Below are 55,770 nucleotides of genomic sequence, written 5' to 3'. Positions count from 1 at the left end.
AGCCTGACCGTCGGCGCGGGCGACGGCGTGCTGGTCCCGGACCCCGGGTACCCGCCGTTCACGATGGCGACCCGGCTGCTCCAGGCCGAGGCGCAGCCCTACGCCCTGCGGGCCGAGGACGGCTTCCTCCCGGACCCGGCCGCGGTCGAGGCGGCCGTCACCGACCGCACCCGGGTGCTGCTGCTGAACTCGCCGTCGAACCCGCTCGGCACCACCCTGCCCGCCGAGCTCGTCGCGGAGCTGCTGGAGCTCGCCCGGCGGCACGACCTGTGGGTGCTCTCCGACGAGTGCTACGCCGCCTTCACCTACGACGCCCCGCACGTCCCCGCCGCCCGGTTCGACACCGACGGCCGGGTGCTCACCCTGCACACCTTCTCGAAGACGCACGCGATGACCGGGTTCCGGGTCGGCGTGCTGGTGGTGCCGGACCGGATGGCGCCGCTGATGCCGACGCTGCAGGAGTCGATCGTGTCCTGCGTGAACACCCCGGCGCAGTACGCGGCCCTGGCGGCGCTGACCGGGCCGCAGGACGCCGTGGAGCACGCGCGGCGCACGTACCGGGAGCACCGGGACCTCGCCACGGCGGTCCTCGACGCGCGCGGCATCCCGTGGCTGCCCGCCGCCGGGGGCATCTACCTGTGGGCGGACGTCTCCCACGCGACCGGCGGCGACGTCGCGGCGTGGGCGGAGGACCTGGCCCGGACCGCCGGGGTCGCGGTGGCGCCGGGCTCGGCGTTCGGCGCGCGCGGCGAGGGCTGGGTGCGGATCTCGCTGACCGCGAGCGCGGACGACCTGCGGGCCGGGCTGTCCCGGCTCCCCGCGCGGGCGGCGGTCGCGGCGGGCTGAGGTCCGCGGGGCGTCGGGCTCAGTGCTCCGCGAGCACCTCCTCGAACGCGCCCAGCACCCCGGGCGAGGACAGCACGAACCGCACCAGGTCGACCGCGCCGGGGTGCGCCGCGGCCCACCCGCGCACGGCGGAGACCGCCACCTCCGCGACGGTCGCGGGCGCCCAGCCGTACACCCCCGCGCTGACCGCGGGGAACGCCACGGTCCGGGCGCCGATCTCGGCCGCCACGTCGAGCGACCGGGTGAACGCCGAGCGGAGCAGCGCCGGGTCCGTCTGGCCGGCGTGCGCGTTCGGTCCGACCGTGTGGACCACCCACCGGGCCCGCAGCCGGCCGGCACCGGTCGCCACCGCGTCGCCGACCGGGAGCCCGTCGGGCAGCGAGGTGCGGCGCAGCTCGCGGCACTCGGCCAGCAGGTCGGGTCCCGCGGCCGCGTGGATCGCGCCGTCGACGCCCCCGCCGCCGAGCAGCGACGAGTTCGCCGCGTTCACGACGGCGTCGACGTCCTGGTCGGTGATGTCCCCGGGCACGGCCTCGATCAGCATGCCCCCATCGTGGCGCGGACCTCGGCGGTCGTCCTGCGGGCGCGAGCCGCCCGGCCTACGGTGGCCCCACCTGCGAGCCCCCCGGGAGGAACCCGTGACCGAGCCGATCCCCACCGAGCCGATCCCCACCGGCCCCGACGGCACCGAGCCCGTGCCGGTCGGGCACGACGGCCGCGAGGACGTGCCGCAGCTCGAGGCCGACGAGACGATCCCGCCGCGCCCCGAGGAGGACGTGGCCGACGTCGCCCGGGCCGTGCCCGACCCCGCCGGCCACGGCGTGCCGGAGCTCGGCGCCGACGACGCGCGCCTGCACCCCTGACACCGTGCGGCGCCGCCCCGGCGCGGCGCCTCCCCAGCGCGACGCCCGCCGGCCGCCCCCGCGACGCCTTCGCCCGCGGGCGCGCCGGGCCGCCCGGGCGACGAGCCGCGAGCCGTTTGGCATGCTGTCGGCGTGCAGATCAGGCGCGTGCAGGAGGACGAGTGGCGGTCGGTCCGCGACGTGCGGCTGCGCGCGCTCCGCGAGGACCCGGACGTGTTCGGGTCGTCGCTGGCGCGCGAGGAGCTGTTCGCGGAGCCGCACTGGCGGATGCGCCTGCGCAGCGCGGCCACCTGGGTCGTCGACGAGGAGGGCACGCCGCGCGGGCTGGTCGGGATGATCCAGGAGCCCGGTTCGCCGACCTCGGACCGGCACGTGGTGCAGCTGTGGGTCGCCCCGGAGGCGCGCCGCCGCGGGATGGCATGGGCCCTGCTCGACGCGGTGAAGGACGCCGCGCGGGCGGAGGGCGCCGCCACGGTGTCGCTGTGGGTGGTGGACGGCAACCACGCGGCGGGCGACCTGTTCGTGCGGGCCGGGTTCGTCCGGACCGGTGAGCGGCACGCGCAGACCCGCGACCCGTCCAAGGTCGAGGAGCGCCTGGTCCTCCGCCTGGCCTGACCGCCGCACCCCTGCCGGGCGCCGGCCGCGCCGGGTCAGGCGCCGGGTGCCGACTCCAGCAGGAGGGTGACCGGGCCGTCGTTGACCAGCTCGACCGCCATGTCCGCCCCGAACACGCCCGTGGCCACCGTGAGGCCGCGGGCGCGCAGGTCCGCCACCACGGCGTCGACCAGCGGTTCCGCGACCGGTCCCGGCGCCGCGGCGTTCCAGGTGGGCCGGCGGCCCTTGCGGGCGTCGCCGTAGAGCGTGAACTGGCTGACGACGAGCACCGGCGCGCCGGCCTCGGCGGCCGACCGCTCGCCGCGCAGGACGCGCAGCTCGGCGATCTTCCGGGCGAGGTACTCCACCTGGTCGGGGCCGTCGCCGGGGGTCACGCCGACGAGCACGACCAGGCCCTCGCCGTCGAACGCGCCGACGACCGCGCCGTCCACCGTGACCGAGGCCCGGCTGGCGCGCTGGACGACCGCCCTCACGCCGTCGTCCCGCCGGCCGGCCCGTCCGGGGCCCCGCCACCGGCACCGGCACCGTCGTCGTCCGGTCCGGCGCCGTCGAACGACGGCACGACCGCCCCGACGGGCTCCCCGTGCCCGAGCACCGGCACGTCCCCCAGGGCCTCGAGCGCCGCGAGGTCGACGCCCGGCACCCCGGCCGCGCCCGCCACCCGCAGCGCCGCCGCGAGCACCGCCGGCCGGGGCCGTCCGGCCCCGTCGGCCACCTTGAAGGCGAGCGCGGACCCGTCGGGCAGGGCCGCGGCGTACACGCCGTCCGCCCCGTCCTTGGCCACCAGCCCGGGCACCGCCCGCATGGCGCGCGTGACGTCGCGCGCGGCGCCGCCGACCAGCTCGGGGTGCTCGGACATCGCGAGGGCGACCCGGGCGAGCGGCGTGCCGGGCTCGGTGACGGGGGCGACGGCGATCCGCGCGAAGGCGCGGGCCAGACCGACCAGGGTGGTGGAGAACAGCGGCGCCCCGCAGCCGTCGACGGTGACGTGCCAGGCCTGCTCGCCGGTCAGCTCCTCGACCGCGGCGCGGCACGCGACCTGGACCGGGTGCTCCGCCTCGCGGTACCGCTCGGGCTCCCAGCCGGGCTCGTCGGCGTGCGCGACGCAGGTCGCCAGCATCGCCGCGTGCTTGCCGGAGCAGTTCTGCGCGACCGGCTCCGGCCCGTGCCCGTCGGTCCGCCACGCGAACGCGGCGTCGGCGTCGAGCGGCAGGTCCGGGGTGTTGTCGAGCGCTGACTCGTCCAGCCCCGCGCCGAGCAGCGTCTCGCGCACGACGCGCAGGTGCTCGGGGGTGCCGTCGTGGCTGGCGCAGGCGAGCGCGAGGTGCGGGCCGTCCAGGTCGAGGCCCGCGCGCAGCATGCCCACCGTCTGCAGCGGCTTGAGGGACGACCGGGCGAGCACGGTGACCTGCGGGTCCCCGAGCGCCAGCCGCACGGAGCCGTCCGGCGCGAGCACGACCAGGTGGCCGAGGTGCACCGACTCGACCAGGTCGCCCCGGACGACGCGGGCCAGCGGGACCGCCGCCGAGGCGACGTCGCCCGACCCGGCGGCGTGCCGCGCCACGACGGCGGCGGCGCCGGGGGTGCCGTGCAGCCGCTCGGCCAGGTCGGGGCCGCCCTGCCGGATGCCGGGCACGCTCACCACCCGCCGCGGGTCGGGCCCTGGCCGCCGCGCCCGCCGGGCCCGCCGCGCCGGCCGGAGTGCGGCGCGATCGCCGGGCGCACGTCGACCAGGTAGACGATCGCGGCGACGGCGCTCAGCAGCGCGAGGAAGGTCGGGAACGCCCCGAGGCCGAGCGGCGGCGGCACGGAGAAGAACGCCACCGCGGTCGCGATGCCCAGGATGATCGTCCAGATCTGCTTGGTCTGCTTGCCCGCCGCGACGTACGCGGACGCGGGCCGGCGGAGCGCGTCGACCAGCGCCCAGACCGCCAGCACGAGGATGACGAGGGTGAACAGGAGGAAGAGCACGACCTGCACGTTGCCGAAGATCACGGGCCGAGCCTACGGGGCGCCGCCCGCGCACGCCGCGCCCGCCCGGCGCTAGATCTCCGGCAGCGCCTCGCGCGCCGTGCGGGCGTCGACCCCGGCGGCCTCGAGCAGGTCGACCACCAGCGAGCGCACCAGCAGCAGCAGGGACTGCGCCTGCAGGTCGTCGGGCGTCAGGGTGTACGGGTCGAGCTCGGTCGCGAGCCGCAGCAGGTCCTCCCGTGCCCGCAGCGGCTCGGACCCGGACCCGAGGGCGGCGGCGAGGGCGTCGGCGGCGAGCGCCACCCGGTCGACCGCGTCCGCGACCGGCCCGAGGTCGCGCTCGTGGTCGGCCTGCACCGAGGCGAGCGCGCGCCGGGCGAGCACCCGCGAGTTCCGCACCGCGCGGTCGACGCGGACGGCCGACTGCCCGATCCACGCGAGCTCGGTGCGGTGCCGGCGGGCGGCGGGCGAGACCCGCGCGAGGTCCCGCGCCGAGGCCGCGGCGTCCTGCCACTCGTCCAGCGCCGGCTGCGACGCCCGGCCGCGGATCAGCGCGTCCTCGACGTCGTGCTCCGTGCGCCCGCGCATCCCCCGGGCGAGCAGCCGCAGCATCCCGGCGAGCTCCTCGACCGCCGCCCGGCCCTGCGCGCGGGGGCGCCGGCGCGGGTCGCTGGGCGTGAGCGCCGCGACGGCGAGGGCGACCAGGCCCCCGACCAGCGCGTCGGTCCACCGCCCGACCGGGCCGCCCGACGCGCTGACCGCGGGCAGCCCGACGATGACGATCGCCTGCACCCCGGCCTGGGTGGTCAGCATGGGCCCACGGTCGAGGAACCGGGCGATCAGCGCCGCCACGAGCAGCACGAACGCCACCTGCCAGGCCCCGGTGCCGATGACGTGCACCACCAGGTCGCCCAGGCCGACGCCGATCGCGACGCCGACGGCGAGCTCGGCGACCCGCCGCAGGTCGCGGTCCGCGGTGAACCCGAGCGCGACCCAGGCGCTCACCGGCGCGAAGAAGGGGGCGCTGTGCCCGAGGACCTCCGCGCCGATCCAGTACGCGACGCCGGCGGCGACCACGGCCTGCAGGACCGGCACGAACGCCGTGCGCACCCGCGCCCGACCCTGGCGCACCCGGGCGGCGACCTGCACCCGCACCGACGACGGCCCGCCGGCCGGCCGGGACCCGCCCGTCACGCGCGCGTCACAGCATCGGGTGGCCGCCGAGGCCGCGGGTGAGCGGCCCGCGCGCGGCGGGGCGGTCGACGGACACGCCGTCGCCCGGGACCACGACCTCCTGGCCGGCGGTCAGCACGCCGCCGTCCGCCTCGACCACCAGCTCGACGTCCACCGGCACCGAGCGCTTCACGACCGCCAGCGCGACCGGGCCGAGCTCGTGGTGCCGGGCCACGGTCGTGACCAGGCCGACCTCGCGACCGGGCTCGCCGGTGGTGAGCAGGTCGCCGAGGTCGCGCACGACCGCGCCGGCCTCCGGCAGGACGTGCCCGGAGCCGTCGAGGTGCAGCAGCACCAGCCGGCGGGGCGGCCGGCCCATGTTGTGCACCCGCGCGATCGTCTCCTGGCCGCGGTAGCAGCCCTTGTGCAGGTGCACCGCGGTGCGCAGCCAGTCGAGCTCGTGCGGGATCGTCCGGTGGTCGACCTCGCGGCCCGCGCGGGGGCGCCACGCCTCGACGCGCACCGCCTCGCTCGCCCAGGTGCCGACCAGCGGCCAGCCGGCCGCCTCGCGGGCCCGCACGGCGTCGGCCAGGCCCGCGCGCGGGACCAGCACCAGCCGCCACGCGCGGTCCGCGCCCGGGTGCTCGTCGTCGGGCGGCCCGTACCGGGTCCCGCCGGGCAGCGTGCGCGGCCACGGGTCGCGCCAGGTCACCGGCTCGCCCTCGGCGCCCTCGGCGTCGACCGGCTCGCCGATCGCGGCCCAGTCGTCCGTCACGTCGGCCACCTCGACGCGGAGCATGAACCGCATCCGGTCCAGCCACGCGGCCAGCGCGGGCGCGGTCTCGCTGATCAGCCAGGTCGCCTCGCCGTCGTCCACCACGGCAGCCACGTGCTCGACGTGCCCCTGGGGGCTGAGCACGAGCGTCTCGGTCGACGTCCGCGGCGGCAGGCTCGCGAGCTCCTGCGACGTGATGGAGTTCAGCCAGGACAGCCGGTCCGGTCCCACGACCCGTACGACCCCGAGGTGCGACTGGTCGACGACCGCGCCGCCGCGGGTCAGCGCGCGCTGCTCCGCGGTGGGGTCGCCGTAGTGCCAGGCCACGCCCCCGTCGGGGCCGGACGCGGCGACGGCGCCGTGCCGGTCCAGCAGCGGGCTGCGGTGCCGGGGCGGCGTAGGCTCGACGGGCTCGGCCGCGACGTCGTCGGACATCTCAGCCCACCACGCGGCTGAGCCGCGCGGAGGCGTACGACTGCAGCTCGTGCCCGAACGCGGCGAGGTCGTGCGCCCACATCAGCTCGCCGTTGACCAGGCCGTACAGGCGCTTGCCCGCGGACACCTCCGCGCCGGTGGCGGTGCGGGCGATCACGTCGCTCACCAGGTCGATCCGGCCGTTCCCCGTCGCGCCCACGTACACGGCGACGTGCCCGGACGGGTCGGCGAGCAGCAGCTCGACCGGCGACAGCGCCGAGCCCATGCCCTCGGGCCGCTCCGGCGGGATCCGCCAGTAGCCCTGCTCCGTCGACCAGACCGCGCCCTCGGCGTCGGCGTCCGCCGGGGCGCCGTCCGCGTCGGCGATCGCCGAGGCGTCGTCCGGCACGACGACGAGCCGGATGGTGGACGTGTAGGACAGGTACGGGCCCCCGTCGTGGTCGATCACCACGTCCTGGGTGAACGCCGTCTCCTCGATGCCCGGGTACCCCACGACGCCTTCGCCGTGCCACCGCCCGACGAGCCAGGCGAGCGGGTACATCTCGGGTGCGAGACCCTCGGGCAGGGTGAACGCCATGGGAGCCCTTCTTGTCAGCGCTGTCCCTTGAACAGCCGGTAGACGACGAAGCCGGCGAACCACCCGATGGTGATCGTCGCGGCGACGAGCAGACCGATGAACACGATCTCGAGTGCGTGCATCTGCCGATCCTAACGACGACGGGGCCCTGCGCCTTCCCGGCGCCTCAGACCCGGGCGTGCCGCAGCCGGACGCCGAGCAGGTAGAGCTCGCAGCCGAGGCAGAGGCCGAAGACCGCGTTGAGCACCGCGGCGACCAGGGCCAGGGCGGCGGCGACCGGCACGGCGCCCGGCACGCCCGCCAGCGCGAGCAGCACGCCGGCACCGGTGATGACGAGGCCGACCAGCTGCGCGAACCGGGGCGGGCGCGGGTCCTCGAGCCCGGCGGGCGGCGCGAGCCGGGGCCGGACGAGGCGGCGGTAGAGCAGGCCCTGGACGGAGCCCTGGGCGCCGCGGACCGCCCCGACGGCGAACAGCGCGGCGACGACGGCCAGCGCGGACGTGGCGGCGGCACCGGGGAGCAGCAGGACGACGACCAGCAGGACGGCGGTGAGGGCGGCGGCGACGCGCGGGCCGCGCGGGTCGATGCCGGCGGCGGGGGCGGTCGGGGCCGGGGCGGTGGGCTGGGGCGTGCGGGGCGACGCGGGCACGGCGGTCTCCGGGAGGTGAGGGGGCGGCGGGGTGCGGGCGGCGCCGGTCAGGCGGCGGCCGGACAGCGGTCGAGCGCGTCGAGCGCCTGCTGCCGCGTCGTCGCCCCCGACAGCCGGCCGCGGACGACGCCGGCGCCGTCCAGCACCAGCACCGTCGGCGTGCGCAGCACGTCGAACCGGCGCACCAGGTCCAGGCGGTCCTCCGCGGCGACCTCGACGTGGGCGACGCCGCTCCGCTCGCCGGCGAGGGCGCCGAGCACCGCGGCGGTGCTGCGGCACGGGGCGCACGCCTCCGACGACAGCTGCAGGAACGTGGCCCCGGCCCCGAGCGACGCGCCGAGGTCGTGGGCGGTCAGCCGGTCGGCGGAGCCGGCGGCACCGCGGACGGCGACGAACCGGCCGTTCCGGGAGCGCCAGAGCGCGCCGGCGGCGACGGCGACCGCGAGCACGCCGAGGACGAGCAGGACGCGCAGCCCCATGCCCACCCCCGGTCCGCGGCGCGGGTGCGCCCGGCGGGCGACCCGGTCGTCAGCCGACGATGACGCGGCCGACGACGTAGACCAGGATGCCGGTGACGGCGACGGGCAGGACAGCGACCGCCCACCCCGCGAGACGATGTTCCAGGGCCGGCAGCCGGTCGAACAGGGCGTCGCCCGCGGCGACCAGGACGCCGATCGCGGCGCCGAGCAGCCCGCCCGACAGCAGCCCGACGGCCGGCAGCGCGGCACCCGCGACGAGCCCGCCCGCGACGGCGGCGCCGAGCGTGGCGCCCGCGCCGGCCCAGCCCCGCAGCGGCAGGGCGGTCACCGCGGACGCGACCGCCAGGGCGACCGCCCCGGTCACCACCACCGCGTCGCCCGCGGCGGTGCGCTCGGCGGCGAGCCAGCCGGCCGCGCACACGGGCACCAGGGCACCGGCGACGGTGCCGGCGACGGACTCGACCAGCCGCTCGCGCCCGTCCCGGCGCACGAGCTCCGCCACGAAGGCGGCGAGCACCGCGCCCGCGAACACCGCGGGCAGGTCGCCGAGCAGCGGCTCGCTGGTGGCGACGTGCACGACCACCACGGCCGCGACGCCCGCGAGCCCGATCACGACCCCGCTGCCGACGGGCGCGGGCAGGCCCGCGACCCGGGGCCAGCCGACCGCGAGGACGGCGGTGAGGACGACCAGCAGCGCGGCCAGGACGACGCCGTCCCGGCCGGCCAGCGAGACGCCCCCGAGGACACCGGCGACAGCGACGAGCGTCGCCAGGACGGCCGTGGTCACGGCGCGGTTCGAGGCGGGCACGGGCGCCATCCTCGCATCCCGGGGCCCCCCACCCGGCATCGGCGGCCGCGGGACCGGCGTGGGGGAAGGGCCGCACCCCGGCCCGGGGACGCCACCCGCTTGTATCACCGCCATGTGTCGCGGACGCACCGTCTGACGTGACATGCGAGGGGTACCGTGTCCCCCAATTCGGACCGGAGGGGGGTCGCTGCGTGGCCGACCTGCTGCTGCTCACACCCGCGTCGGGGGGCTCCTCCCAGGTGCTTCCCGCGCTCGGCCTGCTGTCCCACCGCGTCCGGGTGCTGCCCGTGGAGCCCTCGGCCCTCGTGGACGCCCCGGACGCCGACATCGTCGTGCTCGACGCGCGCCGCGACCTCGTGACCGCCCGCACGACGTGCCGCCTGCTGCGCGCCACCGGCCTCACCGTGCCGCTGGTGCTCGTGCTGACCGAGGGCGGCCTGACGGTCGTCACCGCGGAGTGGGGCGCCGACGACATCGTGCTGGAGAACGCGACGCCCGCCGAGGTGGAGACCCGGTTCCGCCTCGTCATCGAGCGCGCCGCCCGGTCCTCCTACGACGACCAGCCGCAGGAGATCTCCTCCGGCGAGCTGATGATCGACGCCGGCGGGTACACCGCCCGGCTCCGCGGCCGCCCGCTCGACCTCACGTACAAGGAGTTCGAGCTCCTCAAGTACCTGGTGCAGCACCCGGGCCGCGTGTTCACCCGCGCCCAGCTGCTCCAGGAGGTGTGGGGCTACGACTACTACGGGGGCACCCGCACGGTGGACGTCCACGTCCGGCGCCTGCGCGCGAAGCTCGGCCCCGAGCACGAGCAGCTCATCGGCACGGTGCGGAACGTCGGCTACCGGTTCGACCCGCCGAAGGACCGGCGCTCGGCCGACAGCGGTGCCGCGGCGCCGGCCGCCGAGGTGGCTGCGGACGCCTGACCCCGCCGCGCCCCGGGCCGCCCGACGCGGCTACCATCGTCCGCGGTGTGCCGGGAAGTCTGGTCGGCGTCCGCGTCGTCGACCCCACGGAGAGCCGCACCGTGCCCCACACCCCTCCGCCCGCCGAGGAGTCCCGCTCGCGCCTGTTCGGCGCGCTGACCCCGGGCGGTCTGGCCAACCTGCTCGACACGCTCCGCGCCGAGCGCACCGGCGGCGTCCTGCTGCTGATCGGCGCCGTGGTCGCGCTGCTGTGGGCCAACTCGCCCTGGTCGGCCTCGTACACCACGATCTCCGAGACCGTGGTGGGCCCGGCCGCGCTGCACCTCGACCTCAGCATCGCGTCGTGGGCGACCGACGGGCTGCTCGCGATCTTCTTCTTCGTGGTCGGCGTCGAGCTCAAGCGCGAGATCGTCGACGGGGAGCTGCGGCGGCCGGGGACGGCCGTCGTGCCCGTCGTCGCCGCCGTCGGCGGGATGGCCGTGCCCGCCCTGCTCTACCTGCTGGCCAACTCCTGGGCCGTGGGCGGCGAGACGCACGGCTGGGCGGTGCCGACGGCGACCGACATCGCCTTCGCGGTCGCGGTCCTGTCGGTGGTCGGCCGGAGCCTGCCGGCGTCGCTGCGGGCGTTCCTGCTGACGCTCGCGGTCGTGGACGACCTGCTGGGCATCGTCGTGATCGCCGTGGTCTACACCGACGGGCTGCACCTGGTGTGGTTCGCCGCGTCGCTGGTGGCGGTCGCGGCGTTCGCGCTGCTGGTCCGGGTGCGCCGCCCCGGGGTCGCCGGGCACGCCGCCCTCGTCGTGCTGGCGGTGACCGCCTGGGCGCTCATGCACGCGTCCGGCGTGCACGCGACGATCGCGGGTGTGCTGCTCGGCCTCACCGCCCCGGCACTCGCCCGTCCGGGTGAGACGACCAGCGTCGCCGAGCGCCTCGAGCACCGCTGGCGCCCGGTGTCCGCCGGTTTCGCCGTCCCGGTGTTCGCGCTGTTCGCCGCCGGCGTCCCGCTGTCCGGCGGCGCGCTCGCCGAGGCCGTCTCGGACCCGGTCGCGCGGGGCGTCGCGCTCGGGCTCGTGCTCGGCAAGCCCGTCGGCATCCTGGCTGCGACGTGGCTGGTCGCGCGGTTCACCCGGGCCACCCTCGCCCCCGACCTGCACTGGCGGGACATCGCCGCCGTCGGGATGCTCGCCGGCATCGGCTTCACCGTGTCGCTCCTCATCGGGGAGCTCGCGTTCGGGGCGGGCGACCCGCACACCGAGCACCTGAAGGTCGCCATCCTGCTGGCCTCGACCACCGCCGCGCTGCTCGGCGGTGCCGCGCTGGCGGTGCGCGACCGGCAGCACCGGTCCCCCCAGGAGACCCGCGGGACGCGGTAGGTTCGGCGTCGATGACCGTCGACTCCGCCGCCCTCCTGCTCGACGGCCCGTGGCGGCACCACTTCGTGCCGGCGAACGGCTCCCGGTTCCACGTGGCCGTCGCCGGGCCGGACGACCGGGACGCCCCGCTGGTGGTGCTGCTGCACGGGCTCCCCGAGCTGTGGTGGGCGTGGCGCCACCAGCTGCCCGCCCTCGCCGAGGACGGGCACCGCGTCGTCGCCATGGACCTGCGCGGCACCGGCGGCTCGGACAAGCCGCCGAGCGGCTACGACGTCCCGACCCTCACCCGTGACGTCGCGGGCGTCGTGCGCTCGCTGGGCTGCGACCGCGCCGTCGTGGTCGGGCACGGGGTCGGCGGCGGCGACGTGGCCTGGGCGATGCCCGCCTACCACCCCGGGCTCACCCGGGGCGTGGCCGTGCTGTCGTCGCCGCACCCCCTGACCCGCCGGGCCGACCCGCGCTCCGGGCTCCGCGCCCGGGCGACCCGGCGGATCGCCGAGATCCAGGCTCCCTACCTGCCGGAGCGGGCGATGACCCGCGGCGACCTCGTCGCGCGGCTGCTGCGCGAGTGGGGCGGCCCGCGCTGGCCCGACCCCGCCGCGCTCGCCCTGTACCGCCGGGCGGCCCTGGTCCCGTTCGCCGCCCACTCGGCGCTCGAGCAGGTCCGCTGGCTGTACCGGTCCGGCGTGCGCGCCGACGGGCGCCGGCACGCGGTCGCCCTGCGGGACGCCGAGCCCGTGCCGACGCTGCAGGTGCACGGCGGGTCGGACGGCTGCTACACGGTCGCCCGGGCGATGGCGCACGGGTCGGTCGCCCGGCGGCTGGGACCGCACTACCGGTTCGAGATGCTCTCGGGCGCGGGTCACTACCTCCCGGAGGAGGAGCCCGACCGGGTCACCGCCCTCCTCCGCGACTGGCTCCACGAGCTCGCCTGAGGCACTCCCACTCCCCTCCCCGGGTCAGGCGCCCCGGGCCGGCACGGGCGGAACGCCGACGCGCACGAGCGCCGACGGGCAGTCCCGGGTGAGCGGGCAGGTGGCGCAGTCCGGGCGCCGGGCGTGGCACGTGCGGCGGCCGTGGAAGATCAGCCGGTGGCTCAGCAGCGTCCACTCCGGGCGCGGGATGAGCGCGGCGATGTCCTGCTCGACCTTGACCGGGTCCTCCTCGGTCGTCCAGCCCAGCCGCCTGGCCAGCCGGCCGACGTGGGTGTCCACCGTGATCCCCGGCACCCCGAACGCGTCGCCGAGCACGACGTTCGCCGTCTTGCGGCCGACGCCCGGGAGCGTGACCAGGTCGTCGAGCCGGGGCGGCACCTCGCCGTCGAACCGCTCCACCAGCGCGCGCCCGAGCCCCTGCAGCGAGCGCGCCTTGGCCCGGAAGAACCCGGTCGGCCGGATCAGCTCCTCCAGCTCGGCGGGGTCCGCGCCCGCGTAGGCGGCGGCGTCGGGGTAGCGCGCGAACAGCGCCGGGGTCACCTGGTTGACCCGGACGTCGGTGGTCTGCGCCGACAGCACGGTCGCGACCAGCAGCTCCAGCGGCGACCGGAAGTCCAGCTCGCACCGGGCGTCGGGCCAGCGCACCGCCAGCGCGCGGTTCACCCGGCGCGCGCGCCGGACCAGGGCGACCGGCGGCCGGGCCGCCGTCGACTGCTGCCGGTCACCGGCCGCGGCAGGGCTCATCCCGCCAGCGTAGGTCCCCCCGGGGGACAACGGTTGCTCTGGGCGAGTGACCGGGACTTGATCACATGACCAACTTCTCAAGTCAGGCACACCTCACGTCGAAAGACGGGAGGACGCGACCTGTGACCGTACGGGTCGTCCGAGAGAGTGGGCGGACCGCATGACCCTGGCCGGCACGGCTGACCAGCTCGTCGAGCTGCGCCGGCAGCGCGGTGCGCTGCGCCTCGAGCACCAGCACGTCGTCCGCTGGCGGCGCCTGGTCCGCGACCGCCTGGAGCTCGCCGTGGCCGCCGCGGCCCCGCCCGAGGCGCCCGGCGAGTGCCCGGACGTGCGCAGCGTCCTCGGGCCGGACGCGGTCGACGTGCCGCCCGCCGCGGAGCTCGCCGCGGCCGTGCGCGGCGCGCTGCCGATCGCCGAGGTCCACGAGCTGCCCCGCCTGCGCGACCTGGACATCCGGCTGGCGCGCTACGAGATGCGGCTGGAGGACGCCCTGCGGCGCCTCACCGACCGGTACATCGACCGGCTCGCCCGGGACGTCACCGAGGGAGGCGTGGACGCGCTCCGCCGTCCTGCCGGCGCCTGATGAGGCAGACTGAGGGGCGTCACATCCCGGCAAGAAGGTGAGGTTCCTCCCGTGGAGGACGACGTCGTGCTCACGGCGCCCCTGTTCGCGAACATGGACCCCGAGGCGTCCCGGACGCTGCTCGCGTCGATGGCGCCCGTGCACGTCGCCCGCGGCGAGGTGCTGTTCCACGAGGGCGAGCCGGGCGACCGGCTCTACGTGATCCGCTCCGGCAAGATCAAGCTCGGCCGCCGCTCCACCGACGGCCGCGAGAACCTGCTCGCCGTGCTCGGCCCGGGTGAGATGTTCGGCGAGCTGTCGCTGTTCGACCCGGGCCCCCGCACCGCCACGGCCACCGGCCTCGCCGACGCCGTGGTGCTGGAGCTCGGCCACCACGACCTGATCCCGTGGCTGGAGCAGAACCCCACCGTCGCCAAGCACCTGCTGGGCGCGCTCGGCCGCCGGCTGCGCCGCACCAACGACGCCCTGGCCGACCTGGTGTTCTCCGACGTCCCGGGCCGCGTCGCCAAGGCGCTGCTCGACCTGTCGCACCGGTTCGGCCAGCAGACCGACGAGGGCGTCCGGGTCGCGCACGACCTCACGCAGGAGGAGCTGGCGCAGCTCGTCGGCGCGAGCCGCGAGACCGTCAACAAGGCGCTCGCCGACTTCGCCGCCCGCGGCTGGGTCCGCCGCGAGGGCCGGGCGATCGTGCTGCTCGACGTCGACCGCCTCGAGCGCCGCGCGCGCTGACGCCCCGCCGACGACGACGGCCCGCACCCTCGACGGGGTGCGGGCCGTCGCTGCGTCCGGGCTCAGGCCTCCGGGGCGAGCTCGACGACGATCTCGACCTCGACCGGCGAGTCCAGCGGCAGCACGGCGACGCCGACCGCCGAGCGAGCGTGGACGCCCGCCTCGCCGAACACCTCGTGCAGCAGCGTGCTGGCGCCGTTGATCACGCCGGGCTGGCCCGTGAAGGCCGGATCGCTCGCCACGAAGCCGACGACCTTGACCACCCGGACCACGCGGTCCAGGTCCCCGACCAGCGAGGCGACGGCCGCGACGGCGTTCAGCGCGGCGGTGCGCGCCAGCTCCTGCGCCGTCTCCGGGGACACCCGGCCGGGGCCGGTGCCGACCTTGCCGGTGACGGGCAGCTCGCCCGCCACGAACGGCAGCTGGCCCGACGTGTGCACGTACGCGCCGGTCTGCACCGCCGGGACGTAGGCGGCGACGGGCGCGGCGACCTGCGGCAGCTCGATGCCGAGCTCCGCGAGCCGCGCGACGACGGCGCCGGTCACTTCTCGCCCGTCGGGCGCTTGAGGTAGGCGACGAGCCCGGTCTCGGACTGCAGGACCTGGACGAGCTCCCAGCCGTCCTGACCCCACTGGTCGAGGATCGCCTTGGTCGCGTGGACGATGAGGGGGACGGTCGCGTACTCCCACGTGGTGGTGGCCATGGCGCCACCCTAGCCGTGCCCCCCGGGCACCGGTCAGGCCCCGGCCGCCTGCTCCACCGGCTCGGAGCCGAGCAGCTCGTCGTACCAGGACTCCACCTCGGGCCGCCGTCGGCGCAGCGCGCGCCGCTCCCGCTCGGTCATGCCGCCCCACACGCCGAAGTCCGCACGCGAGTCCAGGGCGTCCGCCAGGCACAGCAGGCGGACCGGGCACCCCCCGCACACGGCCCGGGCGTCCCGCTGCGCGGCGCCCTCCACGAACAGCGCGTCGGGCGCCACTCCCCCGGCGCCGCACTTCGCGTTCGCCGTCCAGTGCCCGTCGGGCCCTGCGATCGTCATCGAGTCTTCCCTACTGTCCCCTGCGAACGGGACAGCACCGCCCGGGGACCGTCGTGCGCGACGATCCGGTGCGGCAGTCCCCCCTGCTGCGCTCGACCGTATCGGGTGGGTTCGTCCCGACGCATCCTCCGTTCGGGTTGTTGCACCCGGTCGGCCAGCGGCGGCGCGGGTGTGCAGGTACCGTGCAGGTCCCCCCGGGCCCTGTGGACGACCGGCGGGCGCCGGGGCCGCTCCCGTACCCTGGCGGGCATGGCTCCCACCCCCACGCCGCGCGGGCGGCAGGTCACCGTCGTGCAGGCGCTGGCGCTGCTGCTCGCCTTCGTGCTGACCGCCGGCGTCGGCGGCCTCCTGACCGCCGGGCTCGTGCTGCCGACCGTCGCCGTCGCGAACACCGCGACCGACCTGAGCGTCGAGGCGTTCGAGGACCTGCCCTCCGAGCTGGAGACGAAGCCGCTGTCCGAGAAGTCGGTCATGCTCGCCGCCGACGGCACGGTGCTCGCGGAGTTCTTCGCGGAGAACCGGGTGGTCGTCGCGCTCGACCAGGTGTCCGTGCCGATGCAGAACGCGGTGGTCGCGACGGAGGACAAGCGCTTCTACCAGCACGGCGGCATCGACCCCGCCGGCATGGTGCGCGCGCTGGTGAAGAACCAGCTCGGCGACTCCCAGCAGGGCGCCTCCACGCTGACCCAGCAGTACGTGAAGAACGTCCTGATCGAGACGGCCGTCAGGGAGGGCGACCTCGCCGCTGCGCAGGAGGCGAAGGAGGCCGACGGCCCCGAGGGGTACGCGCGCAAGCTGCGCGAGGCCAAGCTGTCCATCGCCCTCGAGAAGAAGATGACGAAGGACCAGATCCTCGAGAACTACCTGAACATCGCGCAGTTCGGGGTCGCGACCTACGGCGTGGAGTCCGCCGCGCAGCGCTACTTCAGCAAGCCGGCCGCCGAGCTGACCTACCTCGAGGCCGCGACCATCGCCGGCATCACGAAGAGCCCGACCGCGTTCGACCCGGTGCGCAACCCCGAGGCGGCCCAGGGCCGCCGCGACACCGTGCTGCGGCTGATGAACGAGCAGGGCTACATCACCCAGGAGGAGTTCGACGCCGGCATCGCGGCGCCGATCGCCGACACCCTGCGCGTGAGCGAGGCCCAGAGCGGCTGCATGGCCGCCGGCAACGTGGTCCAGGGCTCCGGCTACTTCTGCGACTACGTCACCCAGGTCATCCGCAACGACCCGGCGTTCGGCGCGACCGCGGAGGAGCGCGAGGAGCGGCTGTTCCGCGGCGGCCTCACCATCACGACGACCCTCGACCCGCGGATCCAGACGATCGCGGACACCCAGGTCAAGGCGACCGTCCCGGTCGACGACCCGACGGGCGTCGGCTCCGCGATGTCGGTGGTGCAGCCGGGCACCGGGCAGATCAAGGCGATGGCCCAGAACCGGAACTTCAACAACACCGCCGACGCGACCGGTCGCGACTCGTCCGTCAACTACAACACGTCGTACTCGTACGGCGGCTCCGGCGGGTTCATGCCGGGTTCGACGTTCAAGCCGTTCACCCTGCTCGAGTGGCTCAAGCAGGGCCACAACCTCAACGAGAGCGTCAACGGGACCGCCCGCACGCTGAACACGAACCAGTTCACGGCGTGCGGATCCCGCTACCCGAGCCAGACCTGGCCCGTGGGCAACGCCGAGGGCGGCGCGGGCATGATGTCGGTGATGGCGGCGACCCAGGGCTCGGTGAACCTGGCGTACCTGTCGATGGCGATGCAGCTCGACCTCTGCAACATCATGGAGGGGGCCAAGCAGCTCGGCGTGACCAGCTCCGCTGCCGGCTCGGAGGGCGAGGCCATCTCGGCCGTCCCGTCGAACGTGCTCGGCTCGGGCGTGACCAGCCCGCTGGCGCTCGCCGGGGCCTACGCGGCGTTCGCCTCGGGCGGCATCTACTGCACCCCCGTCGCGATCACCAACGTGAAGGACGCCGACGGCGTGGACCTCCCGATCCCCGACGCGGGCTGCCACCAGGCCATCGACCCGAACGTCGCCGCCGGCATGAACGAGGCGATGAGCAACGTCTGGAACGGCACCGGCAAGTCGATCGGGCGGCCGTCGTTCTACACGGCGTCCGGCAAGACCGGCACCACGACCCGCAACGAGCACACCTGGTTCGCGGGCTACACGCCGCGGCTGGCGTCGATCGTGTGGGTCGGCTACCCGGACCGCAACGAGCCGATGCAGAACATCCGGATCAACGGCCGGTACGCCCGGTACGCGTACGGCGCGACCTACGCCGGCGTCACCTGGAAGAACTTCATGGACGAGGCGCTGAACGACGGCCAGGAGAACCCGGGGTTCTCGGCCCCGACCAGCGACCTCCGGTACGGCCGCGCGATCCCGATCCCCTCCGTGGTGGGCCAGGACCAGAACACGGCGATCGCCACGCTGCAGAACGCCGGCTTCTCCGCGACCGTCGGTGGCACCACCGCCTCCGACATCACGCCCGGCTCCGTGGTGAGCCAGAGCCCCTCGGGCAGCGCGCCGGCGGGCAGCTCGATCACGCTGACGCTGTCCAGCGGTCCGGGGGCGCCGGCGGGCGGCGACGGCGGCGGGGGCGGCAACCCCGGTGGCGGGAACCCCGGAAACGGTGGCGGCAACCCCGGCAACGGGAACAACGGCGGATGACCCACCCCGTCGCCCGCGCCCTGGGCGGCGCCGCGCTCGCCGGCGCCGCCGCGGTCGCCTGGGGCACGCTCGTCGAGTCCCGCTGGTACGCCCTGCGCGAGGTCACCGTCCCGGTGCTCCCGCACGGCCAGGACCCGCTGCGCGTCCTGCACCTGTCCGACCTGCACCTCACCCCGGGCCAGCACCGCAAGGTCGACTGGGTCCGCGACCTGGCGTCGCTCCGGCCCGACCTGGTGGTGGACACCGGCGACAACTGGGCGCACCTCGACGCCACGCCCGCGCTGCTGCACGCGCTGGAGCCGCACCTGGCGACGCCGGGCGCGTTCGTGTGGGGGTCGAACGACTTCTTCGCCCCGTCGCCCAAGAACCCGGCGCGGTACCTGCTCCCCGACGCGCGCACCCAGCCGCCGCGGCCGCCCGTCGAGCTGCCGTGGCGCGAGCTCGGCAACCGGTTCCGGTCCGCCGGCTGGGTCGACCTGACGAACCGCCGCGACGAGCTCGAGGTCGCCGGCCGGCGGATCTCGCTGGTCGGGACGGACGACGCGCACCTCGACCGCGACCGGTTCCCTGCGGCCGGCGGCCCCGACGACGTCCGACCCGCCGCGGTCGTCGACGACGCCGGCGTGGCGCGGGCCGGGCACGGCGACGTCGACCTGCACCTCGGCGTCACCCACGCGCCCTACCGCCGCGTGCTGGACGCGATGCACGACGACGGTGCGGACCTGGTGCTGGCGGGCCACACCCACGGCGGCCAGCTCGCGGTGCCGGGCTACGGCGCGCTCGTGACCAACTGCGACCTGCCCCGGGACCGCGCGAAGGGCCTGCACGGCTGGCCGGGCCCGCGCCCGGACGCGCGCGGCGGCGCGGACTCGACCTGGCTGCACGTGTGCGGGGGGCTGGGCACCTCGCCGTACGCGCCGGTGCGGTTCGCGTGCCGGCCCGAGGCGACGCTGCTGACGCTCGTCGCGGCCTGAGACGCGACGCTGCTCACACTCGCGGCCCCGGGGGGCTGCTCGATTCACGACCACCGTCCCGCGTCGGCTATGCTGGGCGGGCTTCACCGGGGTGTGGCGCAGCTTGGTAGCGCGCCTCGTTCGGGACGAGGAGGTCGTGGGTTCGAATCCCGCCACCCCGACCGGTGAGAACGACGAAGGCCCGGGCCACATGGTCCGGGCCTTCGTCGTCCCCGGCGCGCGGCAAGGGCGTCAGCAGCCCGCGTGCTGGTCCCGCCGCCCGCCGGGCCGGTCGCTGGAGTGGTCGCGCACCCCCGGACCGTGCGGGCCCGGCGCCTGCGCGTCCGCCGCGGGGCGCCGCGCGGCTGCCAGGCCCTCCGTGGCGATCCGGAACCGGTCCCGTCCCGCCTGCTTGGCCCGGTACAGCGCGATGTCCGCGGCGGCGAGCGCCGAGGCCGCCGGGGTGCCCGGCGTGATGAGCGCGATGCCGGCGGAGAACGTCACCCCGGTGCCCTCCTCGGCCCACTCCGCGCGCAGCGCCCGGAGCGTGTTCATGGCCTGGACCGGCTCGGTGCGCGGCAGGATCAGCACGAACTCCTCGCCGCCGTACCGGGCCGCGTAGTCGCGCCGCCGGAGGTGCTCGGCGAGCACGTGCCCGAACCGCTCGAGCACGAGGTCCCCGGCGGCGTGGCCGCGGGTGTCGTTGACGCGCTTGAAGTGGTCGAGGTCGGCGATGACGACGCAGTCGCCCGCCTGCGCTCCCGCCAGCCGCTCGTCGAGGTCCCGGCGGTTGCCGAGCGAGGTGAGGGCGTCCGTCCGCGCGTCCGTGCGCAGCCGGCGGCGCACGTCGCGCTGGTAGGCCGTGGCGAGCGCGATGACCTGCGCGGTGCCCCACCAGGTGACGGCGTAGACCAGGAGCCGGACCACGGCGCGGCCGTCCAGCGTCGTGGCCATCGCGATGTACGCGCCGAAGGCCGCGGGCAGCAGCGCGAACGCCGCCCGACCCGGGTGGAACAGGCCCGCGTACACGAAGCACATCGGGATCAGCCCGACGAAGGCGCTCGCGATGCCGCTGGTCGTCAGGCCGACGGTGCCGAGCGCGAGCAGCAGCGCCAGCGGGAACGCGAGGGTGCCCCAGCCGTCGGCGTGCCAGCGCACCCGCAGGCTCAGCGCGACCAGGCCGAGCATCGCGCCCGACGTCCCGGCGAGGACCGCGAGCCCGTGCCCGTCGACCCCGAGGCACAGCGCCCCGAGGATGACGACGGCGCCGCCGAACAGCAGCAGCACCCGCCCGGCCGCCGCGGCGTTGCCGCCGGCGCGCGCCCAGGGCGGGACGTGCGCCAGCAGCCGCACGACGACGGGCGCCTCGTGGGGCGCCCGTCCGCGTGCGCGGCGTCCGGTGGCGACGGGTGGCATACCGGGATCATCGGCGGCCCGGCGACGGCACTGCAGGGAAAGGTTGAGATCTGCACCAGTTCTCGACGTGATCCCCAGCACCCTCCCAGGGACGCGGTCCGGCGACCGCGGCCACGCAGGCTCAGCGCCAGCGGAACAGCCGCGCCGACAGCGGCACGAGCACCACCGTCCACCCCGCCATCACCAGCAGCTCGCGGGTCGGCACCCCGGCGCCGACCCAGCCGTCGAGCATGGCCTGCGAACCGGCACCGAGCGGCGTCCACGCGGCGATCTGCTGGACGACCTCGGGCATGATCGGCAGCGGCAGCCACACCCCGGCGAAGAACAGCGAGACGAAGTACACCGTCATGCCGATGCCGGTCGCCGCCCCGGCCGTCGGCGCGCGCGCGGCGATGAGGGACCCCACGCCGAACGTCGACGTCGCCGCCAGCAGGAAGCCGGCGACCACCACGCCCGGCCGCTCGGGTGCGCTCACGTCCACGACGAGCATCCCCACGGCGAGCGCCAGCAGCGCCGCCACCAGCAGCGCCGCGACGTTCACCAGGACCTGCGCGACGAGCAGGCGGGACGGCGGCAGCGGGGTCGTGGACAGCCGGCGCAGCACGCCGGTGCCGCGGTACGTGGCGATCGTGATCGGGTACACCGAGAGCGCCACGGTGCCGACGGCGAGCGTGAGCACGACCGGTGTGTACCCGGTGATGCCGTTGATCCGCGAGAGCAGGGGGTCGTCCTCGCTGTACGGCGCGGACCCCCACGGCATCGCGAGGCCGAGCACCGCGAGCAGGACGGCCGGGAACAGGACGGCGAAGAACACGTTCGAGGGCTCGCGGAGCGCGAGCCGCCCCTCCACGGCGGTGACCCGGGCCAGGACCCGGGGGCTGGTCGCGGACATCTCAGGCCTCCACACGGTCGGTCGCGGACGGGGTGCCGGCGGCGTCGGGGGTCGCGGTCGCGCCGGACGCCCCCGTCAGCCGGACGAACGCGTCCTCCAGGGTGCTGCGGTGCACGCGCAGGTCGTCGGGCCGCACGCCCGCGCCCGCGAGCGCGACCATCACGTCCTGCACGACGTTCCCGGTGCCGCGGACCTGCACGACCCCGTCGGGCCCGAGCTCGATCGAGCCGACGGACCCGAGCGCCTCCAGCGCCGCGGGGTCGACCGGGGTGGACGGCCGGAACGTCAGCGTCTGGTCGGCGCCGACCAGCGCGGCCACCTCGGCGGGTGTGCCCTCGGCCACCACCCGCCCGGCGTCCACGAGCACGACCCGGTCGCAGAGCCGCTCCGCCTCCTCCATGAAGTGCGTGACCAGCACGATGGTGACGCCCCTGCGGCGCACCCGCTCGACCACGTCCCAGGTGTCCCGGCGGGCCTGCGGGTCGAGGCCCGTGGTCAGCTCGTCGAGGATCGCGATCTCCGGGTTGCCGACCAGGGCCAGCGCGATGGACAGCCGCTGCTTCTGGCCGCCGGACAGCGTCCGGAACTGGCTGCCGGCCTTGTCCGCGAGGCCCAGGTCGCGCAGCAGCTCGTCCGGGTCCGCGGGGTCGTCGTAGAAGCAGGCGTACTCCTCGACGGCCTCGCGGACGGTGATCCGCAGCGGCAGCGCCGACTCCTGCAGCTGGAGGCCGACCCGCTCGCGCAGGGCGGCGCGGTCGGCGGCGGGTCCGGCGGGGTCGAGACCGAGGACGCGGACGGTGCCGCCGTCGGGCTCGCGCAGGCCGCCGATCATCTCGACCGTCGTGGTCTTGCCGGCGCCGTTGCGGCCCAGCACGCCGACGATCTCGCCGCGGCGGACGGTCAGGCCGACGTCGGCGACGGCGACGGTGCGGCCGTACCGCTTGTGCAGGTGCTCCGCGTGGATCACGGGCTCGTCTCCGGGCATGGCGGGATCTCCTCCTCGCGTGGTGCGGGTGGGGCGGATCGTGCCGGGGGGAGTGCGGCGCGCCGTGGGGCGCGTCGGGTCGGCCGGGTTCAGCCGCGGCGCGGGGCCACGGGCCGGCGGACGGCGATCAGGTGGAAGGCGACGGCGAGGGCCGCCGCCAGGACGGCCGCGACCAGGGCCACGGCGAGCGGGGCGAGCTCCGCGGCGCGGGCGGCGCCGAGCAGGTCGTCGAACGGCAGCCAGCCCGTGCCGGCGTCGACCAGCGCGATCACCACGACGACCGGTCCCACGGTGAGCGGCAGGCTGAGCGTGCCCCACCAGCCGCCGGCGGCGCCGTACACCGTGCCGACCAGCATGCCGCTGAGGTTCGCGACCACGAACGTCGCCACGTAGGCCAGCAGGACCGTGCCGAAGCCCTCGTCCGGGGCGAACCAGCCGTCCTGCAGCCGCCAGCCCCAGCCCATCGCGCCGTACCAGGCGCGTTCGGCCTCAAGCAGCAGCGTCATGACCAGCGCGAACACCGTGCCGAGCACGACGGCGGCCAGCAGGGCGCCGCGCACGTACGCGCGTCGCGTCATCCCGCTCGCGACGTGCACCGCGGGGTAGGTCGCCGCGACGCCGATGAGCACCGAGAACGGGAACCAGATCCCGCTCTGCCGCGCGAACCAGACGATCGACACCTCGACCTCGCCGAGCCGGTCCACCAGGAACGGCACCGCGACGACGGCCACCAGGACGATGCCCCAGTAGACGAGGCCCATCTGCGCGAACCACGCGAGCAGGTCCCGCGCGGTGCGCAGCGCGGGCGACGTCCGGCGGACCGGGCGGGCCGGGAACAGCGGGCGCGTGCGCGCGGCGTCGGCGGTCATCGGGCCCTCCCCATCTCGGCGGCCGCGTCGGCGGCGCCGTCCTCGGTCAGGTGGACGAACAGGTCCTGCAGCGGGACCGGGCCGATCTCGAGGCCGGCGGCGCGCGCGTCGGCGGCCTCCCCGTCGGACAGCGTCGCCAGGACGGTGGCCTGCGCCGTGCCGCCGAGCTGCTGCCGACCGAGCACCGTGCGCCCGACGACGAACCGCTCCACCTCGCGCGCCGGCCCGGTGACGGCGATGCCGCGGGCGGTGAGCTCCTCGGCCTCCTGGGCGAGCAGCACCCGCCCCCGGTCCAGGACGACGACGTGCTCGAGCAGCCGCTCGACCTCCCCGATCAGGTGGCTGGACAGCACGATGGTCCGGGGGTGCTCGACGTAGTCGGCGAGCAGCGCGTCGTAGAACGCGTACCGGGACGGGGCGTCGAGCCCGAGGTGCACCTCGTCCAGGATCGTGAGGTCGGCGCGGGACGCGATGCCCTGCACGATCCCGAACGCCGACCGCTGGCCGCGGGACAGCTTCTGCGGCTTGGCGCCCGGGTCGAGCCCGAAGGTGTCCATCAGCCGCTCGGCGACCTCCCGGGAGAAGGCCGGCCGGCACTCCTCGGTGAACTGCAGGTTGATCCGCAGCGACTCGGTGTCCAGCACGTCACCGGACTCCCGGACCAGCAGCACCCGGGGCAGCAGGTCGGCGTTCTCCCAGGGGTCCTCGCCGCCGACGAGCAGCCGACCGCCGCTCGGGCGGCGGAACGCGGCGGCGACCGAGGCGAGGGTGGTCTTGCCGGAGCCGTTGCGGCCGAGCAGCCCGGTGATCGACCCCGCGGGGACCTCCAGGTCGACGGCGTCGAGGGCGGTCTTCCGCCCGTACCGCACGGTGAGGCCGCGCGCCTCGAGGCCGAGCGGGCCGGTCACGACGCCGCCCCGTCCCGGTCGGCGCCCGCGGCACCGGCGGCGCCCGCGGCGCGCGCGGCGTGGGCCCGCAGCCGGGCCACCACGTCCTCGATCGGGATGCCGAGCGCGAGCGCGCGGTCCGCGACGGTGTCGACGGACTCGGCGAAGAACGTCTCCCGCCCCTCGGCGCGCAGCCGGTCCGGGGCGCCCGGGGCGACGAACATCCCGACGCCGCGGCGCTTGTAGAGGATGCCGTCGTCGACGAGCCGGGCGAATGCCTTGGCGGCCGTGGCCGGGTTGATGCGGAAGGTGGTGGCGTACTGCGTCGTGCTCATCACCTGCTCCTCGGGCCGGAGGTCGCCGCGGAGGACGTCCTGGCGGATCTGGTCGGCGATCTGCACGTAGATGGGGTCGCGGCCGTCGAACACGGTCGGCTCCTCTCGTGCAGGGGTTCAGTGGTTCCTTACTCCACTAATGAACCATGGAGGATCGCCTCCGCGCAAGCCCGTCGTATGCTTCTTCTTCGAACTACTTGCTTCTGGTTCGAAGCATGAGTAGCGTCCTCGTTGTCGCTTCGAATCCGAAGCACCATCGTCCGAACGAGGAGTCACCATGAAGGCAGTGCGGTTCCACCAGACCGGCGGCGCGGACGTCCTGCGCTACGAGGACGTCGCGCTGCCGGAGCCCGGCACCGGCGAGGTGCGGGTCCGGGTCGCCGGCTCGGCCTACAACCCGGCCGACGGCGGGATGCGCGGCGGGTTCCTGCCCATCCCGATCACGCTCCCCCACACGCCGGGCTACGACGTGTCCGGCACGGTCGACGCCGTCGGCGCGGGCGTCACCGGCCTGGCCCCCGGCGACGCCGTCGTCGGGTTCCTGCCCATGGCCGCGGACGGGTCCGCGGCGCAGTACGTCGTCGCCCCGGCCGAGACCCTGGTGCCGGCGCCGACCCGCATCCCGCTCGCCGACGCCGCGGGCCTGCCGTCGGTCGCCCTCACCGCCTGGCAGGCGCTGTTCGAGGCCGGGGGCCTGGTGGCCGGGCAGCGCGTGCTGGTCAACGGCGCCGGGGGCCCGGTGGGCGGCTACGCCGTCCAGCTCGCACACCGCGCCGGCGCGCGCGTCGTCGCGACCGCGAGCCCGCGCAGCGCCGCGGCCGTGCGCCAGGCGGGCGCGGACGAGCTCGTCGACCGCACGACCACCTCGCTGCTCGACGCCGTCACGGAGCCCGTCGACGTCCTGGTCAACCTGGCGCCGATCACGGCGGAGGACTTCGCCGCCCTGGCCGGTCTCGTCCGCGACGGGGGCGTGGTCGTCTCCACCACCCCGCGCGTGCCGACGCCGGACGACCCGGCGCGCGGTGTGCGGGCCGTGACCGTCTACCTGCACCCCGACGCGGACGTGCTGCGGCGGCTGGTCGCCCTGGTCGACGACGGCGACCTGCGGGTCGACATCGCCCGGCGCGTGCCGCTGGACGCCCTGCCGGAGCTGCACGCCGAGGCGGACGCCGGACGCGTGCACGGCAAGGTCGTGGTGGTCCCGCCCGCGGCGTGAGGCGGACGGGCACGACGACGACGGGCCCGCCGCCGGCTCCGCGGGGAGCAGGCGGCGGGCCCGCGCACGGGCGGTCCCGTCAGGCAGTCGCGGCGCCCAGCCGGGCCGCGAGCAGCTCGGCGATCTGCACGGCGTTCAGCGCCGCGCCCTTGCGCAGGTTGTCGTTGGAGATGAACAGGGCCAGGCCCCGCCCGTCGGGCGCGCCCGGGTCCTGCCGGATGCGGCCGACCAGCGACGGGTCCGCGCCCGCGGCCTGCTGCGGGGTGGGGACGTCGGCGAGCTGCACGCCCGGCGCGTCCGCCAGCAGCTCGTACGCGCGCTCCGGCGTGATCGGCCGGTCGAACTCGGCGTTGATCGACAGCGAGTGCCCGGTGTACACCGGCACCCGGACGCAGGTGCCGGACACCAGCAGGTCGGGGATGCCCAGGATCTTGCGGGACTCGTTGCGGAGCTTCTGCTCCTCGTCCGTCTCCAGGCTGCCGTCGTCCACCAGGTTGCCCGCGAGCGGGATCACGTTGAACGCGATCGGGGCCACGTACTTCTGCGGCTCCGGGAACGTCACCGCCGACCCGTCGTGCACGAGCGCGAGGGTGTCCTGCTCCACCGCCTCGCGCACCTGGGCGTCGAGCTCCTGCGCGCCGGCCAGGCCCGAGCCCGACACCGCCTGGTAGGTCGACACGACCAGCCGACGCAGGCCGGCCTCCTCGTGCAGCACCCGCAGCACCGGCATCGCGGCCATCGTGGTGCAGTTCGGGTTGGCGACGACGCCCTTCGCGATCTCGTCCAGCGCGCCCGGGTTCACCTCGGACACCACCAGCGGGACGTCCGGGTCCATCCGCCAGGCGGACGAGTTGTCGACGACCGTGACCCCCGCCGCGGCGAACCGGGGCGCCTGCGCCTTCGACGTCGCGCCGCCTGCGGAGAACAGCGCGATGTCCAGGCCGGTCGGGTCCGCGGTGGCGGCGTCCTCGACCGTGACCTCGCCGCCGCGCCACGGCAGCGTCGAGCCGGCCGACCGCGCGGAGGCGAAGAACCGGATCTCCGCCACCGGGAAGTCGCGCTCCTCCAGCAGGCGGCGCATGACCGCGCCGACCTGGCCGGTCGCGCCGACGACGCCGACCCGCAGGCCCTGGCTGTGCTCGCTCATCGTCCGGTCCCTCCGTACACCACGGCCTGGTCGTCGGCGCTGTCCAGCTCGAACGCGGTGTGCACCGCGCGCACCGCGTCGTCGAGCTGGTCCGCCCGGGTCACCACGGAGATGCGGATCTCCGAGGTCGAGATCATCTCGATGTTGATGCCGGCCTCCGACAGCGCGGCGAACAGCCGGGCGGACACACCGGGGTGCGACTTCATGCCGGCGCCGATCAGCGACAGCTTCCCGATCGTGTCGTCGTACTGCAGCGACGTGAAGCCGATGTCGGGCTGGTGCTCGGTCAGCGCGGCCGTCGCGGCGGCACCGTCCGTGGCGGGCAGCGTGAAGGAGATGTCGGTGCGGCCGGTCGCGGCCACCGAGACGTTCTGCACGATCATGTCGAGGTTCACGCCCGAGCCGGCGACGACCTCGAAGATGCGCGCGGCCTTGCCGGGCACGTCCGGGACGTCGACGATCGTGATCTTGGCCTCGCTGCGGTCGTGCGCGACGCCGGCGATGATCGGCTGCTCCATCGGTGCTCCTTCTTCCGTCGCGGCATCCGTCACCAGGGTGCCCGTGTGGGTCGAGAACGACGAGCGCACGTGCACGGGGACGCCGTACCGCCGCGCGTACTCCACGCAGCGCAGCACGAGCACCTTGGCGCCGCTCGCCGCCATCTCGAGCATCTCGTCGTAGGTGATGCGGTCGATCTTGCGGGCCGACGGCACGATGCGCGGGTCCGCGGTGAACACGCCGTCCACGTCGGTGTAGATCTCGCAGACGTCCGCGCCCAGGGCCGCGGCGAGCGCGACCGCCGTCGTGTCCGAGCCGCCGCGGCCGAGCGTCGTCACGTCGTTGGTGTGCTGGGTGACGCCCTGGAAGCCGGCGACGATCGCCACCGCGCCGGAGTCGACGGCCTGCTGGATGCGGCTCGGCGACACGTCGATGATCCGGGCCTTGCCGTGCACGGAGTCGGTGATGACGCCCGCCTGCTGGCCGGTGAACGACTGCGCCTCGACGCCCAGGTTGCTGATCGCCATCGCCAGCAGCGACATCGAGATGCGCTCCCCCGCCGTCAGCAGGATGTCCATCTCCCGCTGCGGCGGCAGCGGGGTCACCTGCTGCGCGAGGTCGATCAGCTCGTCGGTCGTGTCGCCCATCGCCGAGACGACGACCACGACGTCGTCGCCGGCGCGCTTGGCCTCCGCGATCCGCTTCGCGACGCGCTTGATGCTGTCGGCGTCGGCGACCGAGGAACCGCCGTACTTCTGCACGATGAGGGCCACGGGAGGAGCTTCCTGCTGCGGGATCGCGGGCGCCGGGCGGCGACCCGCCGGGGTCGGCGGAAGTCTAGGCCGCGGCGCACCACCCACCCGCGCGCCGCCCGCATCGCGGGACCGTCACAGCAGCTCGGCGCCGAGCTGCACGATCAGCACCGCCACCACCACCAGGAACACCACCCGGACGAACCCGCTGCCGCGGGCGACCGCGGTGCGCGCGCCCAGGTAGGAGCCGGCGATGTTCGCGGCCCCGACCAGCAGCCCCAGCCGCCACAGCGGCGCCCCCTGCGCGGCGAACACCACCAGCGCGCCGAGGTTGGTGGCGGCGTTGACGATCTTCGCCTGCGCCGACGCCTCCAGGAACGCGTACCCGAGCACGCCCACGAGCGCGATCACCAGGAACGACCCCGTGCCCGGGCCGAGCAGCCCGTCGTAGAACCCGATGCCGGCGCCCAGGGCGAGCGCCACCAGGAGGTGGGTCCGTCCCTGCCAGCGCAGCGCGGTGGCCCGGCCGACCTGCGGCCGGGCGACGGTGTAGACCGCGACGGCGACGAGCGCGACGAGGATCACGGGGAGGAACACCTCCTCGGGCAGCAGCGACGCCAGCGCCGCTCCCCCGCCCGCCCCGACGAGCGCCGCGAGCGCCATCGGGCCCGCCGTCGCCAGACCCGGTTGCACGCGCCGGTAGTACGTCACCGCGCTCACCGAGGTGCCCATGATCCCGGCGAGCTTGTTCGTCGCGAGCGCCTGCACCGGGCTGATGCCCGGCACCAGCAGCAGGGCCGGGAGCTGCACCAGCCCGCCGCCGCCCACGACGGCGTCGACCCACCCCGCGACGAACCCGGCCAGCACCAGAAGCAGCACGGTGCCGAGCGTGAGCTCGAGCCCCGAGACGGTCACGCGGCGGGTGCGGTGCCGGGCGCGCGGTGCGCAGCGACGACCGCCGCACCCGCGTGCCGGAGGGTCGCCGCGACCGCGGCCGCGCGCTCCGCCCCGCCGACGTACCCGGCGACCATCGCGCCGTCCCGCAGCACGACCAGCTCCTCCGCCGCGCCGACCGGGTCCAGGAGCCCCAGGTCCGCCAGCAGGTCTGCCGCGGTGCCGACCATCCACCGCCGGTGCTCGGCCACCACCGCGCGGACCGGGTGGTCCGGGTCGGCGTACTCGGCTGCGGCGTTGATGAACGGGCAGCCGCGGAACCCCGGCCGGCAGGACTCGGCGCCCAGGCCCTCGGCGTAGCCGCGGAGCACCGCCCCGGCGTCGTCGGGGTGGGCCGCGCGAACCGCGTCCAGGGCGGCGCGCTCCGCCGCGGCGACCGCCGACAGCCAGGCCACGACCAGCGCGTCCTTCGTCGGGAAGTGCCGGTAGAACGTCACCTTGCTCACCCCGGCCTCGGCGATGACGCGGTCCGCGCTGACCGCGCGGATGCCGTCGGCGTAGAACAGCCGGGCGGCGGCGTCGAGGATCCGGGCGGCCACGGGCGAGGCGGGTCGCCGCGCCGGGTCCGGCACGGCGTCGGGGTCGGCCGGCGCCCCGGGGGCGGGGACGGTGCGCGCGGGGGGCGTCACGGGGTCCTCCTCCTCGGGTCGGCGCGGCGGACGGGGACGGGACCGGCCCCGCCGGTGAGCCAGTCTGGCACGCGCGGGCGATCTGTGGCATACATAGACGTACTAGTTCGTCTACCTGGAGGTCCCTCGCATGAGCGCGCTCTACACTGCCACCGCCACCTCGACCGGCGAGGGCCGCGCCGGAGGCCAGGTCACCAGCGACGACGGCGTCCTCGACCTGACCCTCGCCGTCCCGGCCCCGATGGGCGGCCCCGGCGGCGGCACCAACCCCGAGCAGCTGTTCGCCGCCGGCTGGGCCGCGTGCTTCCACTCCGCGCTCAAGGGCGTCGCCGCGGCGGCCAAGACCCCGATCCGCGACTCCGCCGTGGTCGCCGACATCGGCATCCTCCCGAACGGCACCGGCGGCTACACGCTGAGCGCGGCCCTGCACGTCGAGATCGGCGGCGTCGACCAGGCGACGGCCGAGAAGCTCGTCGAGCAGGCGCACCAGGTCTGCCCGTACTCGAACGCCACCCGCGGCAACATCGACGTCCAGCTGGACACCACGGTCGCCTGACCCCCGGCCCCCGTCGCCCCGGGCGGAGCCGCCCGACCCCCGCGCCGGCGGCTCCGCCCGGTCGCGGCCCGCCCGCGAGGGGGTATCCGACACGTCGAGCGAGCATCCGGCGACTGCTCGCTCGACGTGTCGGCTGCTCGCTCGGCGCCCCGGGGCGCCCACGCGCGGCCACGGCTCGACCGCGCGGGTGGGCCGAGGGGCGGGCCTACGCTGGGCCCGGGCGGGCGTCGGGACGCGGCGCGCCGTCCACCGCGAGGGGGCGAGCGGAGTGGGCACACGATGAGCGGCGGCGGCCGGGACGAGGCCCTGCCCGCGGTGCGTCGCTGGCTGGCAGCGGGGCGTGACGTGCTGCTGCGCGGCGAGCGCGGCATGGGCAAGTCCACGACCCTGGAGGCCCTGCGCGCCGACCTGTCCGACCGCCGGCTGCCCGGCGTCCTGCTGCGCGCCAGCGGCCCCGCGCCGTTCGCGGCGGTGCTGGACCACCCCTCGGCGCCCGCGCGGGTGCCCGACGAGAACGCGCTGACCGCGTGGCTCGCCGACGAGCTCGCCGCGCCCCGCAGCGTGCTGCTGGTGGACGACGTCGACCGGCTCGACGCCGGCAGCCTGCGCGTGGTGCAGCGGGCGCTCGTGCGCAGCGGCTGCCGCGTCGTCGCCGCCAGCACCGCCGACCTGCTGCGCACACCCCGCGGCGGGCCCCGGGAGCTGCTCGTGGCGCGGGCGCCGGCCGAGGTGGTCGTCCCGCCGCTCGGGCTGCCGGCGCTCAGCATCCTCGTCGCCGCCGCCCTCGGCGGTCCGGCGGACGCCGCGCTCACCGGCACGCTGCTCGCCCAGTCCGGCGGGAACCCCGGCGCCGCGGTCGCGCTGCTCGCCGCCGCCCGGGCCACCGGGGCGCTGCGCCGGGACGAGGGCCGGCATGTCGACGACGGCCGGCTGCTGGAGGTGCCCGCCGACGCGGTCGCCGCGCTCTTCCTCGGCGACCTCGACGGCGACCGGGTCGACGCGCTCGAGCAGCTCGCGGTCGTCGGCCCGGTCACCGCGGAGGCGGCGGCCCGGTTGGTCGAGCCCGCGCTGCTGGACGACCTGGCCGACCAGGGGCGGCTGGTCGAGCACGAGGCGGGCGGCACCGACGCGGTGCTCGTCGTCGCCCCGCCCGCCCTCGCCCGGGCGCTGCGCGACCGGGTCGCGCCGCCGCACCGGCGCCGGCTCCTGGCGGCCGCGCGCGCGGTCGTGGGCGACGTCGTGGCCGCGGTCGAGCCGCCGCGACCCGACCTGACCGCCCTGCTCGCGCGCGACGCCGCCGGCAGCGCCGACTTCCTGCGGTGGAGCTCGCAGGTCGCGGGCATCGTGCACGAGCGCGCCGCCGCGGCGGAGTCCGCGGCGCAGGCCGCGTGGGCCGCCGACCCGCGCATCGGCACCGCGACCGCCTACCTGGCCCAGCTCATGCGACGACCGGCCCGGGACCAGATCGCCACCGTGTTCCGCGAGACCTCGCCGAGCCCCGCGGACACGGAGGACGACGTCGTGGCGTTCCGCTACTACCGCACGCGCTGGGAGGCGTGGCGGGGCGGCGACGACCCCGACCGGCCGGACCCGGCCGAGGACGGGCTCGGCCGGCTCGGCGAGCTCGAGGACCTCAAGCAGCAGCTGGTCGAGGCGATCCGCGACGGCGAGCCCGCCGAGGCGGTGGCCGCCGCCGCCCCGCTGACCGTCGGTCCCGCTCAGTTCCGCGGCGGGCCCGAGCTGCTGCGCGCCGCGGCCCTGCTGGAGTCGGGCCGTCCGGACCTCGCCCTCGCGGTGCTCGACCGCGCCGAGCGGGCCGACGACGCCGCCGACCCCGACGGCACGGAGGTCCGGCACTACCGCGCCGCCCTGCGCGGCGAGTGCCTCGGCCTGCTCGCACGGCTCGAGGAGGCGGAGCGGCACGAACGGCTGCAGCTCAGCGCCGCGTACGACGCCTACGACGCGTTCGGCATCCGGGTGCACGCCGCCGTGCTCGCCGAGGTGCTCTGCTTCACCGGGGAGATCGAGGCGGCCTGGCGCGTGCTCAGCACGGCGCTGCGCCTCGGGCCCGCCGGGCCGATCGAGACGACGTACTACCGGCGCGGCCTCGCCCTCGGGGCCGTCCTGCAGGTGGGCGCCGGCAACGTCGACCTGGCCCGGGCGCTGCTCCGCGAGCTCGAGAAGACCCCGAAGATCTACCGGCCGCTGATCCGGTCCCTGCGCGTCGTCGGCGGGATCGCCGTCGCGGTGGCCGACGGGGACCGCGCGACCGGCGCCGAGATCGCCTGGCGGGCCGGGCTGTCCTACGCCGAGGCCGGCCTGCACCAGCCCGCCCTGGTGACCTGGGCCTTCGCACCCCCGCCGTTCACCCCGGAGCGTACCGCCCGGGTCCGTGCCACCCGCCGGCACGTCGTGCTGCCGCTGCTCGACCCGTACCTGGACCTGCAGCTCGCCGTCGCCGACCGCGACGAGGCCGCCGCGGCCGCGGCGCTGCCGGCCGTGCAGCCGCGGGTGAGCGTCGCGCTCACCACCGCCGGGCGCGACCTGCTCGGGCTGGGCGGCGACGCGCAGGCCGAGCGCGCCGAGGCGCCGGTGCGCGAACCGCTGTCCGACCGCGAGCGCGAGGTGGCGGCGCTCGGGCGCGAGGGGCTCAGCAACCGGCAGATCGCGGAGCGGCTGCACCTGAGCGTCCGCACCGTCGAGAACCACATGAGCCGGGCGCTGCGGAAGCTCGGCTACCGGGCCCGGGGCGATCTCGGCCGGTGGACCGTGGGCTGACCCGCGCGACCCGGGGCCCGCGCCGTCGCCCGGTCAGGGCTGCAGCGCGTCGTACTCCGCCTCGGCCGCCACGTCGTCGTCCACGTCGAGCCGGAGGTGGGCGAGCAGCGTCTGCAGGGTGCGCAGCACGCTCGACGCGCGCTCGCCCCAGGTCGACAGGTACGAGAACTGCCACCACCACAGCGCCTCGAGCACGTGCCCGCGCTCGTGGTGCCGCAGGCCCTGCACCAGCGCACCCGCCACCGAGACCAGGTCGCCCGAGAGCGTGGACGCGGTGACCTCCCCGCCGAGGACCGGGTCGACGACCTCGGCGTACTCGTCGACACCCTCCAGCACGTTCGCGAGCGCGGCCCGCAGCGGTTCGACGTCGGGATCCGGACCGACGTCCGGCTCGAACCGGTCCGTCGGCACCACGTCCACGATCGCCCCGAGCCGCGCGCCCACGGCCAGCACGTCCGACACCGCGAGCAGCAGGAGCGGGATCGCCGCGTCCGGGTTGCTCCCCGACGCCACCTCCGTGACCGTCGTCAGGAACGCCCGGCACTCCCGGGCGGTCGAGTCACCGACGGCGCGCAGGTCCGCGGCCTCCGGGTCGAGCGCCAGGTCGTCCACCTGGGCCGAGTCGGTCGCCACGCGCAGGTCGTCGTCGGGAGGGGTCACGGGGGCCATGCTGCCCCTCCCGGTCGCGCCGCGCCCGCGGACGACCGCGACACGCGGGCACCGCCGACCACCCGGGACGAACCGGACGCGGTCAGGCGCTGATGCGGCGCCGGCCCTCGAACGCCCGGCCGAGCGTGACCTCGTCGGCGTACTCCAGGTCCCCGCCCACCGGGAGCCCCGACGCCAGCCGGCTGATGGTCAGGCCCATCGGCACGAGGAGCCGGGCCAGGTACGTCGCGGTGGCCTCGCCCTCGACGTTCGGGTCCGTCGCGAGGATCACCTCCGTGACCGTGCCGTCGGCCAGGCGGGTCATCAGGTCCTTGATCCGCAGGTCGTCCGGGCCGACGCCCGCGATCGGGTTGATGGCGCCACCCAGCACGTGGTACCTCCCGCGGAACTCGCGGGTGCGCTCGATCGCGACGACGTCCTTCGGCTCCTCGACCACGCACAGCACCGCCGCCGACCGGCGGGGGTCGCGGCAGATCCGGCAGAGGTCCTCCTCCGCCACGTTGCCGCACTGGACGCAGAACCGGACCTTGGCCTTGACCTCGGTCAGCGCGTCGACCAGGCGGCGCACGTCCGTCGGGTCCGCCGCGAGGATGTGGAACGCGATCCGCTGCGCGCTCTTGGGACCGACGCCGGGCAGTCGCCCCAGCTCGTCGATCAGGTCCTGGACCGCGCCCTCGTACACACCCGACAGCCTACGGCCCGCGGCCGACAGCGGTCGTGCTCACGGCGCGGCGGCGGCGGCGCTCCCGTGCCGGTCGCCCCGCACCGCCGCGCGGTCGTGCCGGAGCGGGGGACGGCCGCGGGTCAGTACCCCTCGTCGACGGGCTCGTCGATGACGGTCGCCCCGAGCGCCTGCGCCAGCAGCGGGATGCCGGACAGGGTGCTGGAACCGATGTCCGGGTCGTCCATCGACGGCTCGTCGTCGGCCCAGGACACCCGGGGCGCGGCGGCCACCGACCCGCCTCCGGCCGCAGCGGCACGGGCGGCGGCGCGCACGCGGTCGGCGCCGCTGGTCGCTGCGGGGCGGGCGGCCGCGTCCGCGCGCCCCGGCGCCGCGTACGGGTCCGGACCCGGGTCGGGCGGCGGCGGGACGTCGCGCGCCCAGTCGTCGTCCGGCGGCTCGGGAGCGCCCGGGTCGTCCGGGTGGTCCCACGGCGGCGGGGCGCCGGGGTCGGTCGGCGCGGGGCGAGCCGCGGGCCTCCCCGTGCCGGGCGTGCGCGCGGGCCGCCGGTCCGTCGGAGCGCCACCGGCAGCGGCCGGGTCGCTCTCGGCGGCGGGGCGCCGGCCGTCCGCGGCGCCGCTGTCGCCGACCGGGTCGGCGTCGTCCGCGCGACCGCCCGCCGGGGCGTCGGCGACGGGAGACGCGCTGCCCGGCGCAGAGCCGCGGGCGTCCGCGCGGGCGGCACCGCCCGCCGGGGCGGCACCGCCCGCCGGGGCGGCACCGTCCGCCGGGGCGGCACCGCCCGCGGGCACGCGGCCGGACGCGGGAGCGGGACGACCCGCGGCCGCCGGGCCGCCGTCCTCGCCCGTCGGCCGAACTGCACCCGGCGCCGTCGAGCCGCCGTCCGGCGAGGTCGCGACGCCGTCCGGCAGGGTCGCGCCGCCGTCCGGCGGGGTCGCGCCGCCGTCGGACGAGGTCGCGGCGCGCGCACCGCCCAGCGGGGCCACGACGGGCCAGCCGTCGTCGCCCACGGCGACGACGGGCGCGGTCGCCGTGGACGCCGCGGTGCCGGGCCCCGCGGGAGCCGGGGAGCGGTGGTCGGACGTGCCGGCCGCGGGCGCGGCGGCGCTCCGCGTGCCGGCCGCTCGGCGGTCCTCGACGTCGGCCGCAGGCCCGTCGACCTCCTCGCCGCGGCCGGGACCCCGGCGGGACGGGCCGTCGGCGTCCACGTCGGCCCCCGGGCGCGGGTCCGCGCCGCCCTGGACCTCGGCCGCCCCGGACGCGTCCGGGCCGTCGACGTCGTCGGGGCGCGTGACGGTCGCGGAGGACCAGGGGTCCGCCGCGTCGGGGTCGTCGGCGTCCGCGGACGCGTCGGCGCCGGACGGGGCGCCCCCGGGCGTGCCGTGCGACGAGCGCGCCGACTCCACCGGGCTCGCCGCCGGCGCCGGCACGGGTGCGGGCCGGGCGGCGGGCGCGTCCCAGGACGCGGCGGCCTCGGCGGTGGAGGGAGCACCACCGCCGCGGGCGGCGGGCGCAGGACCTACCGCCGCGCCGGGACCGGACCGGGCCGGGGCGGCGCCGGCACCACCGGAGAGCACCGGCTCGACCTTCACGCTGAACCCCAGCGTCTCCCGCACCGCCTGCTGCACGAGGTCCGCGTGCGAGCCCGCACGGAACGCCGACGCGAGGCCCGGCGCCCCGAACCCGAGCTTGAGGGTGGTGGCGTCGAGCTCGACGACCTGGGCGTTCTGGCTGATCAGCACCCAGGTGGTCTTCTTGAGCCGGCCGAGCGTCTCGAGGACCTCGGGCCAGCGGCGGCGCAGCATCTCCGTGTCGCCGCCGCCGGACGGACCGGCCGGGCGCTCGGCGGGTGCGACGGGCTCGGCCGTCGGGACGTCGTGCGGCGCGGGGGGCGGCGCAGCGGCCGGCTCGGCAGCAGCCCCGACCGGGCGGGACGGCGCGGTCGCGCCCGTCGGCCGTGCGGCAGGACCGCGCTCGTCGACGGCGCGGCGCTCGTCGGCAGCGCCACCTTCGGAGGCAGCCCCGCCCTCGCCGCCGGCCCCGCTCTCGCCGGCAGCCGCACGCTCGTCGGCAGCACCCTGCCGCCCGGCCGCGGCGGGCTCGTCGGCCGCCGCGGACCCGGCCGCCTGCGCCCCGCCGGGGCTCGCGTACCGCGTGGCCCCGGCGGCGGAGGTCCCGAGGACGTCGGACGGTGCCTCGTCGCCCCCGGCGCCCGGCGCGTCCCCCGGACCGGTCCCCCGGGCCTCGTCGGCGGCCGCGCGGAGCGCCGTGCCCGCCTCGCGCACCTCGGGCGCGGGGCTCGGCGGCGGGGTCACCACGGCGACCCGCTCGACGGGTGCCGCGGGCTCGAAGGCCGGGGCGGCCGCGACCGCGCCCCCGGCGCCCGGCGCGGGGGCCACGCGCACGCCCTCGCGCTCGAGCCGGTCGACCCGGGCCCCGAGACCCGCGGCGGAGTCGTCCAGCGCCGGCAGCAGCAGCCGGGCCATGAGCAGCTCGAGGTGCAGCCGGGGCGAGGTCGCGCCGGTCATCTCGGACAGCGCCGCGTTGACCAGGTCGGCGGACCGGGACAGCTCGGCGGCGCCGAGGTGGGTGGCCTGCTGCTGCATCCGGGTCATCTGGTCGCCCGGGACGTCGCGGAGCACGGCCGCGGCCGCGTCTCCGGAGGCCGCCAGCACGATGAGGTCGCGCAGCCGCTCGAGGAGGTCCTCCACGAACCGCCGGGGCTCGTGGCCGGTCGAGATGACACGCTCGACCACCCGGAAGGCGCTCGCGCCGTCGCGGGCCGAGATCGCGTCGACCAGGTCGTCGAGCAGCGAGGCGTGGGTGTACCCGAGCAGCGCGACGGCGTCCTCGTACCCGAGGCCCTCGGGCCCGGAGCCGGCGATGAGCTGGTCGAGCACCGACAGGGAGTCGCGGACCGAGCCGCCGCCCGCGCGCACGACGAGCGGCAGCACGCCCGAGCCGACCCGCACGCCCTCGGCGGTGCAGAGCTGGTCCAGGTAGCCGACCATCACGTCCGGCGGCACGAGCCGGAACGGGTAGTGGTGCGTGCGGGACCGGATGGTGCCGATGACCTTGTCGGGCTCCGTCGTCGCGAAGATGAACTTCACGTGCTCCGGCGGCTCCTCGACGATCTTGAGCAGCGCGTTGAAGCCCTGCGGCGAGACCATGTGCGCCTCGTCGAGGATGAACACCTTGTACCGGTCGCGTGCGGGCGCGAACGTGGCGCGCTCGCGCAGGTCGCGGGCGTCGTCGACGCCGCCGTGGCTGGCGGCGTCGATCTCCACGACGTCGAGGCTGCCGGGGCCGCCGCGGGCGAGCTCGACGCAGGACTCGCAGACGCCGCACGGGGTGTCGGTCGGCCCCTGGGCGCAGTTGAGGCAGCGGGCGAGGATCCGGGCGGAGGTCGTCTTGCCGCAGCCGCGCGGGCCGGAGAACAGGTAGGCGTGGTTGGTCTGCCCCGACCGCAGCGCCTGCCTCAGCGGCGCGGTGACGTGGTCCTGGCCGACGACCTCCGCGAAGGTCTCGGGCCGGTAGCGGCGGTACAGGGCTGTCGTCACCCCAGAACTCTAGAGGGGCCGGCCGACATCCCGGGACCCCGCCGGGGGCCACCTGGGGACGGGCCGGGACGGGCCCGAGGGAGCGGCCCCGGCCCGCGGCGACGCCCGATCAACGACACCGTATCTCACATAGCGGACGGCTTGTTCCACTGAGCGAGACGGGACGCTAGGTTCGCCGCCATCGCGGACCGCTCCCGGTCCGCCGCACGCACCCGAGGAGGAGGCAGCACGATGCGCGAGCACGCCACGACGACCTGCCGCCCCTCGATGTGCGCCGTTGCGCAGGCCGTCGCCTGTCGCTGTACCGCCGCGGCCTGACCGCCCGCGCACACCGGCGGCCCCGCCGCCGCTCCGGCCCAGGCCGCCCCGTGCAGCCACGCCGGTCCCGCGCCCGCGAGATGCCCGCACGGCGCCCGCACCCCGCACCGGCACCCGCACCCCGTGCGACCGCGGACCCCGCACCACCCCCGATCCCCGCAGCACCCCGACCCGGCACGTCCCTGCCGGGCCCACCCGAGAGGCACACCCCCATGAAGCGCAGACTGACCGCCTGGATCGCCGCGATCGCCGCCACCGCGTCGCTCGCCGCCTGCGCGTCCGGCGGCGGCGAGTCCTCGGCCGGGGCCACGGCGACCGCCGACGCGGACAACCGCGTCACGGTCCGCGTCGGCGTCACCGACAAGGCCCAGGAGTACTGGACGACGTTCACCGACCTGGCGGCGGACGAGGGCATCGACGTCGAGCTGGTGAACTTCACCGACTACACGCAGCCCAACCCGATCCTGAGCTCGGGCGACCTGGAGCTCAACCAGTTCCAGCACCTGCTGTACCTCGCGAACTACAACGTGAACTCCGACGACGACCTGCAGCCCATCGGCTCGACGGCGATCTACCAGCTCGGCCTCTACACGACCAAGGGCTACGCCTCCCCGGAGGACGTCCCGGAGGGCGCCGAGATCGCCATCCCGAACGACGTGGTGAACCAGGCCCGCGCGCTGCTCGTCCTCCAGTCGGCCGGCCTGATCTCGCTGGTGGACGGCGGCAACGCGTTCTCGACGCCCGCCGAGGTCGACGAGGCCGCGTCGAAGGTGAAGGTCGTCCCGGTCGACGCCAACCAGACGGCGGTGCAGCTGCAGAGCCTGGACGGCGCGATCATCAACAACAACTTCGCGACGGACGCGGGCATCGACCCGACCACCGCGATCTACTCCGACCTCGAGGACACCGACACCGCGCGGCCGTACCTCAACCTCTGGGTCGCCCGGGCCGAGGACGCCGACAACCCGGTGTTCCAGCAGCTCATCGACATCTACCACTCGCCCGAGGTCACCGACCAGCTGGTGGAGGAGAACGGCGGCACCGCCGTGGTCGAGGACGTGCCGGCCGAGGAGCTGCAGTCCGACCTCGCCGACCTCGAGGACCTGGTCCGCGAGAACGCCTGAGCACCGCGCCCGACGGACGGCGCCGGCCCCCGCGACGGGGCCGGCGCCGTCCGCGCGTGGGGCCCGGGAACCCGTTCGGTGGCGGGACCGCGGGCCCGGTGGCACCGTGATCGCGCGGCACCCGGGTGCCGTGAGATCCGCGGACGCGGCGCTCCCGGCGGGTGCTAGGGTCGCCCGCGTCCGCCCCACCCAGGGACAGGAGTCGAGCACGTGAGCACCCACGCCGCTTCCGAGCGCCGCGCGCAGCCGATGCGCGCCATGGCCGGGGCGTCCTGCGGTCTCATGTGCTGTCGCCAGCGAATGTGCTGACGCTGCATCCTCGCAGCACGGCCCTCCCGCGGCGGACGTCCCGCCCGGCCCGACGCTCCTGACGAGCGGACCGGCCCGACCGGACTCCTCCTCCCGGCCCTGACGCCGACGGCCCCGCGCCGTCCGGCCCGGGGGCCCGCCGCCGGACAGCCCCACCCCGGCGCCGCGGCCTGGCCGCACGCCACCGCCCCGCGGGCCCGGCCACCGGCCCGCACGGGGCTCGCCCCGAGCCGAGCCCCACGCTCAGATCCACCGGAAGGCAGCACCACCATGAAGCGCAGACTGACCGCCGTCCTCGCCGCCCTCGCCGTGGGCGCTCTGGCCGCCTGCTCCGGCGGCGAGCCCGCGGCCGCCCCGACCACCGCGGACCCGGACAACCCGGTGACCGTGCGCGTCGGCGTGACCGACAAGTCGAAGGCGTACTGGACCACGTTCACGGACCTCGCGGCCGAGGAGGGCATCGACGTCGAGCTGGTGAACTTCACGGACTACCAGCAGCCCAACACCGTGCTCAGCGAGGGCCAGCTGGAGCTCAACCAGTTCCAGCACCTGCTGTTCCTCGCGAACTACAACGTCAGCGCGGACGACGACCTCGCGCCCATCGGGGCGACGGTCATCTACCAGCTCGGCCTGTACACGACCAAGGGCTACGCCTCGCCGGACGAGATCCCGGACGGCGGCGAGGTCGCCATCCCGAACGACCCGACCAACCAGGCGCGCGCACTGCTCGTGCTGCAGTCGGCCGGACTCATCTCGCTGAAGGACGGCGGCAACGCGCTGTCGACCCCCGCCGAGATCGACCAGGCGGCGTCCCGCGTCAAGGTCGTCCCGGTCGACGCCAACCAGACCGCGATCCAGCTGCAGGACCTGGACGCCGCGGTCGTGAACAACAACTTCGCCGCCGACGCGGGCATCGACCCGACGACGGCGATCTACTCCGACCTGGAGGACACGGACACGGCGCGCCCGTACGTGAACATCTGGGTCGCCCGGGCCGAGGACGCCGACAACCCGGTGTACGCGGACCTGATCGAGATCTACCACCGCGACGAGGTCATCGGCCAGCTCCTGGAGGAGAACCAGGGCACGGCGGTCGAGCAGGACCTGAGCCCCGAGGAGCTGCAGGCCAGCCTCACGGAGCTCGAGGACCAGGTCCGCGCGGCCGGCTGACGCACACGGTGCGCCGGGCGGCCCGCGGGTCGCCCGGCGCACGACCGCCCGCCGGCGCGACGCCGGCACCCGCCACCCGCACCCGCGGGCGACCCCCACCCCAGGACGGTGACCCGATGACCGCGATGGTCTCCCTGCGTGACGTCACGAAGGTGTTCGACGGGGCCTCGGGCCCCGTGCGCGCCGTCGACGGCGTCACGCTCGACATCGAGCGCGGCGACGTGTTCGGCGTGATCGGCTACTCCGGTGCCGGCAAGAGCACGCTGGTCCGGCTGATCAACGCGCTCGAGGCGCCGACCTCCGGGCAGGTGGTGGTCGACGGCACCGAGCTCACCGGGCTCAAGGAGCGCGGCCTGCGGCCCGCTCGCGCCGGGATCGGCTTCATCTTCCAGCAGTTCAACCTGCTGAAGTCCCGCACGGTCGCCGCGAACGTGGCGTACCCGCTGCGGGTCGCGAAGTGGCCGAAGGCCAAGCGCGAGGCCCGCGTGGCCGAGCTGCTGGAGTTCGTCGGCCTGTCCGACAAGGCCAAGCAGTACCCCGACCAGCTGTCCGGCGGGCAGAAGCAGCGCGTCGGCATCGCCCGGGCGCTCGCGACGTCGCCGGCCCTGCTGCTCGCGGACGAGGCCACCAGCGCCCTCGACCCCGAGACGACCAAGGACGTGCTCGACCTGCTCCGCCGGGTCAACCGCGAGCTCGGCGTCACGATCGTGGTCATCACGCACGAGATGTCGGTCGTCTCCTACCTGTGCAACAAGGTCGCGGTCATGGAGCACGGCAAGGTGGTCGAGGAGGGTGACGTCTACCGCGTGTTCGCGGAGCCGACCCAGCCGATCACCCGCCGGTTCATCGGCGCCGCGCTGCACGACCGCCCCCGGCCCGACGTCGTCGCCCGGCTGCGCGAGCGGCACGCGGGCCGGATCGTCACGATCGCCATCCGGGAGAGCGAGGCGACCGCCGGGATCATCGTCACCGAGCGCCTGCGCGCCCACGGGATCGACGGCCACGTGGTGTTCGGCGGCATCACCGAGGTGAACTCCCGCCCGCTCGGCTCGCTCACCTTCGCGCTGGAGGGCCCCGACGCCGCGATCGACGCGTTCCTGGCCGACCTGCGCGCGCACACCGAGGTCGTCGAGCACGCCCCCGACGGCGACCATGCCGGCCCCGCGAGCAAGGAGGTGGGCGCGTGAACTCCAACGGCGTCTCCCTGTGGCCCGAGCTCTGGCAGGCGCTCGGCGAGACCCTGCAGATGGCGATCGCCGCCCTGGCGATCGGCGGGCTCGCCGGCCTCGTGCTCGGCATCGCGCTCTACGTGACCCGCGCGGGGAACATCCTGGCCAACCGGCCGGTGTTCGTCGTGCTCAACGTGCTGGTCAACATCGTCCGGCCGATCCCGTTCATCATCTTCATCACCGCGGTCCGGCCGCTGACCCAGGCGCTCACCGGGGCGTCCTACGGCGTCGAGGCGGCGATCCCGGCGCTCGCGATCATGGCGACGTTCGCGACCTCGCGCATCGTCGAGCAGAACCTCGTCGCGCTCGACCCGGGCGTCGTCGAGGCGGCGCGCGCGATGGGCGCCGGGCCGCTGCGGATCATCGCGACCGTGATCGTCCCCGAGACGCTCGGCCCGCTCATCCTGGGCTTCACGTTCCTGTTCGTCGGCATCGTCGACATGACGGCGGTCGCGGGTGCGATCGGCGCCGGCGGCCTCGGCGACTTCGCGATCGTCTACGGGTACCAGCGGTTCAACGACGTGGTCACGTGGACCGCCGTCGCGGTGATCGTGGTGATGGTCCAGCTCGCCCAGTTCCTGGGCAACTTCCTGGCCCGCCGCGTGCTGCGCCGCTGACGCGCCTCGCACCCCGGTCCGCGAGGTCGAGGGTTTCCGGCGAGGTCGAGGGTTTCCGCCCGGCGATCTCGGGGAAACCCTCGACCTCGTCGGGGTTCTAGAGCTTCTTGCCGGGGTTGAGGATGCCCGCCGGGTCCAGGACCGCCTTGATGCCGCGCTGGATCGACAGCACGCGCTCGCCGAGCTCCCCCGCGAGCGCCCCGCGCTTCTCCGTGCCGATGCCGTGCTCGCCCGTGACCGTGCCGCCGAGCTCGACCGCCAGGCCGAGGATCCGCGCGTGCGCCTCCGCCGCCGCGGCGACCTGCCCCGGGTCGGCCGGGTCGAACGCGATGACCGGGTGCAGGTTGCCGTCGCCGACGTGCCCGCCGGTGCCGATCGGCAGCCCGACCTGCGCGGAGATGTCGCCCAGCCGCTCCAGGAGCTCGGGCAGCCGGGTGCGCGGCACCGCGACGTCCTCGTTGATGCTGCCGCCGCGGACCGCCCGCATCGCCGGGTTGAACGCCCGCCGGGCGCGCAGCAGCGCGTGCAGCCGCTGCTCGTCGTGCGCGACGTCGACCGTCAGGGCGCCGTGCTCCCGCGCGATCGCCTCGTAGGCCGCGACGTCCTCGACGCCGCCGACCGCCTCGTCGGTGATCGCCAGCAGCATCGCCTCGGCGCCCGCCGGCAGCCCGGCGTCCGGGTCGTACGCCACGAGCGACGCGAGCACGACACCGTCGAGCAGCTCGAGCGTCGACGGGCGGTGCGGGCTCGCGATGATCGCGTTCGCCGCCTCCAGCGCATCGGCCACCGTCGCGAACGTCGCGCACACGCCGCGGTCGGGGCCCGGGGCGGGCAGCAGACCGAGCGTCGCCTCGGTGACGACGGCGAGCGTGCCCTCCGAGCCGACGACCAGCCCTGTGAGGTCGAGCCCCGCCACCGCCTTCACGGTCTCCGGTGACGTCCGGACGACCTCGCCGTCCGCCAGCACGACCTCGAGCGAGCGCACGAAGTCCCGGGTGACCCCGTACTTCACGCAGCGCATGCCGCCCGCGTTGGTCGCGATGTTCCCGCCGATCGTGCTCTGCGCGTACGACGCCGGGTCGGGCGGGTAGAACAGCCCGCGGGCGGCGACGGCGTCCACCAGGTCCTTCGTGACGACGCCCGGCTGGACGACGGCGACCTGGTCGACCGGGTCGATCCGGCGGATCTCCGTCATCCGGGCCGTCGACAGCAGGATCGCGCCCGGGACGGCGTTGGCGCCGCCGGCGAGCCCGCTGAGCGCGCCCTGCGGGACCACCGGGACCCCGTGGGCGTGCGCGGCGCGGAGCACGGCGGACACCTCGGCGGTGGTCGACGGGAGCACCAGGGCGACCGGTTCCCCGGTCGGCGGGGTCGCCGAGCCGTCCTGGGACCGGCCGCGCAGGGCGCCGGGTTCGGTGACCAGCGCCTCCGCGGGCAGCGCGGCGCGCAGGTCCGCGAGGACGGCCGCGAGCGCGGCGGCGCCGGGCGCGGCCGTCGGGGGCGCCGGGTCGACGGGGGTGCGGGTCCCGGTCACGGCAGCCGCACGTGCTCGGGCGTGAGCTCGGCCAGGGACCGCACGCCGAGCAGGCGGAGGGTCCGGGCGATCTCGGTGGTCAGGATGGTGCCGACCCGGTCGACGCCGCGCTCGCCGCCGGCCATCAGGCCGTACAGGTACGCCCGCCCGAGCATGACGGCCCGCGCGCCCAGCGCCACCGCCGCGACGACGTCGGCGCCGTTCGAGAAGCCGGTGTCGACGTACACCTCGGCGCGGTCGCCGACGGCCTGCACCGTGTCCGGCACCAGGGTCAGCGGCACCGGCGCCCGGTCGAGCTGCCGCCCGCCGTGGTTCGACAGCACGACGGCGTCCGCGCCCGCGCCGACGACGCGCTCGGCGTCGGCGACCGTCTGCACGCCCTTCACCACCAGCGGCCCGTCCCAGTGCTCGCGCACCCACGCGAGGTCGGCGAGCTCGACCGTCGGGTCGAACATGTGCGCCGCGAGCTCCTCGATCGTCCCCTGCCAGGAGTCGAGCGTCGCGAACCGCAGCGGCTCGGTGGTGAGGAAGTTCAGCCACCACGAGGGGTGCAGCGCGCCGTCGACGACGGTCTTCACCGACAACGCCGGCGGGATGCTGAACCCGTTCCGGTCGTCGCGCAGCCGCGCGCCGCCCACCGGCACGTCCACGGTGATGACCAGCGCCTCGTACCCGGCGGCCTTCGCGCGCGCCATCAGCTCGGTCGAGGCGCCGCGGTCCTTCCACACGTAGAGGCCGAACCAGTTCCGCCCGTCCGGCGCGGCGGCGGCCAGGTCCTCGATCGACGTCGTGCCCATCGTCGACAGCGTGTACGGGATGCCGGTGCGCGCCGCGGACCGGGCCACGGCCCGCTCGCCCTCGTGCTGCATCATCCGCGTGAAGCCGGTCGGGGCGTACAGGAACGGGGCCGCAGCGGGTCGGCCGAGGACCGTCGTCGACAGGTCGACCTCGCCGACGTCGCGGAGCACCGACGGCCGGAACTCGACGTCCCGGAGAGTCCGGCGGGCCCGGCGCAGCGACACCTCGGCCTCGGCGGCGCCGTCCACGTAGTCGAACACCGACCGCGGGGTGCGCGCCCGGGCGATCGTCCGCAGGTCCCGCACCGTGTACGCCCGGGACAGCCGGCGGGCCACGGGGTCCAGCTCGAGCGGACGCATCCGCAGCAGGGGCCTGAGCTCGGACCAGGTCTGCAGCCGTCGCCGCACGTGTCGCCTCCTCGCCGGTGGGCCCGGCGGCTCCGGGCCCCGCCCGGGCACGGTAGCCCCGCCGACGCGACCGACGGGGGCGCGTCTCAGCCCGCGTCGGGTGGTGACGCACCCGCCGCCCCGCAGCGCGGTCAGCCGCCGGCGCCGGCCTGCTTCCGCTCGGCCCGCTCGGCCGCGTTCCGGTGCGCCTGCTCGTTCGCGTCCGCGACCGGACCGGGCCCGCCCTGCGCCGCCCCGGCGGCCGGGCCGTCGGCGGGGCTCGCGGCGCCGGGCTCTGCCGCGCCGCGCTCTGCCGCGCCGGGACCGGTCGCCCCGACGCCGGTCCGCACCGGGTCGGTCCGCACGCCGTCGGTCACGACGACGGCATCCGCGGGACCCGCCGAGACACCCGCGTCGCCCGCCGAGCCGGTCGCCGGGGGCACACCCTCGTCCGTCGCCACGGTCACGGTGCCCGCGTCCGCCGGGTCCGCACCCGCCGGGCCTGCGTCCGCCACGGGCTCCTCGCCCGCCGGCGTCGTCGTGGCGTCGTCCGGCTGCGCCGACGGTCCCTGCGACACCCCGGCCGCCTCCTGCGTCGTCGCCGCCGGGTCCGCAGCGGGTGCCTCGGGCGCCAGCGCGCTCCCCGCGACCACCAGTGCTGCCGCGACGCCGAGCAGCGCGGTCCCCACCACCGCACCCCGCCGCCGGGCCGCGGTGTCCCCGGCGCCCGCCGAGCCGACCGGGTCCTCGGCGGCGACCGCCGGCTCCGGGCGCAGCCCGAGCAGGCGGGGGTCGACCCCGAGCGTGGGCGCGTCGAGGTCCTCGTCGAGCCGTGCGTCGAGTCCCGCGTCGAGCCGCCCGTCGGGCAGCGGCCCGCTCGGGTGCTCCTCGAGCGCCCCGGGCTCGGCCGGCCCGCCCGCGCCGGGCAGCGAGACCGTGCCGAGCGGCACGGCCGCGGACCCGATGTCGCCGGCGACCGGCCCCACCCCGAGCGCCCCGGGCCGCAGCAGCGCGCGCAGCTCCTCCGCCGCGGCCGTCGCCGTGAGCCGGTCCAGCGGGTCCAGCGCGGTCATCGACCCGATGAGCTCCGCCCACCGCGGCCCGAAGCGCTCGGGCAGCGGCACCGGCCGGTGCAGCCGCGCCACCGCGGAGGTCAGCGCGTCCCCGGGGAACGCACGCTCGGCGGTCAGGCACTCGACCAGCACCAGCCCCAGCGCGTACACGTCGGACGCCGCCGTGAGGCGACCGCCGGTCGCCTGCTCCGGGCTGAGGTAGGACGGGGTGCCCAGCAGCTCCTGCGTGGCGGTCGCGGTCTCGTCGGCGCGCACGCGGGCGATGCCGAAGTCGGTCAGCTTGGTCCACGAGCCGCCCGCACCGGACCGGCCGGCCGGGGGCAGCAGGATGTTGCCGGGCTTGACGTCGCGGTGCACGACGCCCTCGTCGTGGATGTACGCCAGCGCCTCGGCGACGTGCACGCCCACCAGGGCGGCGTCCTCCGCGGACAGCGGCCCCTCCGCCAGCCGGGCGGCCAGCGACGGGCCGCGCACCAGCTCCATGACGAGGAAGTCCTGCACCTCGCCGCCGGGCAGCTCCGTGGTGCCGGCGTCGAGCATCATCACCAGGCCGGGGTGGGCGAGCCGGGCCAGCAACCGCATCTCGGTCCCGTGGCGCTCGTCCTCGTCGTGCCCGGCAGCGGACGGGTGGAACACCTTGACGGCGACGTCGCGGGCCAGCACCCGGTCGTGCGCGAGGTAGACCTCCGCCATGCCGCCGCGGCCCAGGCGCTCGCCGACCGTGTACCGGCCGCCCAGCACCGTGCCCGCGGGCAGCGCGTGGTCCCGGGGCCGCAGCCCCGAACCGGGCGCGACGCCGAGGGCAGGCGCGGTCGCCTGCTCGAGATGGTCTCCCACCGGTGAACCTCCCCGACGTGAGGTACCAGGATCACCGCAGACCCTCGCACGCGCGCGTCGAGACGGGCGCCGTCCCCCGCACGGGGGACAGCGCCCGGCGGCCCGGACCGCACCCCCGGGGCGCCTCAGTCGGGCCTGACCTGCGTCTCCGCCAGGACGGACCGCAGCAGCGGCCGGCTGGTCTCGGTGGCGCCCAGCACCAGCAGGCACCCGGCGGTGAGGCACGTCACGAGCAGCAGCAGGCTGCTCGGGTCGGTCAGCCCCGCCACCCCGAACACCGGCGACATCATCACCACGGCGGCCGCCGCCGACCCGACCGCCACCAGGAGCATCGGGATCAGCACCTCCCGCCGGCGCACGGAGTCCAGGAGGGCGACGGGCGTCCCGGCGAGGACCTGCAGGGCGTACTCGCGGCGCCGGTCGAGCACCGTCGCCGCCTGCGTGATGCCTGCGGAGGCGGCCGCGACCAGGAACGTGATCGTCAGCGTGAGCAGCGCGCCGCGCGTCAGGTCGCCGGTGAACGTCTGCATCTCGGCGACCTCGGCCGCGGACGCGCCGTCGCCGGCCGTCCCGGAGGCCAGCAGCGGCACCACCGCGAGCGCCCCGGCCACGAAGCCCGCCAGCCCGAGCCCGCCGACCACCCGCCAGGTCGCCCGCGGGTCGTCGACGAGCCGCCGCGCGGCCAGCAGCTGGGCGGGCGTCTTCGCGCGCCGCACCCGCAGCCGCCCGACGAGGCCCAGCGCCCACGGCCCGATCAGGTTGAGCGCCGCGAACCCGAGCGCGAGCGACCCGATCGCGAACGCCACCGCGAACGCGCCGAGCTGACCCAGCACCAGCGTCACGACCATGAACAGGCCCATCGCGGCCAGCGCCAGCACCGCCCGCACGGCCCGCATCCGCGGGGGCGTCTGCCTCCGGGCGACCCCGAGCGGCGACACCACGACGCGGCGGAGCGACACGACGCCGCTGACGACGGCCAGCGCCGGCACGACCACGCACGCGGCGACGAGGGCCGGCCAGCCCACCCACAGCTCGGCGGCGGAGAACGTCGACCCCTGGAACGGCACCCGCGTCCACACGGGGAGCAGCGCCACGTAGCCGACGACGCCCGCGACCGCGCCGACCAGCCCCTGCCACGCGGTCTCGACGACGGTCAGCGCGACCACCTCCCGGGGCGTGACGCCGAGCAGCCGCAGCGTCGCCAGCCGGGCGTCCCGGCGCGCGACCCCGAGCCGGGCCGCCGACCCCCCGAGCGTGAGCAGCGGCACCACCAGCAGCACGACGGCCGTCCACGCGAACACCACGTAGGTGTCGCCGTTCGCGCGCTGGTAGGCGTCCGCGGGGTCCGCGGCGCGACCGGCGAAGCCCAGCAGACCGCCGATCACCGACAGCGTCAGGGCCGTCATCACCGCGAACGCCGCCACCGCGAGCACGGTCGTCAGGCGGCTGTCCCGGCCGCCGGCGCGTCGCAGCCGCGGCGCCAGGGCGAGCACGGCGCTCACCGGATCCCGCCCTGCGGGACGCGGCGCTCGTCCGCCACCACGCGCCCGTCGCGCACCTCGACGCGGCGCCCGCACCACGCCGCCACGCCCGCGTCGTGCGTCACCACGACCAGCGAGGCACCGGCCAGTCGCGTCGTCTCCGTCAGCACGCGCATGACCTCCTGCCCGGTGGCCTGGTCGAGCGCGCCGGTCGGCTCGTCCGCGAAGACCACCTCCGGGCCGGTGATGAGCGCCCGCGCCACCGCGACACGCTGCGCCTGGCCCCCGGACAGCTCCCCGGGGCGCCGGCCCTCCATACCCGCCAGCCCCAGGGACGCGAGCCACCTGCCCGCGAGCTCGGTGGCCTCCCGGCGGGACGTCCCGAGCAGCATCGGCGCGAGCGCCACGTTCTCGATCGCCGGCAGCTCCGCCAGCAGCTGGCCGAACTGGAACACGAACCCGTACTGGCGCCGGCGCACCAGCGACCGCTCCCGCTCGTCGAGATCGTGCAGCCCGCGCCCGGACAGCGCCACGGTGCCCGCGTCGGGCACGAGGATGCCGGCGAGGCAGTGCAGCAGCGTCGACTTGCCCGAGCCGGACGGCCCCATCACGGCGACCGACTCGCCGGGCGCCACGTCCAGGTCCACACCGGCCAGGGCCGTCGTCGCGCCGAACCGCTTCACGAGGCCGCGGGCGGACAGCCGGGGGCCAGGGGTCATCGTGCTCATGCCGCCAGCCTCCCGGCGGGCGGGGAGCCGCCGCGTCGGACCGGGGTCGCGTCCTCGCGGAGCCGCGGCTGCGACCGGGGACGGAGAGCGCGGCGCGCGTCCGACCGGGGACGGACGACCTCCGGGCGACCCGACGGGGCGCCGGCGCCCGGTCCCGGGCGTGCAAGGACCCCCCGCACACCCGCCAGAGCTCACCTGCCCTTGCTGCCTTCCGGCCCTGGGGGGGTTCAGCGAGATGACGCCGCACGAGGGGTCTGCCCCCAGCCTAACGCAGACGGGAGCCCGGTCCGGTCGCGGTCCCCACCCCGGGGAGCCGGCACGGCGCCCGGATCACCCGCGCCCGGGGTGCAGCACCCGCGCTGACCTGTCGATACGGCTGAGTGCGACCGGACGTCCCACGACTCGCGTCGCGCCCCCACCCCTCCCGGCGGCCCCTGTCCGCCCCTGCGAAAGGCGCCCGCGTGGCCACCGTCGACCAGACCCTCACGTCCGCCATGACCATCGAGGGCGCGACCGCCGTCGCGCTCGTCGACTTCGACTCCGGGATGCTCCTCGGCTCCGCCGGCGGCGGCATCGACCTGGACCTGGCGGCGGCCGGCAACACCGACGTGGTGCGCGCCAAGTTCCGCACCCTCGCCTCGCTCGGCCTGTCCGACGGCATCGAGGACATCCTCATCACCCTGACCAGCCAGCTGCACCTGATCCGCCTGCTGCAGAGCGCCCACGGCCAGGGCCTGTTCCTGTACCTGGTGCTCGACCGCAGCCGCGCCAACCTCGCGATGGCCCGGCGCCAGCTGCTGAACCTCGAGCGCGACCTCGACCTCTGACGCCGCCCGACCCGGCCGACCGCCCCGACACACCCCCGAACCCGCCCCCGCCCGAGGAGGACGCCCCGGCATGATCATCCGCCAGAACGGCCTGCAGGTCGCCGCCACCCTGCGGCACGCCGTCGACGGGATCCGGCGCGTCCTCCTCGTGCAGCGGGACGGGACGCCGTTCAGCGACGACGGACCGGAGCACGACCGCGACCGGCTCGCCGCCCTCGTCGTCGCCTGCGTGGAGATGGCGCACCACACCGCGGCCGGGGCGGCGCTCACGGGGCTCGCCACCTGCGTCGTCCGCACCGACGACGGGGCCGTGGTCGCGACGCCCGTCGGCGACCGGTTCGCGATGGCCGTGGTGGCCGAGCCGACCGTCAACCTGGTGCTGCTGCAGCGGGTGCTGGCACCGCAGGTCGAGCACCTGCGGGCGCTGGACGGGGTGGCCTGACCCCCACCGCCGCCGGGCGCCGGGCACGCCGGGCGCCCGCGAGTGCGGTCGTTCGCGCCGAGCGCGGCAGCAGGAGGTACCGCGCTCGGCCGGAGCCACCGCGCTCGCGTCCCACGGCGGGCGCCGCCGACCGGCCCGCCGGCCGTCGCGCGGAGGCACCGGCCGGGCCGGTTACCGAGCACCGCCTCGGCTCGGGTACCCTCTTACGGCCGGGAGGATTCGCCTAGTGGCCTATGGCGCACGCTTGGAAAGCGTGTTGGGTTAACGCCCTCGGGGGTTCGAATCCCCCATCCTCCGCAGGTCGAAGGGCCCGTCACCGCGTTCGCGCAGGTGGCGGGCCCTTCGTCATGCCCGTGTCAGGCCGATCGCCGCTCGCTCGGCGCGCGCCACCGCTGCTTCCACCGATCGATCGCGGCGCCGAAGTGCTCCTCGACCAGCGTCCGGTCCGGGCGCATTGTCTCCGCGACCGCTATCGGCTGCGCATCGAGGACCCGCAATCCCTCGTACTGGTCGAGCAGCGGCGGGGCGACCCGCGAGGTCCACGTCACCGGGTCGAAGGTCAGGAGCAGGCGATCGAACATGCGGTGGACGTCCGAGCGCAGCAGCAGTCCTCCATCGAGCTGGTGCACGGCCCGTTCGGAGTATCGGTACAGATGCGCCGCGTCGAGCACGTCGTCCGGCTGGCGCCCGGTGACGGCGCACGTCGAGCCGAACCGGTCGAGCAGTCCGTCCCGGAACTGCCGTTGACCGCGTCGGATCCGCGCGACAGCCTCGAGGTGGCCGGCCGGGATCGACCCGACCTGCCTGGCGATCTGCAGGTTCAGAATGCCCGCCAGGCCGGCAGCGGCGAGGAGGAAGTCCTCCGACTTGGCAGGGTCTAACCGACGGATGGCATTCTGCCGGTCCCTGCCCACGTAGAGGCCGTCCAGATCGCGCACCCGAGCCGGGGCGTCGAAGGGGTACCAGGACGACGAGTAACGCGCCGCGTAGGCGAGGACCTCCATCTGCGCGTCGATCGGCTGGTCGAAGGTGTGCTTGCAGTCATTGCACCGATACACCGGAAGAAGACGCTTGCGCGGTGCGATGTCGGCGGACCGGCACCGGGGACAGCGGCGCATCGTCTTGACGTCCGGGTGGGTGGTGACGTCCTCGACGACTCCGTACCCGTGGACGAGCTGGGCGTCCCGGATCAGCAGGACGTCTCCCACTCCGATCCCCCGGTGGTTGATGACGTTGGAGTCGTACTCGTACTGGGTACCGAGGACGTCACCGTAGAGGGCGGTCGACTCGTCGAACGCGGCGGACGAGAAGCAGCTCCAGAACTGCCGCATCATCGCCGCGCCGAGAGCGTACAGACCGCCATGCGCCGAGCTCAGCAGAACGCCGGCTCCGCGCGCAACCCGCTGACCGCCTGGCGCGCGGGCGCCTCACTCCGTCCCGTCGGTGTCCGTCGTCCCCTCGTACAGCCCGATCTCGTTCCCCTCGGTGTCCACGAACACCGCCCACCAGCTCGTCGGGCTGATCTCGGACCTCGGCCGCACGACCCGCCCGCCGAGCTCGGTCACCTGGCGCAGGGTGTCGTCGATGGAGTCGACCTCGACGTACGAGCGCGGCCGGTCGAAGTTCTCGTCCCGCGGCGCGAGCCCGCCGCCGCTGATCTTGTTCGGCGCCTGCCACATCGGGTACCCCTCGTAGCCCGGGTACTCCTGGATCTGCCAGCCGAACAGCGTGCCGTAGAACCCCTTGGCCCGGTCGACGTCGTCGACCGGGATGTCGATGTGCGTGATGTCGCCGTGTGCCATGCCGCACCCCCGTGACCGGCGACCCCGCGCCGCTGCGGGATCGGTTGCCGCCCAGCGTACGGCCGACCCCCGACAGCCCCTCCGGGGGTCGGGCGTCAGCCCTTCTTGCGCGGCGCCGCCCCGATCGAGCGCAGCCGCCGCGCGGCCACGGCGAGCTGCACGTCGCGGTACTGCGCCGCCCGGTGCATCTGCCCGCGCAGGTCGCTGCCCGAGGGCCGGTGCCGCAGGTCGCACGGCACCTCGACGGCCACGAACCCCTTGCGCAGCAGGTCGATCGTCATGCCGGTCTCGACGCCCCAGCCCCGGGCGAGCGGGGTCGCCGCCTCGAAGGCCTCGCGGGTGAGGCAGCGCATGCCGGACAGCGGCTGCGTCGGGGTCCAGCCGGTCAGCGCCTGGATGGCCCGGCGGGCCGCGCCCACGACGATGCCGCGGCCACCCGCGCCGGGCTGCGGGGGCAGCAGCGCGATCGACACGTCGGCGGTGCCCTCCAGCACCGGTGGGACCAGCGGGGCGGTGTTGACGGCGGTGTCACCGAGGTCGCCGTCGATGAACAGCAGCAGGCGCGGCGGGCGGTCCGGGGCGTCGCGCATGGCGACGACGGCGGCGCCGGTCTCCATCGCGGCGGCCTTCCCGCGGTTGTGCGAGTGCCGGACGACGACGGCACCGGCCTCGCGGGCGACGTGCTGGGTGTTGTCCTCGGAGCCGTCGTCGACGACGAGGACCAGGTCGACGTGCGGGATGGCCCGCGCGGAGCGGACGGTGGCCGCGATGCGACGGGACTCGTCCTTGGCGGGGATGACGACGGCCACGCGCTGCCGGGACCGGCCGGTGCGGGACGTCGTGGTGGGCGCCTCGAGCGGCGCGGGCTGCTGGGGCCCGGACCGCCGGGCGGCGCGCGGCGCGGCGGGCTCCTTCCCCTGGGCAGGGCGGTCGCCGACCGGTCGTCCCTCGGTCCTGTCCTCCGCCTCGCCCGTCACGCGGGTCAGCCTATCGATGCGCGCGGGACCCGCGCGCCGTCCGGGGCGGGACACGCGGACGCTGCACACGACGGTCACACAGGCGGCGCGGCGCCGTCACCAGCGGCTCCATCGCGGCCGGTTGAACGCGGGCACGGCGGAGGCCGCCCCACGGGACCGGTGGGGTCCCGCGGGGCGGCCTCCGGCCGGGCTCAGCGGAGCGTGACCTGCCGGGCGACGATGCCGGCGCGGGCGCGGCGCGCGTTCGCGTCGAGCGGCTCGGTGTCCTCGAGCGCGGCCGTGAACCGGGGGGCGAACTCGGCGACCGCGGCCTCGACGTCCTCGGCCTCGGACCCGCGGGCGAGCTCCCACACCGGGACGACGAGCCCGTTGGACCGGAAGTAGCCGATGAACTTCGCGCCGTCGAAGCCCGACTCGCGGCGGCCGTGCAGGCGGGCGAGGCCGTCGATGACCTGCTGCTCGTCGTGCGGCTGCGCCCAGCGCAGGTACTCGCGCGCACCCATGCGGACCCAGTACGCGGCGTCGACCGCGGCCAGCTTCTTGGTGTCGACGACGCCGGCGTCGGCCTCCTCGATGGCGGCCTTCAGGTCCGGGGTCATCTCGGTGTCGGCGGCGACCCAGTAGGCGAAGCTCTCCTCGACCGTGACCTCGAACGGCACGGTGGTGTCGAGCACGTCCTGCAGGCGCGGGCCGGGGCCCGCCAGGCCGGCGTTCTGCACGGCGGTGCCGGGCTCGGAGTCGAGCGCCTCGAGCAGGGCGGCGGCGAGGTCGCGGCTGGCGTCGCCGGAGCCGCCGACCACCTGCAGGGCGAGCAGCACGACGCCGTCGGCGCGGTGCAGCGCCGCCCAGCCGTCGGGCAGCACGGTCGTGACCGTGACGTCGCGCGCGCCGTGCTCGGCGTTGGTGCGGGCGGTCGCGGTGGCGGCGGGCACGAGCTCGCGCAGGGCGACCCAGTCGGGCTCACCGGGGAGGCCCTCGAAGGGGCGCAGCACGAAGTCGACGGTGGAAGAGGCCATGCACCCAGGCTACCGGGCCGCGAGGCGCCCCCGCCGTGGTCCCCAGGTCGCCCGCTCGACCAGCCGCGCGGCGGTCGTCGGTGGCAGGATCGGGCCATGGACCCGCGCGCCGGAACCCCTGCCCAGCCCTCCGACCTCGTGGACGTCGACGCGATGCTCGCCGCGTACCACGACCGCCGCCCCGACCTGGAGGATCCCGCGCAGCGCGTGGTGTTCGGCACCAGCGGTCACCGCGGCTCGAGCCTCGACGGCGCCTTCAACGAGGCGCACATCGTCGCGATCACCGCCGCGATCGTCGAGTACCGCCGCAGCCAGGGCACCGACGGTCCCCTGTTCATCGGCCGCGACACCCACGGGCTGTCCGAGCCCGCGTGGCGGACAGCGCTGGAGGTGCTGGCGGCCGCCGGCGTCGAGGTGCGGGTGGACGCCCGCGACTCCTGGACCCCGACGCCCGCCGTGTCGCACGCGATCCTCCTGCACAACGGCGCGGCGACCTCCGAGGGCGTGCGCGCGACCGGGCCCGGCCTGGCCGACGGCATCGTCGTCACCCCGTCGCACAACCCGCCCCGCGACGGCGGCTTCAAGTACAACCCGCCGCACGGCGGCCCCGCCGGGTCCGAGGCCACCTCGTGGATCGCGGACCGGGCGAACGAGCTGCTCGCCAGCGGCGTGGACCGGGTGCCGCGCGTCAGCGTGGACGCCGCCCTCGCCGCGGACACCACCCGCAAGCACGACTTCCTCGGCGCGTACGTCGACGACCTCGCGCACGTGCTCGACCTGGACGCGATCCGGTCGGCGGGCGTGCGGATCGGCGCGGACCCGCTCGGCGGCGCGTCCGTCGAGTACTGGGGCGCGATCGCCGAGCGGTACGGCCTGGACCTGACGGTGGTGAACCCGCGCGTCGACCCGCAGTGGTCGTTCATGACCCTCGACTGGGACGGCAAGATCCGGATGGACTGCTCGTCACCGTCGGCGATGGCCTCCCTGGTGCACGCGATGGAGGGCGACTCGCCGTTCGACATCGCCACCGGCAACGACGCGGACTCCGACCGGCACGGCATCGTGACGCCGGACGCCGGACTGATGAACCCGAACCACTACCTGGCCGTCGCCATCGGCTACCTG

The 55,770-nt window shown here is 76.2% G+C and carries 56 protein-coding genes, 2 tRNA genes and 1 other RNA gene (2 of these 59 running past the window's edge); 22 read left to right on the top strand and 37 right to left on the bottom strand.

Annotation, left to right across the window (positions count from 1 at the left end; genetic code table 11):
- Positions 1–846, top strand: the 3' portion of a protein-coding gene (locus FS882_RS12605) for a pyridoxal phosphate-dependent aminotransferase (RefSeq protein WP_187365281.1). Its footprint begins 312 nt before the window's first position; only the last 846 of its 1,158 coding nucleotides appear in the window; the start codon falls outside the window, past its left edge; the stop codon is at positions 844–846.
- Between the two features lie 19 nt (positions 847–865).
- Here the strand turns inward: FS882_RS12605 and FS882_RS12600 are convergent, their stop codons facing one another.
- The gene (locus FS882_RS12600) at positions 866–1,390 is read right to left on the bottom strand and encodes an O-acetyl-ADP-ribose deacetylase (RefSeq protein ID WP_158373399.1); all 525 of its coding nucleotides are present in this window, start codon (positions 1,388–1,390) and stop codon (positions 866–868) included.
- A gap of 94 nt (positions 1,391–1,484) precedes the next feature.
- On the opposite strand from FS882_RS12600, the gene FS882_RS12595 reads away from it, so the two are divergent.
- Both FS882_RS12595 and FS882_RS12590 read left to right on the top strand, forming a co-directional pair.
- On the top strand, positions 1,485–1,709 hold the full coding sequence (locus FS882_RS12595) for a hypothetical protein (protein WP_158373398.1): 225 nt from the start codon (positions 1,485–1,487) through the stop codon (positions 1,707–1,709).
- Between the two features lie 132 nt (positions 1,710–1,841).
- A complete protein-coding gene (locus FS882_RS12590; protein ID WP_158373397.1) occupies positions 1,842–2,324 on the top strand; it encodes a GNAT family N-acetyltransferase in 483 nt (160 codons plus the stop codon).
- A gap of 35 nt (positions 2,325–2,359) precedes the next feature.
- Here FS882_RS12590 and dtd read toward each other — a convergent pair whose 3' ends face one another.
- From dtd to FS882_RS12545, 9 genes are all read right to left on the bottom strand, one after another.
- Positions 2,360–2,797 carry a D-aminoacyl-tRNA deacylase gene (gene dtd / locus FS882_RS12585; protein WP_158373396.1) on the bottom strand — a complete coding sequence of 146 codons (438 nt, stop codon included), beginning with the start codon at positions 2,795–2,797 and terminating at the stop codon, positions 2,360–2,362.
- Complete coding sequence (locus FS882_RS12580; protein ID WP_158373484.1) at positions 2,794–3,888, bottom strand: asparaginase; 1,095 nt, start codon at positions 3,886–3,888, stop codon at positions 2,794–2,796. The genes dtd and FS882_RS12580 overlap by 4 nt, the downstream gene beginning before the upstream one ends.
- Positions 3,889–3,962: 74 nt before the next feature.
- On the bottom strand, positions 3,963–4,319 hold the full coding sequence (locus FS882_RS12575; protein WP_262348270.1) for a DUF2516 family protein: 357 nt from the start codon (positions 4,317–4,319) through the stop codon (positions 3,963–3,965).
- Between the two features lie 48 nt (positions 4,320–4,367).
- Complete coding sequence (locus tag FS882_RS12570; RefSeq protein WP_158373395.1) at positions 4,368–5,489, bottom strand: FUSC family protein; 1,122 nt, start codon at positions 5,487–5,489, stop codon at positions 4,368–4,370.
- A gap of 7 nt (positions 5,490–5,496) precedes the next feature.
- On the bottom strand, positions 5,497–6,678 hold the full coding sequence (locus tag FS882_RS12565) for a YgfZ/GcvT domain-containing protein (RefSeq protein ID WP_158373394.1): 1,182 nt from the start codon (positions 6,676–6,678) through the stop codon (positions 5,497–5,499).
- A 1-nt stretch (position 6,679) separates the two neighbouring features.
- Entirely contained in the window at positions 6,680–7,255 is a 576-nt protein-coding gene (locus tag FS882_RS12560; protein ID WP_158373393.1) for an FABP family protein, read from the bottom strand.
- 166 nt (positions 7,256–7,421) lie between these two features.
- Complete coding sequence (locus tag FS882_RS12555; RefSeq protein WP_158373392.1) at positions 7,422–7,904, bottom strand: DUF4395 domain-containing protein; 483 nt, start codon at positions 7,902–7,904, stop codon at positions 7,422–7,424.
- Positions 7,905–7,951: 47 nt separating this feature from the next.
- On the bottom strand, positions 7,952–8,383 hold the full coding sequence (locus FS882_RS12550; protein WP_158373391.1) for a TlpA family protein disulfide reductase: 432 nt from the start codon (positions 8,381–8,383) through the stop codon (positions 7,952–7,954).
- Between the two features lie 49 nt (positions 8,384–8,432).
- A complete protein-coding gene (locus FS882_RS12545) occupies positions 8,433–9,200 on the bottom strand; it encodes a hypothetical protein (protein ID WP_316043639.1) in 768 nt (255 codons plus the stop codon).
- Positions 9,201–9,382: 182 nt separating this feature from the next.
- Between FS882_RS12545 and FS882_RS12540 the strand changes: the two genes are divergently transcribed.
- The 3 genes from FS882_RS12540 (at position 9,383) to FS882_RS12530 (ending at position 12,425) form a co-directional block, all read left to right on the top strand.
- Positions 9,383–10,117 (top strand): winged-helix domain-containing protein, encoded by a 735-nt coding sequence (locus FS882_RS12540; RefSeq protein WP_158373389.1) that lies wholly within the window; start codon positions 9,383–9,385, stop codon positions 10,115–10,117.
- A 101-nt stretch (positions 10,118–10,218) separates the two neighbouring features.
- On the top strand, positions 10,219–11,490 hold the full coding sequence (nhaA, locus tag FS882_RS12535) for a Na+/H+ antiporter NhaA (RefSeq protein WP_158373482.1): 1,272 nt from the start codon (positions 10,219–10,221) through the stop codon (positions 11,488–11,490).
- An 11-nt stretch (positions 11,491–11,501) separates the two neighbouring features.
- Positions 11,502–12,425, top strand: coding sequence for an alpha/beta fold hydrolase (locus FS882_RS12530; RefSeq protein WP_158373388.1), 924 nt, complete (start codon positions 11,502–11,504; stop codon positions 12,423–12,425).
- A gap of 24 nt (positions 12,426–12,449) precedes the next feature.
- Here the strand turns inward: FS882_RS12530 and nth are convergent, their stop codons facing one another.
- Positions 12,450–13,169: an endonuclease III gene (gene nth / locus FS882_RS12525; protein ID WP_158373387.1), complete on the bottom strand. Its 720-nt coding sequence runs from the start codon at positions 13,167–13,169 to the stop codon at positions 12,450–12,452.
- Positions 13,170–13,329: 160 nt separating this feature from the next.
- On the opposite strand from nth, the gene FS882_RS12520 reads away from it, so the two are divergent.
- Positions 13,330–13,752, top strand: coding sequence for a hypothetical protein (locus FS882_RS12520; protein WP_158373386.1), 423 nt, complete (start codon positions 13,330–13,332; stop codon positions 13,750–13,752).
- Between the two features lie 93 nt (positions 13,753–13,845).
- Entirely contained in the window at positions 13,846–14,481 is a 636-nt protein-coding gene (locus FS882_RS12515; protein WP_187365291.1) for a Crp/Fnr family transcriptional regulator, read from the top strand.
- 62 nt (positions 14,482–14,543) lie between these two features.
- Here the strand turns inward: FS882_RS12515 and FS882_RS12510 are convergent, their stop codons facing one another.
- Genes FS882_RS12510 through FS882_RS12500 form a run of 3 tightly spaced genes read right to left on the bottom strand, consistent with a single transcriptional unit; the run spans position 14,544 to position 15,520 of the window.
- Positions 14,544–15,026, bottom strand: coding sequence for a RidA family protein (locus FS882_RS12510; protein ID WP_158373385.1), 483 nt, complete (start codon positions 15,024–15,026; stop codon positions 14,544–14,546).
- Positions 15,023–15,184, bottom strand: coding sequence for a DUF4177 domain-containing protein (locus FS882_RS12505; RefSeq protein ID WP_146837291.1), 162 nt, complete (start codon positions 15,182–15,184; stop codon positions 15,023–15,025). Before FS882_RS12505 ends, FS882_RS12510 begins: the two co-directional genes overlap by 4 nt.
- A 33-nt stretch (positions 15,185–15,217) precedes the next feature.
- Positions 15,218–15,520, bottom strand: coding sequence for a WhiB family transcriptional regulator (locus FS882_RS12500; protein WP_158373384.1), 303 nt, complete (start codon positions 15,518–15,520; stop codon positions 15,218–15,220).
- 249 nt (positions 15,521–15,769) lie between these two features.
- Here FS882_RS12500 and FS882_RS12495 point away from each other — a divergent pair, with 249 nt between their 5' ends.
- From FS882_RS12495 to FS882_RS12485, 3 genes are all read left to right on the top strand, one after another.
- Positions 15,770–18,199 carry a penicillin-binding protein gene (locus tag FS882_RS12495; protein ID WP_158373383.1) on the top strand — a complete coding sequence of 810 codons (2,430 nt, stop codon included), beginning with the start codon at positions 15,770–15,772 and terminating at the stop codon, positions 18,197–18,199.
- Positions 18,196–19,173 carry a metallophosphoesterase gene (locus FS882_RS12490; RefSeq protein ID WP_158373382.1) on the top strand — a complete coding sequence of 326 codons (978 nt, stop codon included), beginning with the start codon at positions 18,196–18,198 and terminating at the stop codon, positions 19,171–19,173. The genes FS882_RS12495 and FS882_RS12490 overlap by 4 nt, the downstream gene beginning before the upstream one ends.
- Before the next feature lie 87 nt (positions 19,174–19,260).
- Positions 19,261–19,334, top strand: a tRNA-Pro gene (locus FS882_RS12485).
- A gap of 70 nt (positions 19,335–19,404) precedes the next feature.
- On the opposite strand, the gene FS882_RS12480 is transcribed toward FS882_RS12485, so the two are convergent.
- The 6 genes from FS882_RS12480 to FS882_RS12455 all read right to left on the bottom strand — a co-directional run bounded on the left by FS882_RS12480 (position 19,405) and on the right by FS882_RS12455 (position 24,629).
- The gene (locus tag FS882_RS12480; protein ID WP_158373381.1) at positions 19,405–20,568 is read right to left on the bottom strand and encodes a GGDEF domain-containing protein; all 1,164 of its coding nucleotides are present in this window, start codon (positions 20,566–20,568) and stop codon (positions 19,405–19,407) included.
- Between the two features lie 121 nt (positions 20,569–20,689).
- Entirely contained in the window at positions 20,690–21,460 is a 771-nt protein-coding gene (locus FS882_RS12475; RefSeq protein ID WP_158373380.1) for an ABC transporter permease, read from the bottom strand.
- 1 nt (position 21,461) lies between these two features.
- Positions 21,462–22,445 carry an ABC transporter ATP-binding protein gene (locus tag FS882_RS12470; protein ID WP_158373379.1) on the bottom strand — a complete coding sequence of 328 codons (984 nt, stop codon included), beginning with the start codon at positions 22,443–22,445 and terminating at the stop codon, positions 21,462–21,464.
- Between the two features lie 89 nt (positions 22,446–22,534).
- A complete protein-coding gene (locus tag FS882_RS12465) occupies positions 22,535–23,314 on the bottom strand; it encodes a hypothetical protein (RefSeq protein WP_158373378.1) in 780 nt (259 codons plus the stop codon).
- On the bottom strand, positions 23,311–24,222 hold the full coding sequence (locus tag FS882_RS12460) for an ATP-binding cassette domain-containing protein (protein ID WP_158373377.1): 912 nt from the start codon (positions 24,220–24,222) through the stop codon (positions 23,311–23,313). The genes FS882_RS12465 and FS882_RS12460 overlap by 4 nt, the downstream gene beginning before the upstream one ends.
- Complete coding sequence (locus FS882_RS12455; RefSeq protein ID WP_158373376.1) at positions 24,219–24,629, bottom strand: GntR family transcriptional regulator; 411 nt, start codon at positions 24,627–24,629, stop codon at positions 24,219–24,221. The genes FS882_RS12460 and FS882_RS12455 overlap by 4 nt, the downstream gene beginning before the upstream one ends.
- Before the next feature lie 184 nt (positions 24,630–24,813).
- Between FS882_RS12455 and FS882_RS12450 the strand changes: the two genes are divergently transcribed.
- Complete coding sequence (locus tag FS882_RS12450; protein ID WP_158373375.1) at positions 24,814–25,752, top strand: NADP-dependent oxidoreductase; 939 nt, start codon at positions 24,814–24,816, stop codon at positions 25,750–25,752.
- Positions 25,753–25,831: 79 nt separating this feature from the next.
- Here FS882_RS12450 and FS882_RS12445 read toward each other — a convergent pair whose 3' ends face one another.
- From FS882_RS12445 to FS882_RS12430, 4 genes are all read right to left on the bottom strand, one after another.
- Positions 25,832–26,899 carry an aspartate-semialdehyde dehydrogenase gene (locus FS882_RS12445; RefSeq protein WP_158373374.1) on the bottom strand — a complete coding sequence of 356 codons (1,068 nt, stop codon included), beginning with the start codon at positions 26,897–26,899 and terminating at the stop codon, positions 25,832–25,834.
- Positions 26,896–28,170 (bottom strand): aspartate kinase, encoded by a 1,275-nt coding sequence (locus FS882_RS12440; protein ID WP_158373373.1) that lies wholly within the window; start codon positions 28,168–28,170, stop codon positions 26,896–26,898. Before FS882_RS12440 ends, FS882_RS12445 begins: the two co-directional genes overlap by 4 nt.
- Positions 28,171–28,284: 114 nt before the next feature.
- Positions 28,285–29,064, bottom strand: a complete 780-nt coding sequence (locus FS882_RS12435; RefSeq protein WP_158373372.1) for a TSUP family transporter — start codon at positions 29,062–29,064, stop codon at positions 28,285–28,287.
- On the bottom strand, positions 29,061–29,732 hold the full coding sequence (locus tag FS882_RS12430) for a TetR/AcrR family transcriptional regulator (protein WP_262348269.1): 672 nt from the start codon (positions 29,730–29,732) through the stop codon (positions 29,061–29,063). Before FS882_RS12430 ends, FS882_RS12435 begins: the two co-directional genes overlap by 4 nt.
- A gap of 130 nt (positions 29,733–29,862) precedes the next feature.
- Between FS882_RS12430 and FS882_RS12425 the strand changes: the two genes are divergently transcribed.
- Together FS882_RS12425 and FS882_RS12420 are read left to right on the top strand one after the other, a co-directional pair.
- Positions 29,863–30,288 carry an organic hydroperoxide resistance protein gene (locus tag FS882_RS12425; protein WP_147794911.1) on the top strand — a complete coding sequence of 142 codons (426 nt, stop codon included), beginning with the start codon at positions 29,863–29,865 and terminating at the stop codon, positions 30,286–30,288.
- A gap of 279 nt (positions 30,289–30,567) precedes the next feature.
- Positions 30,568–33,066, top strand: a complete 2,499-nt coding sequence (locus FS882_RS12420) for a LuxR C-terminal-related transcriptional regulator (protein ID WP_158373371.1) — start codon at positions 30,568–30,570, stop codon at positions 33,064–33,066.
- 33 nt (positions 33,067–33,099) lie between these two features.
- Here FS882_RS12420 and FS882_RS12415 read toward each other — a convergent pair whose 3' ends face one another.
- From FS882_RS12415 to FS882_RS12405, 3 genes are all read right to left on the bottom strand, one after another.
- The gene (locus FS882_RS12415) at positions 33,100–33,669 is read right to left on the bottom strand and encodes a DUF5063 domain-containing protein (RefSeq protein ID WP_410053280.1); all 570 of its coding nucleotides are present in this window, start codon (positions 33,667–33,669) and stop codon (positions 33,100–33,102) included.
- A gap of 148 nt (positions 33,670–33,817) precedes the next feature.
- Positions 33,818–34,417: a recombination mediator RecR gene (recR, locus tag FS882_RS12410; protein WP_158373369.1), complete on the bottom strand. Its 600-nt coding sequence runs from the start codon at positions 34,415–34,417 to the stop codon at positions 33,818–33,820.
- 122 nt (positions 34,418–34,539) lie between these two features.
- Positions 34,540–37,977 carry a DNA polymerase III subunit gamma and tau gene (locus tag FS882_RS12405; protein WP_262348268.1) on the bottom strand — a complete coding sequence of 1,146 codons (3,438 nt, stop codon included), beginning with the start codon at positions 37,975–37,977 and terminating at the stop codon, positions 34,540–34,542.
- Positions 37,978–38,507: 530 nt separating this feature from the next.
- On the opposite strand from FS882_RS12405, the gene FS882_RS12400 reads away from it, so the two are divergent.
- The 4 genes from FS882_RS12400 to FS882_RS12385 all read left to right on the top strand — a co-directional run bounded on the left by FS882_RS12400 (position 38,508) and on the right by FS882_RS12385 (position 42,744).
- A complete protein-coding gene (locus FS882_RS12400) occupies positions 38,508–39,419 on the top strand; it encodes a MetQ/NlpA family ABC transporter substrate-binding protein (protein WP_158373368.1) in 912 nt (303 codons plus the stop codon).
- A gap of 579 nt (positions 39,420–39,998) precedes the next feature.
- Positions 39,999–40,898, top strand: a complete 900-nt coding sequence (locus FS882_RS12395; RefSeq protein WP_158373367.1) for a MetQ/NlpA family ABC transporter substrate-binding protein — start codon at positions 39,999–40,001, stop codon at positions 40,896–40,898.
- A gap of 116 nt (positions 40,899–41,014) precedes the next feature.
- Positions 41,015–42,085, top strand: coding sequence for a methionine ABC transporter ATP-binding protein (locus FS882_RS12390; protein WP_158373366.1), 1,071 nt, complete (start codon positions 41,015–41,017; stop codon positions 42,083–42,085).
- A gap of 59 nt (positions 42,086–42,144) precedes the next feature.
- The gene (locus tag FS882_RS12385; RefSeq protein WP_222848211.1) at positions 42,145–42,744 is read left to right on the top strand and encodes an ABC transporter permease subunit; all 600 of its coding nucleotides are present in this window, start codon (positions 42,145–42,147) and stop codon (positions 42,742–42,744) included.
- A 97-nt stretch (positions 42,745–42,841) separates the two neighbouring features.
- On the opposite strand, the gene FS882_RS12380 is transcribed toward FS882_RS12385, so the two are convergent.
- From FS882_RS12380 to ffs, 6 genes are all read right to left on the bottom strand, one after another.
- Positions 42,842–44,278 (bottom strand): FAD-binding oxidoreductase, encoded by a 1,437-nt coding sequence (locus FS882_RS12380; protein WP_158373364.1) that lies wholly within the window; start codon positions 44,276–44,278, stop codon positions 42,842–42,844.
- On the bottom strand, positions 44,275–45,483 hold the full coding sequence (locus FS882_RS12375) for an alpha-hydroxy acid oxidase (protein WP_262348267.1): 1,209 nt from the start codon (positions 45,481–45,483) through the stop codon (positions 44,275–44,277). Before FS882_RS12375 ends, FS882_RS12380 begins: the two co-directional genes overlap by 4 nt.
- Positions 45,484–45,614: 131 nt before the next feature.
- Positions 45,615–47,372 carry a serine/threonine-protein kinase gene (locus FS882_RS12370; RefSeq protein ID WP_158373363.1) on the bottom strand — a complete coding sequence of 586 codons (1,758 nt, stop codon included), beginning with the start codon at positions 47,370–47,372 and terminating at the stop codon, positions 45,615–45,617.
- Positions 47,373–47,497: 125 nt separating this feature from the next.
- Entirely contained in the window at positions 47,498–48,874 is a 1,377-nt protein-coding gene (locus FS882_RS12365) for an FtsX-like permease family protein (RefSeq protein ID WP_187365280.1), read from the bottom strand.
- Positions 48,871–49,581 carry an ABC transporter ATP-binding protein gene (locus tag FS882_RS12360; protein ID WP_158373362.1) on the bottom strand — a complete coding sequence of 237 codons (711 nt, stop codon included), beginning with the start codon at positions 49,579–49,581 and terminating at the stop codon, positions 48,871–48,873. The genes FS882_RS12365 and FS882_RS12360 overlap by 4 nt, the downstream gene beginning before the upstream one ends.
- A gap of 161 nt (positions 49,582–49,742) precedes the next feature.
- Positions 49,743–49,839, bottom strand: an RNA gene (gene ffs / locus FS882_RS12355) — signal recognition particle sRNA small type.
- 203 nt (positions 49,840–50,042) lie between these two features.
- Between ffs and FS882_RS12350 the strand changes: the two genes are divergently transcribed.
- The 3 genes from FS882_RS12350 to FS882_RS12340 all read left to right on the top strand — a co-directional run bounded on the left by FS882_RS12350 (position 50,043) and on the right by FS882_RS12340 (position 51,147).
- Positions 50,043–50,408 carry a hypothetical protein gene (locus FS882_RS12350; protein ID WP_158373361.1) on the top strand — a complete coding sequence of 122 codons (366 nt, stop codon included), beginning with the start codon at positions 50,043–50,045 and terminating at the stop codon, positions 50,406–50,408.
- A gap of 70 nt (positions 50,409–50,478) precedes the next feature.
- Positions 50,479–50,850, top strand: a complete 372-nt coding sequence (locus FS882_RS12345; protein WP_158373360.1) for a roadblock/LC7 domain-containing protein — start codon at positions 50,479–50,481, stop codon at positions 50,848–50,850.
- Between the two features lie 212 nt (positions 50,851–51,062).
- Positions 51,063–51,147, top strand: a tRNA-Ser gene (locus FS882_RS12340).
- A gap of 59 nt (positions 51,148–51,206) precedes the next feature.
- Here FS882_RS12340 and FS882_RS12335 read toward each other — a convergent pair.
- The 4 genes from FS882_RS12335 to FS882_RS12320 form a co-directional block, all read right to left on the bottom strand.
- On the bottom strand, positions 51,207–52,184 hold the full coding sequence (locus FS882_RS12335; protein WP_158373359.1) for an HNH endonuclease: 978 nt from the start codon (positions 52,182–52,184) through the stop codon (positions 51,207–51,209).
- Between the two features lie 93 nt (positions 52,185–52,277).
- On the bottom strand, positions 52,278–52,652 hold the full coding sequence (locus FS882_RS12330; protein WP_158373358.1) for a VOC family protein: 375 nt from the start codon (positions 52,650–52,652) through the stop codon (positions 52,278–52,280).
- A 95-nt stretch (positions 52,653–52,747) separates the two neighbouring features.
- Positions 52,748–53,629, bottom strand: coding sequence for a glycosyltransferase family 2 protein (locus FS882_RS12325; RefSeq protein WP_410053279.1), 882 nt, complete (start codon positions 53,627–53,629; stop codon positions 52,748–52,750).
- Between the two features lie 191 nt (positions 53,630–53,820).
- Complete coding sequence (locus FS882_RS12320) at positions 53,821–54,645, bottom strand: DUF5926 family protein (RefSeq protein ID WP_158373357.1); 825 nt, start codon at positions 54,643–54,645, stop codon at positions 53,821–53,823.
- 96 nt (positions 54,646–54,741) lie between these two features.
- Between FS882_RS12320 and pgm the strand changes: the two genes are divergently transcribed.
- Positions 54,742–55,770, top strand: the 5' portion of a protein-coding gene (gene pgm, locus FS882_RS12315) for a phosphoglucomutase (alpha-D-glucose-1,6-bisphosphate-dependent) (RefSeq protein WP_158373356.1). It continues 645 nt past the right edge of the window; 1,029 of the gene's 1,674 nt are visible here — the first part of the coding sequence; its start codon is at positions 54,742–54,744; its stop codon lies off the right edge, out of view.

The sequence above is a fragment of the Cellulosimicrobium cellulans genome (assembly GCF_007679345.1).
Lineage (GTDB): Bacteria > Actinomycetota > Actinomycetes > Actinomycetales > Cellulomonadaceae > Cellulomonas > Cellulomonas cellulans_A.
Note: the sequence above shows the minus strand (reverse complement) of the source record. Positions and strands in the feature narration are given on the sequence as shown.

Excerpts from the sequence above, each read along its gene's own strand:
- FS882_RS12565 (WP_158373394.1), bottom strand. The coding sequence starts at position 6,678 with ATGTCCGACGACGTCGCGGCCGAGCCCGTCGAGCCTACGCCGCCCCGG.
- FS882_RS12360 (WP_158373362.1), bottom strand. The coding sequence starts at position 49,581 with ATGAGCACGATGACCCCTGGCCCCCGGCTGTCCGCCCGCGGCCTCGTG.
- FS882_RS12495 (WP_158373383.1), top strand. The coding sequence starts at position 15,770 with ATGGCTCCCACCCCCACGCCGCGCGGGCGGCAGGTCACCGTCGTGCAG.
- FS882_RS12500 (WP_158373384.1), bottom strand. The coding sequence starts at position 15,520 with ATGACGATCGCAGGGCCCGACGGGCACTGGACGGCGAACGCGAAGTGC.
- FS882_RS12465 (WP_158373378.1), bottom strand. The coding sequence starts at position 23,314 with ATGACCGCCGACGCCGCGCGCACGCGCCCGCTGTTCCCGGCCCGCCCG.
- FS882_RS12475 (WP_158373380.1), bottom strand. The coding sequence starts at position 21,460 with ATGTCCGCGACCAGCCCCCGGGTCCTGGCCCGGGTCACCGCCGTGGAG.
- FS882_RS12490 (WP_158373382.1), top strand. The coding sequence starts at position 18,196 with ATGACCCACCCCGTCGCCCGCGCCCTGGGCGGCGCCGCGCTCGCCGGC.
- FS882_RS12335 (WP_158373359.1), bottom strand. The coding sequence starts at position 52,184 with ATGATGCGGCAGTTCTGGAGCTGCTTCTCGTCCGCCGCGTTCGACGAG.
- FS882_RS12545 (WP_316043639.1), bottom strand. The coding sequence starts at position 9,200 with ATGGCGCCCGTGCCCGCCTCGAACCGCGCCGTGACCACGGCCGTCCTG.
- FS882_RS12330 (WP_158373358.1), bottom strand. The coding sequence starts at position 52,652 with ATGGCACACGGCGACATCACGCACATCGACATCCCGGTCGACGACGTC.
- FS882_RS12530 (WP_158373388.1), top strand. The coding sequence starts at position 11,502 with ATGACCGTCGACTCCGCCGCCCTCCTGCTCGACGGCCCGTGGCGGCAC.
- FS882_RS12505 (WP_146837291.1), bottom strand. The coding sequence starts at position 15,184 with ATGGCCACCACCACGTGGGAGTACGCGACCGTCCCCCTCATCGTCCAC.
- FS882_RS12550 (WP_158373391.1), bottom strand. The coding sequence starts at position 8,383 with ATGGGGCTGCGCGTCCTGCTCGTCCTCGGCGTGCTCGCGGTCGCCGTC.
- FS882_RS12345 (WP_158373360.1), top strand. The coding sequence starts at position 50,479 with ATGATCATCCGCCAGAACGGCCTGCAGGTCGCCGCCACCCTGCGGCAC.
- FS882_RS12395 (WP_158373367.1), top strand. The coding sequence starts at position 39,999 with ATGAAGCGCAGACTGACCGCCGTCCTCGCCGCCCTCGCCGTGGGCGCT.
- FS882_RS12600 (WP_158373399.1), bottom strand. The coding sequence starts at position 1,390 with ATGCTGATCGAGGCCGTGCCCGGGGACATCACCGACCAGGACGTCGAC.
- FS882_RS12420 (WP_158373371.1), top strand. The coding sequence starts at position 30,568 with ATGAGCGGCGGCGGCCGGGACGAGGCCCTGCCCGCGGTGCGTCGCTGG.
- FS882_RS12560 (WP_158373393.1), bottom strand. The coding sequence starts at position 7,255 with ATGGCGTTCACCCTGCCCGAGGGTCTCGCACCCGAGATGTACCCGCTC.
- FS882_RS12520 (WP_158373386.1), top strand. The coding sequence starts at position 13,330 with ATGACCCTGGCCGGCACGGCTGACCAGCTCGTCGAGCTGCGCCGGCAG.
- FS882_RS12515 (WP_187365291.1), top strand. The coding sequence starts at position 13,846 with ATGGACCCCGAGGCGTCCCGGACGCTGCTCGCGTCGATGGCGCCCGTG.
- FS882_RS12480 (WP_158373381.1), bottom strand. The coding sequence starts at position 20,568 with ATGCCACCCGTCGCCACCGGACGCCGCGCACGCGGACGGGCGCCCCAC.
- nth (WP_158373387.1), bottom strand. The coding sequence starts at position 13,169 with ATGAGCCCTGCCGCGGCCGGTGACCGGCAGCAGTCGACGGCGGCCCGG.
- FS882_RS12320 (WP_158373357.1), bottom strand. The coding sequence starts at position 54,645 with ATGGCCTCTTCCACCGTCGACTTCGTGCTGCGCCCCTTCGAGGGCCTC.
- FS882_RS12445 (WP_158373374.1), bottom strand. The coding sequence starts at position 26,899 with ATGAGCGAGCACAGCCAGGGCCTGCGGGTCGGCGTCGTCGGCGCGACC.
- FS882_RS12425 (WP_147794911.1), top strand. The coding sequence starts at position 29,863 with ATGAGCGCGCTCTACACTGCCACCGCCACCTCGACCGGCGAGGGCCGC.
- FS882_RS12400 (WP_158373368.1), top strand. The coding sequence starts at position 38,508 with ATGAAGCGCAGACTGACCGCCTGGATCGCCGCGATCGCCGCCACCGCG.
- FS882_RS12385 (WP_222848211.1), top strand. The coding sequence starts at position 42,145 with ATGGCGATCGCCGCCCTGGCGATCGGCGGGCTCGCCGGCCTCGTGCTC.
- FS882_RS12390 (WP_158373366.1), top strand. The coding sequence starts at position 41,015 with ATGACCGCGATGGTCTCCCTGCGTGACGTCACGAAGGTGTTCGACGGG.
- FS882_RS12470 (WP_158373379.1), bottom strand. The coding sequence starts at position 22,445 with ATGCCCGGAGACGAGCCCGTGATCCACGCGGAGCACCTGCACAAGCGG.
- FS882_RS12450 (WP_158373375.1), top strand. The coding sequence starts at position 24,814 with ATGAAGGCAGTGCGGTTCCACCAGACCGGCGGCGCGGACGTCCTGCGC.